This is a genomic window from Streptomyces sp. NPDC107521 (genome assembly GCF_055598485.1).
In genome coordinates, this window is the sequence record NZ_JBVKAT010000008.1 from 1 (window position 1) to 56,750 (window position 56,750).

Consider the following 56,750-nt stretch of genomic DNA (forward strand, 5'->3'; position numbering starts at 1 on the left):
CGCCCTCGTCGGCGCCCTCCGCTCCGAAGGCTTCCCCGCCACCGTCCGCGACGTCTTCCACCACCGCACCATCGCCGACCTCACCGCACACCTCATCGAAGGGCAGTCCACCGATACCGGCGAACCGGTGGGGGCGGTCCGCGCGGTGGAGCCGTTCGCCCTGGTCGCGGACGAGGACCGGGAGCGGCTGCCGGAGGGGCTGGTGGACGCCTACCCGGTCGCGCGGATGCAGCTCGGCATGCTCGTCGAGATGCTCGCGGGCGACGGGCTGAACAAGTACCACAACACCGCCACGTACCGGATCGAGGACGGCCGGCCGTTCGACGCCGACGCGCTGCGCCGAGCGGCGCGCACCGTGGTCGGGCGGCACGAGATGCTGCGGACCTCCTTCGACCTGGAGACCTACTCCGTACCGCTGCAACTGGTGCACCCGGCCGCAGTGCCGCGGGTCACCGTGAGCGATCTGCGGGCGGCGGACGGGGCAGGGTTCGACCGGGCGCGGCGGGAGCACATCGCCGCCGAGCGGGCCGCCCTCTTCGACCTGGACCGGCCGCCGCTGCTGCGGTTCGCGGCGCTGGTCGAGTCCGACGGGGCCTGGCACCTCGGCTTCACCCACTGCCACGCGATCACGGAGGGCTGGAGCCAGCACTCGCTGCTGCGGGAGGTCCTCGGTCTCTACGAGGCGTACGCGACCGGTGCGGAGGTGGTGGAGCCGGAGCCGGTGGCGGTGCGCTACGCCGACTTCGTCGCCGCCGAGCAGGAGTCGCTCGCCTCGGCCGAGGACAGCGCCTTCTGGCAGGGCGTCGTCGACCGGTACGCACCGTGCAGGCTGCCGGAGGAGTGGGGGGCCGGGAACGGCGCACCCCGCGAGGACTTCAAGCTGTCCGTGGACTTCCGGGACCTGGAACCGGCCCTGCGCGAGCTGGCCCGGACGACCGGGACCTCGTTCAAGGCGGTGCTGCTCGCCACCCATCTCCGGGTGCTGGCCGCGGTCACCCGCGAGGAGTCCTTCCACACCGGGGTGGTGTACAGCGCGCGGCCCGAAGCACCGGGCGCCGAGCGGGTGTTCGGCATGTACCTCAACACGCTGCCGTTCGGTCACGACCGCTCCGCGCGCACCTGGCGCGAACTGGTGCGCCAGGTCTTCGACCGGGAGGCCGGGGTGTATCCGCACCGCCGTCATCCGCTGCCGGCCGTGCAGCGACTCGCGGGCGGGGAGCGGCTGTTCGACGTGATGTACCGCTACCAGGACTTCCACGGGGCCGACGGCGGCCCGGTCGACGTGCGCGCGGGCGCGGGGGACAGCTCCAACGAGTTCACGCTGTCCGTGGCCAACGTCCCGGGGCGGCTCGTCCTGCGGGCGGTCAGCACGGGGCTGGACCGGCCCCACGCGGAGCGGATGGCGGGGATGTACCGGGCGGTGCTGGAGGCCATGGCCGCCGACCCGGACGGCGACGCGCACGCGCCCCTGCTGTCGGCGGCCGAGACGGCGCGGATCCTGGGCGACTTCAACGACACCGAGGTGGAGTGGGAATGACACGCTACGTCCACGAGGTGATCGAGGGGCAGGCGCTGGCCACCCCCGACGCCGTCGCCGTGCGGACCGGGGAGCGGTCGCTGACGTACCGGGGGCTCGACGAGGAGGCCAACCGCGTCGCCCACCGGCTGCGGGAGGCCGGGGTGGGGCCGGAGTCGGTGGTCGGCGTGCTGCTGCGGCGCGGTCCGGACACCCTGCCGGTGCTGCTGGGCGTATGGAAGGCGGGCGGCTCCCACCTGCCGCTGGACACCACACTGCCGCCCGCCCGGCTGCGGTACATGCTGGAGGCGGCCGGGGCGCTGCTGACGGTGACGGACGGCGCGGGCGCCGGGCTGCTGGGTACCGGGCACCCCGGTGGCGTCCTGGACCTGGACCGGGAGCGCGAGCGGATCGCCGCCGCTCCCGGCACGCCGCCGGACCGCCCGGCGGAGGACCGGCCGGACGATCCGGCGCGCGCCCACCGGCTGGCGTACACCCTGTTCACCTCGGGTTCCACGGGGCGTCCCAAGGGGGTGCAGATCGGTCACCACGCGCTGCTGAACACGCTGTTCTCCATGCGGCGCTGGCACCGGGCGGGGCCGGAGCACCGCTGGCTTGCGGCCACCTCGCTCGCCTTCGACGTCTCCACCGCCGAGCTGTACCTCCCGTTGATGACCGGTGGCCGGGTGGTGCTCGCGGACGACGGGGAGGCCCGTGATCCGGCGGCCCGGCTGCGGCTGGTGCGGAGCGCCGGGGTCACCCACGTACAGGCCACCCCGTCCGGCTGGAAGCTGCTGCTGGCCGCGGGGATGGACCGGCTGCCGGTCACCGCGGTCACCAGCGGCGAGGAGTGCCCGCCCGGTCTGGCGCGGGAACTCGCGGTCCGCGTGGACCGGTTGTGGAACCTGTACGGGCCGACGGAGACCACGGTCTGGTGCACGGGCGCCGAGCTGCCGCGGGAGGCGGTGACGGTCCCGATCGGCCGTCCGCTGCCCAACTGCCGCGCCTATGTGCTGGACACGGAGCACCGCCCGGTGCCGGTCGGCGTGGTCGGCGAGCTGTACGTGGCGGGCGCGGGTCTGGCGCGCGGCTACGCGGGGCGGCCGGGTCCCACCGCCGAGCGGTTCCTGCCGGAGCCGTACGGCGGGGCGCCCGGTTCCCGCATGTACCGTACCGGCGATCTGGCCCGGTTCCGGGCGGACGGGCAGCTCGAATGCCTGGGCCGGGCCGACGGCCAGGTCAAGATCCGGGGACACCGGGTCGAACTCGGGGAGATCGAGGAGGTGTTGCGGTCCGGGCCGGAGGTGCGCGACGCGGTGGTGGCGGCCCGGGACGACGGCCGGGGCGAGAAGTGGCTGGCGGCCTACGTCGTGGGCGCCGGCGGCGCGGAGCCCGATCCGGCGGCCCTGCGGGAGCGCCTGTCGGCCGTGCTGCCGGTCTACATGGTGCCCTCGGCGATCATGCCGCTCGCGGCGCTGCCGCTGAACCCGGCGGGCAAGGTCGACCGGGCCGCGCTGCCCGTGCCCGGCCGGGCCGCCCTCGCCTCCGACCGCCCCTACGTGGCCCCCCGTACGCCCGTCGAGCAGGTGCTCGTCGACGTCTGCGGGGACGTGCTGGGCGTGACCGGCGTCGGGGTGCGGGACCGGTTGCGGGACCTCGGCGCCGACTCGATGCGGATCGTGCACGTGCTGGCGGCGGCGCGGCGGGCCGGGCTGGACCTGACCCTGCGGACGCTGCTGGACGGCGACACCGTAGAGGACCTGGCCGCGGCCCTCGACGGGGCCCCGCCCCCCGGTCCACCGCCCAACGGCACTCCACCGGCCGGGGCCTCGCCCAACGACTGGTCGGCGCACGGGACTTCACCGCACGCCTCCCCGCACGGGGGCCCGCCGGAGCCCGGCGCGACCGGGTCCGGAGCGACGGGGCGCGGCACGGCACCGCACGCCCCGTCCACCCCCGGCGCCGCACCGGGCCGGGGTCCCGAGCGGCCCGGCGCGGGGGCGACGCACGGGCACGGCACGGAGGACGACACCACGGAAGCCGACACGGCGGCGGTCGGCACGGCGGGAGAGGGCGGGAACGCGGCGATGACGGCGGTGGCGCACACGGGCTCCTACGGGGACCTGACCCGGACCATGGCCGGGCACGGGGTGCCCGGCGCGGCGGTGGCCCTGCTCCGGGAGGGCCGGCTGGTGGGCGTCCAGGCGTACGGGAAGCGGTCCGCGGACAGCGGCCTCCCGGTCACCCTGCACACCCGCTTCCAGGCCGGGTCGGTCAGCAAGCAGGTGACGGCGTTCGCCGCGCTGCGCCTGGTCGGGCGCGGCGTCCTGGACCTGGACGCCGGGCTGGACCGGTACCCGGTGCGCGGAAGGGTGCCGCGGGCGCCGTCGGGAGCCCCGCTGACCCTGCGCCATCTGCTGTCGAACACCGCGGGGCTCTCCGCCTCGGCGGCCACGTGGTGGCGTCCCGGGGAGCCGATGCCGGAGCTCGGCGCGGTCCTGGACGACGTCACCGCCGAGCACGAGCCGGGCAGCCTGTTCCGCAAGGCGGGCAGCCAGTGGGCGCTGACCGAGCGGCTGCTGACGGACGTCACCGGGCAGGACTTCGCCGATCTGGCGGCCGAGTGGGTGTTCGCGCCGCTGGCCATGGCCGACAGTTCCTTCACCGCCCCGCCCGGCGGGCACGGTGGCCGGGACGACTGGGCCCTCGGCCACGACCTGCACGGGCGTCCGCTCCTCGACGGCTTCCGCACCCGGCCGGTACGGGCGGGCAGCGGGCTGTGGTCCACCGCCGCCGACCTCGCCCAGCTCGCCGGGGAGATCCGCCGCGCCCACCAGGGCTGCTCCGACCTGCTGTCCGCCGGGCTCGCCACGCAGATGCTCACCGAGGCGTTCCCCGGCAGCTTCTACGGACTGGGCACGGTCGTCGACGGGGACCTGGCGGAACCGGAGTTCGGCCACGGCGGGGAGACCCCCGGTTTCCGCGCGCTGGTCTCGGTCCGGCTGCGGTCCGGCACCGGCTGCGTGGTGCTGACCAACGGGGACGGCGGCAAGCACGTGCACCGGGCGGTGGCCGCGTCACTCGGCCGCGACCTGGCCGTCGTCGACGGCTGACGCGCGGCCGGGCGGCGAGGGCCAGGCGGCGGGCGACAGGCGGCAGGCGGCGGGCGGCGGGCGGCAGGCGGCAGGCGGCGGGCGGCGAACCGCCCGCAGGCCGGGCTCACGGCGACAGACCGGGCACGCGGTCGGTCGCGCGGTGACCGGCCGCCGGACGGCCGACAGCGCGGCGGTGGGGCGGCCGTACGGAGGCCGAACGGGCGACGACCGGCCGCACGGCCGATCGGCCCGGGACGACGACCGGCCGCACGTCGGTCGGTCGTCCGGCGGTCGGTCGTCCGGCGGTCGGTCGTCCGGCGGTCGGTCGTCCGGCGGTCGGTCGTCCGGCGGTCGCGGGCCGGTGGGGTGAACGCCGGGCCGGGCGGCGGCCGGTGGCCCCGGACGCCGGGCGGCGGCCGGTGGCCGCGTCCGACGGCCGGACCGCCGCCGGCCGCTGCCCCTGCCCCTGCCCCTGCCCCTGCCCCTGCCCGACGGTCTCCCCCGACGTCCTCCCCGGACGACACCCGGCCCCCTCCCGGCACCCGCTCCACCGCACTCCCGGCCGCCCCCTTCCGACGGCCCCTTCCAACAACCCCGGAAAGGCCGGAAATCGGCCGTGGGCCACGGGGGATACCGAACGGATAACGCGAGAATGGAAGCCCCGCATAGCTTCGGCGGAGCAGATGTTCATCCCATGCCAGACGGGGGGTGCCGCATGGACTTCCGAGTCCTCGGCCCGGTGGAAGCGCACAGGAACGGTTCACGGATCCCGCTCTCGGGCTCCAAGGTGCACACGGTGCTGGCGGCCCTGCTGCTCGCCCGGGGGCGCGTGGTGTCGGACGGGAGACTCTGCCTCCTGCTGTGGGGCACGAAGCCGCCCGCCTCGTCCGGGACCCAGATCTACACCTACATGTCGCGCCTGCGGAAGCTGCTCGGCGACGAGGTGCGCATCGAGCGGCGTCCGCCCGGCTATCTGCTCCGGGCCCCGCACAGCACGGTCGACATGCTGGAGTTCGAGCGGCTCGACCGGCTCGGCCGGGCCGCCCTGGCCCGCGAGCACCACGAGGAGGCGGGGCGGCTGCTCGCGGAGGCCCTCGGGCACTGGCGCGGCACCGCCCTCGCCAACGTCACCGAGCACCTCGCCGAGGCGGAGCTGCCGCAGTTGGAGGAGGCGCGGATGCACGCCCTGGAGAGCCGCATCGAGGCCGACCTCGCGCTGGGCCGGCACGAGCAGCTCACCGCCGAGCTGACCGGCCTGGTCGCGCGGCACCCGCTGCGGGAGAAGCTGCGCGCCCACCTGATGACCGCCCTCTACCGCAGCGGACGGCAGAGCGACGCCCTCCAGAGCTACTACGAGGGCCGCTCCCTGCTCGCCGAGCAGCTCGGCATCGATCCGGGCGAGGGCCTGGGCTCCGCCTACGCGGCCATCCTGGAGGGCACCCGGGGGCCCGGTCCCGGCGGCGCCACCCGCGGCGCCCGCGATCCGGTCGCCGGGCACCGCGCCCCCGACACCCTGCCGCCGGACGCCGAAGGCTTCGTCGGCCGCGACGACGAAGTGGCCCTGCTGCGCTCCCAGTTGGCGGAGTCCGCCGCAGGCAGGGCACCCCGTCGGCTGCTGGTCACGGGGATGGCCGGGATCGGCAAGACGGCCCTCGCCACGCGCGTCGCCCACCTGTCGGCCGGGGACTTCCCCGACGGACGGGTCTTCGCCGCGCTGTCCGAGCCCGACGGACGGCCCCGCCGCCCGCACGACGTCCTCACCGACCTCCTGCGGGACCTCGGCGAACAGCTCCGCGAGCCGGGCCCCGCGCGGCCCGCCGTCCGGACCGCCGACGACCGCGCCGACCACGAGCACCTGGTGCGGCTGTGCCGCGCCCGGACCGCGGGCCGACGGATGCTGGTGGTGCTGGACGGCGCGCCCCGGGGCCGGCTGCTCGACACGCTGCTGGCCGGGCTCCCGGACGCGGTGGTGCTGATCACCGGCCGTACCCGGCTCGTCCAGGTGACCGGGGCCCGCACCCTCGCGCTCGCGCCGCTCGGGGACGCCGCGGCGCTCGAACTGCTGGCGGCGGCGGCCGGACGGCCGCGCCTGCTCGCGGAACCGGACGCCACCGACGACCTGCTGGCCTACTGCGGCGGACTGCCGCTGGCACTGCGGATCACCGGGAGCCGCCTCACCGCCCGGCCGTTCTGGCCCGTGGCCCGGCTCGCGCAGCGGATGGCCGACCCGGGGACACGGCTGCGGGAGCTGTCCTTCGGCGGGCTGGACGTGGCCGCCGTCCTGCGGCCCTCCCTGTACGCCCTGCCCGCCCAGGCCCGCGCGGTGCTGGCCCGGCTCGCCGGGGCCGGTGACGGCCCCTTCCCCGCCCACCGGGCGGCGGGCCTCCTCGGCACCACCGAGGCGACGGCGGAGCGGTGGCTGGAGCAGCTCGTGGACGGGACACTGCTCGACCTGTGCGGGGTGGACCTGCGGGGCCGCCCCCTCTACCGCTTCCACGGGCTGGTGCTGCTGTTCGCCGCCGCCCAGCCCGCGCCGTCCCGGCTCCCCTCCCCCACCTCGGCGGCGGGCTGACCCGGCACGGCGGAAGGACCCTCGACGGGGACACGGTCCACCGGCGCCCGCCGACACACGGCGGGCGCCGTCCGCCGTCGATACGCCGACGGGGACACCGGGCCGTACGGAGGAGACGCGCCCTCGGCCCGGACGGCGGGCGCGGACCCCGCGAACGGCGTCCGGCGCCCGGCCCCGAAAGGCGGGCGGGCGGGCGACGGCATCCGGGACGGCCGGCGAAGTCCGGGGCGGCGGTCGGCGCCCCCGACGCCCCCGATACGCACGAGGCGGGCCGCGGAGCCCTTCACGGCCCCGCGGCCCGCCTCGTCATGGACCCGGCGCGCGGTCAGTGCCAGCTCTCGTCGTCGCCCCGGAACATCCGGGCGGCGTGCGGGGCGGTGGGCGGCTTCATGGCGTGCGGACGGACCACATGGTTGTTCGGCATTTCTTCTCCCCCTCGCGGAATGTTGGCACTTACGCTAGAGAAGAGGGATTTCCGCTCATTATCGTTCAGCCTTCCGGTAAAGAAAGACAATCCTCCCCAACCGGAATGCCACCGTTTTCCTTTCCGTCCACCGGTCGCCCGCGCCCGGCTTCCTTACCGGAAAGTTCCGCGAGGGCGGTGCGCGCCCGCGCCCTCCACTTCGGCACACCGATGCGGTCGAAATCCGCCAATGCCCCGAGGAGATACCGCCGGGCCTCGTCCGGGTCGCCGCATTTCCCGCCGAGGGTGCCCAGGGCGAGCTTGATGCGGCCCTCGACGAGCGGGCTGTCCAGCAGCGCGGCCACCTCCATGGCCTGGTGCAGCGTCGCCCGCGCCTCCCGCCACCGCCCGGCGCCCGTCCGCGCCTCGCCGAGGGCGAGCAGCCCGTGGGCCAGACCGAGGGTGTCCATCTGCCCCCGCACGATGTGGATGACCCGCAGCAGGGCCTCCTCGGCGAGCACGTACTCGCCGCGCGCCAGGTGCACCCGGGCCAGCCGGTGGGTGCCCAGGGCCAGGCTGCGCGCGCCGCCCTCCCCGATGGCGGCGGAGACCCGTACGGACTCCTCGCTGAGCCGCTGCGCCGCGTCGACGTCGTCCTGGTCGAGGCGGATCTGCGCCATGTTGTTCAGGACGTGGGCCTCCGAGGAGCGGTCGCCGACGGCCCGGAAGACGGTCAGCGCGGCGGTGCTGTGCCGCATGGCGGAGTCCAGTTCGCCGCGCATCTCGTCGATCATCGCCATGTTGCGCAGGACCAGGGCCCGGCCGTGCGCCTCCCCGGCCTGCTCGTGCAGGCGCAGGGCCCGGGTGAAGAGGTGGTAGGCGGTGGTGAAGTCCCGCAGCCGCATCTCCAGGGCGCCCAGGACGTGCAGCATGGCCGCCTCGCCGCGGGCGTTCCCGGCGGCGCGGACGGCGGCGAGCGAGCGCTCGGCGCACTCCCGCCAGTCGTCGAGGTAGTTGCGGGTCTCGAAGAGGACCAGGACACAGAGGGTGAGGTCCCAGGCGAACTCGTCCATGCCGGCGGAGGCGGTCCGGGCGACGACCGCGACCAGGGAGAGCCGTTCGGCCTCCAGCCAGTCCAGGGGGCGGGCCAGCAGCCGGCCGGTCGTCTCGGGGTCGAGCCGCCGCCGGGCGACGGTCCCGTGGATGATGCTGAAGTCCCCGCCGTAGGAACGCCGGTGGGCCTCGGCGGCGAGGAACAGATAGGTGCGGTGGACGCGGTCGAGGACGGCGTCGCGCTCCCGCTCGCTCTCCTCCTGGGCGCGCTCCCGGGCGAACAGCCGGAGCAGGCTGGGGAACCGGTAGCGGGTGTGACCGGCCGTGTCGGGCCCGACGACGTCGAGGAACCGGGCGTCGACCAGTTCCTCTATCAGGCGTTCACCGGTGTGCGGGTCGGTGTCGAGCAGGGCGGCGGCCACCCAGGGGGCGAAGTCCGGGACGTCCAGCAGGCCGAGTCCGCGGTAGAGCCGGGCGGTCTGCTCGGCGAGCCCCCGGTAGGTCAGCGCGAAGCTGGCCCGGACCTGCGACTCGCCCTGGCTCAGTTCGTCGAGGCGGCTGCGTTCGTCGCTGAGCCGGCGCACCAGATGGGCCACCGACCAGTGCGGCTTCGAGGCGAGACGGGCCCCGGCGATGCGCAGGGCCAGGGGCAGCAGGTCGCACAGTTCGGCGAGGGTGACGGTGGCGCCGGGCTCGTCGGCGACGCGGTCCTCGCCGACGATGCCTCCCAGCAGTTCGACCGCCTCGTGCGGGGAGAGCGGCCCGAGCCGCACCCAGGCCCTCGGCGGCCAGGCCACCAGCTCCGGTAACTGTTCGCGCCCCGTGACCAGGACGCAGCACCCGGCGCCGCTGGGCAGCAGCGGCCGGACCTGGGCGTGGCTGCGGACGTTGTCGAGGACGACGAGGACCCGCCGGTCGGCGAGGAGGCTGCGGTAGAGGGCCGCGCGCTCCTCCGGGGCGGCGGGGATCTGGGCGGCGGGCACGGCGAGGGAGCGCAGGAAGCGGCCCAGCACCTCACCGGCCAGGGTGGGTTCGAGGCGCTCGTCGTAGCCGTGCAGGTCGGCGAAGAGCTGGCCGTCGGGGAAGAGGCCCGCGACGCTGTGCCCCCAGTGCACGGCCAGGCTGGTCTTGCCGACGCCGCCGACGCCGGTGATCAGGCCGGTGGCCGGGCCGCCCGCGGTGCGGTCGGGATCCAGCAGGGCGCCCAGCCGGGCCAGTTCCTCCTTGCGCCCGGCCAACCGCGAGACGTCGGGCGGCAGTTCCAGCGGGGGGCAGGCCGGGGTGTGCGGGGTGACCGGCTCGGGCTCCGGTTCGGGCGCGGAGAGCGACGGCCGGTCCTGGAGGATGGCCTGGTGCAGTTCGGCCAGGGCGGGGCCCGGCTCGATGCCGAGTTCCTCCTTGAGCCGCCGGCGCCCCTCCTGGAACGTCTCCAGCGCCTCGGCCCGCCGCCCGGAGCGGTACTGGGCGGTGATGAGCTGGTGGCGGGCTCGTTCGCGCAGCGGGTGTCTGCGGACCATGGCCGCGAGGTCGGGCAGCGCCCGCTGGTGGTCGCCGAGTTGGAGCCGCACCTCGGTGGCGTTCTCGAAGGTGTTGAGCCGCAACTCCTCCAGCCGGTGGGCCTCGTCCTCGGCGCGGTGGGCGGTGACACCGGCGAACGGCCGTCCGCGCCAGAGCCGCAGCGCCTCCGTGTAGGCGCGGGCGGCCTCGGACAGCCGCTCCTCGCGCACCGCCGCCTCGGCCGCGGCGACGAGCCCGGCGAACTCGACGGTGTCGAGCGAGTGCCGGCCGAGCCGCAGCAGGTAGCCGGGGTGGGCGGTGACGATGATCTCGTCCGGACAGCCGACGCTCTTGAAGACCTTGCGCAGGGCCGCGATGCAGATGGAGACCTGGGTGCGCGCGGTGGCGGGCGGCCGCTCGTCCCACACGGCGTCGATCAGGGTGTCGACCGGGACGACATGGCCGGGCGCGAGCAGCAGGAGCGTGAGAATGGTGCGGTGCCGGTGGCCGCCGAGGGAAACCTGATCCTCTCCGGCGCGCACGTCGAGCGGTCCCAGGACGCGGAATTCCAGCCGCTTCTCCATGTACCCCTTGCCCCCCGTGCTTCCCGGACGGCGGAAGCAGTAGTCCGACCGCCCTGATTGCCACCCCGACCCAGGACGCCACCCCCCACGCGGCCAACGATACGACGACGAATGCGGCTACCGAGCGGTAACGCGGGGCGAACCGTCGGTAAGGGAGACGCATCCGGCCGGAATGGGGCTCGTGCGGGAAACTCTCCGCAGGCGTAAGTGAGCGGTGTTCAGTTTTCCACCGGCATTTTCCGGCCGAATTGCGCCACCCCGGAAGAAGAAACTCCACGCGCCACCCGCGCCCACGGTCCGACGCCCGTCGCACGACGCGGGCACGGCCGGGGGACGACCCGGGGGCGGGGCCGCGGGCGGGGCCCGGCCCGGGTGCGGCGAGGGGGGCCGGACGTCCGGAGGCGGTCGAGAGGGCCCGGCCCGGAGGCGGGCGGGCAGGGCGGGATCGGGCCGACGCACGGACGGCGCCCGGCGGCGGGACCGGAAGGCGTACGGACGGGCGCCGGACGGCAGGACCGCGCGACGTACGGGACGGGCCGGACGCCGGCGACGGGGCGGGACGCCGACGACGGCGGAGCGGGACGGGGCGGCGGCATACGGACGGAGGCCGGACCGGGCGGCACGGCCGGCGGCCGGACGGGGCCGCCGGGCGGCACTCGGTTCCGGACCGGACGACGGCACCGGACGGCGTACGGGCGGGGCCGGACGGCGCGACCGGACCGCGTACGGTCCCGGACCCGACGGCGCGAAGGGCGGCATCCGGTCCCGCACCGGACCGCCCATCGGCGGGCGTGTCCCGCGTACGCCGACGGGGCCCGCCTCCCCCTGGCGTCCCGGCCGGTCAGGGGCGCCGCGTAGGCTGACCGGGCAGCCGGTTCGCCCCGTCGGCCCGACGGGAGGCGTCGCAAGAGGGAACCCGGTGGGAATCCGGGACTGCCCCGCAGCGGTGAGCGGGAACGACCGCCGTCATACAGCACTGGCCCCGGACGGGGCCGGGAAGCGACGGCCAGTAGGAGCCCTCCGGGAGGAGTGGCGCGCCCGCGAGTCCGAAGACCTGCCCGCTGCCCGCGCCCGGGACGTCCGGCGCGCGGAAACGTTCCGCCGCGACTCGCGAAGGAGAGTTGACGTGGCCGATCCCACCGTCACCGTCCCCGCCCCCGTATCCACCACCCGTCGTACCAAGACCCCGGACGACTCACGGGTGGTCCTCGCCCACATCATGAGCGAGCACGACACCAATCTGTACGGCACCATCCACGGCGGTGTGATGATGCGGCTCATCGACGACGCGGCGGCCGCCGCCGCGGGGCGGCACGCGGGCGGCCCCGCCGTCACCGCCTCGGTCGACCGGATGACCTTCCTGGCCCCCGTGCGGGCCGGCGACCTGCTGAGCGTCGGGGCGGCCCTCCGGCGGGCCGGACGGACGTCGATGACGGTCGGGGTCCGGGTGACCGCCGAACGCTGGAACCACTCGGGTCCGACGACGGAGGTCGCCACGGCGACACTGACCTTCGTCGCCATCGACGCCGACGGCACCCCCCGCCCCGTCCCCGCGCTCGCCTCCCCGCCGCCGGCCGGGGACTGACCCCCGCCCGGTCGGGCCGGGGCCGCCCGGGGCCGTACCGACCGCCCGGGACGGAACCCCCCGGACGGCCCGCCCCGTCTCCGCGTCACTCCCGCCCTCCGCGTCACTCCGTCCGGGGCGGCGGGGTGACACGGACGGGAGGCGCCGCGCACCGCCGTCGGACCGGATCGGTACGCGGGTCGACGACCCAGTGGTTGCTCCTCAGGACCCGGTCGGCGAAGGGCACGTCCTCCTCCCCCAGGAAGCGGAACCCGAGACCGCGGCAGATGCCGTTCGACGGGGCGTTCGTCGTCGCGGGGAAGGCGTGGACGAGCCCCCACCGGCCGTCGTCGCGGGCCTGTTCGAGCAGCATGCGGACGCCCCGCCTGCCGAACCCCCGTCCCTGGAACTCGGGCAGCACCATCCACCCGATCTCGGAGATCAGCCCGGCCCCGGTGTGGTGGGGCCACAGGGTGACGGTGCCCGCGACCGTCCCCGGTCGGGCCGCGTCGGGCACGATCATCCTGGTCCAGTCGGTCCCGGCCCGCGCCCGCTCGACATCGCGCCGGACCTTCTCCTCCATGCCCTCCCGGGGCAACGGACCGCCCAGCTCGGCCATCATCACCGGATCGCACCGCATCCTGACGTAGGCGTCGACGTCCCCGTACTCGACATCACGCAACAGCATCCGTATCCCCTTCCCTCCACGGGCGGGCGCAGCGCCCCGCCTTCGCCCTCGTCGTCCTCATTCCCCCGGTCCGGCACGCGGACGGGCCTCCCCGCGCCCCGCCGTGGCCGTCGGTTCACCATCACGACCGAAGCCGCGACGCACCGCACTCACCATGTGACCCCGGAGTACCCCCGACCGACACCCCCGGCACACGGACGCCACCGAGTGAAGCCGTCCCACGCCGAACGGGCCAAGTGCCCACGGCTTCCCTTCCGCGCCGACCACGCCGAGGTCACATGCGAGGGAACCAGTCCGACAGACGCCCGGCGGCGTCGGATACGTCGACGCGGTCCTGGGCGACGTCCTCGACGAACGGCCCTGCGACGGAGACGGGCGGCGGGGCGGTAGCGGCGCTGACACCGTTGAAGCGCAGGAAGACGCGCATCGCGAGCCAGGCGGTGCGCTTGTTGCCGTCGACGAGCGCGTGGTTGCGGGCGACGGAGTGCAGCAGGGCCGCGGCCTTCTCGTGCGGCGTGGGATAGAGCTCGGCCCCGAACACATGGGTACGGGGCCGCTCGATCGCCGACACCAGAAGCCCCATGTCACGCACGCTGTGCTCGGTGCCGTTGACGGCGCGGGCGATGGCCAGGACCTCGTCGACCCGGATACGGCGCACCCCGTTCACCTCAGGTAGTCCAGAATCTCCGCGTCACTGTCCATCAGCTCGGCCAGAACGTCGTCGACCTTCAACTCCGCCCGCTCCAGGGCCTCACGGATGGCCTCGATGACGAGTTCCTCCTTGCCGCGTCCCTCACGACGAGCACACACGGTCAGCTTCGCGTCAAGATCCTCGGGAAGTCGGAGTGTCATCGTCATGTCGGGAGGGTACCGAGCCGGTACCTGAACGGCGAGGCGATATCTGCCGCCGGAATCCATGCGCCTGCCTGCTGGTTCGACCTCGACTTCAACCTCGACCGGAAGAACCCACCGACTGGGCGCGCTTCCGAAAGGAGCCGGAAGCCTCCTGCCGGCCAAGCCCTCTCCGCACACCCTGCCGGTCCCACAACCGCCGGGTCCGGGCGGTGGGATGAGGAACTCGCCTCCGAACAGAGAAGCCCCCGAGGCCCGGTGCTGTGCGTGACGCCGACGAGTTCGCGGCCCGTGCTTCCGCACTCGCAGAACCTTTGGACGCGTCGCCCTGCTCACCGTCGGGGCGTCGCGGTCACCACAGCCACCGGCGGCGGTGCGACCGTCGCTCCCGGGGTGGCGTACCGCAGTCCGGCGAGCAGCCGTCGCGGATTCTCCCGCGCGAGGGCGTGCGCCCCGGGGTGTCCTCGGCGAACCGCTCGCGCGGGGAGAACGCCTCTTCCTCGGCGGCGAGGGCCCTGTTCCTGCGGACGGTAGCGAGGTACACGCGGGCGGGCGCGTCGAGGCCGCGGGCCAGGTGGTGCGCCGACGATCGGGCGTCGGTGCCGGCAGGTCGACGCGCGGCGGCGACGTAGCGTTCCAACAAGCTCCAGGGCGCCTGCCGGACGACCGGTCGTCGTCCGGCAGGCCCGCCCCGCCGGGGCTGAAGGCGGCCCGGCTCAGCCGCCGTGGCGGCTCGCCGTCAGGCCGCTTGGCCGAGCGGGCCGAGCAGCCAGTTGCCCGGCGCGTTCTCGTCCGCGCTCAGGTAGAACTCACGGATCGCCAGCCGGAACTCGTCGCGACTGATCACACCGTTGCCGTCCCGGTCCAGCCTCCGGAACGCCTCGTTCGAGGCCGTGGGCGGAACGCCGACGATGTCGAACAGGCGGACGTACTCGTCGATGTCCAGCACCCCGTCACCGTTGGTGTCGAGCGCGTCCAGGAAGCCGTCCGCGATCTTCACCACCGTGGCGTCGAAGTTCCCGTCGGCCGTGATGTCGCTGAACATCAACTCCGCGAACTCCTGCGGGTCGATGCGCTCGTCGCCGTCCTTGTCCCCGTGGGCGAGCAGCAGCCGCCACCACTCGTCGAAGCCCTCCCGGATCGCCCCGGCGGCCGCCCCGCGGTCGGCCGGAGCGGCGCGCTCGAAGAGCGCCGCCAGGGCCTGGAAGTCGTCCTTCGTCAGGAAGCGGTCCCCGTCCTGGTCGAACCAGTCGAACACCGCACCGAACTTCCGGTCCCGCACGTCATCCGGCATCTGTGCCACCCTCCCTGATGAGCAAGTTCTCCATGGGCCGACGGCCCCGCGTCACGGTAGGACCGGCAACGGAGACCGGACTTGGGGAACGAACCCCGCGTCATCCGTACGGGTGACAGACGAGGTCGCACAAACTCGCTGGGGGTGTGACGCTCCGCACTCCCTCCCCGTCCGGCGAGCTGCGAGCTGCGAGCTGCGACACGAAGACCCCCCCGGTGGGACCACCCGGCATGCCCACCCGATGACGTCCGCCGTCGGATCATTCGGCCACGCAACCCCGATGGGGGGGCAGGGCACCCGGCTCCCTCAGTCACGCAGGGGCCGACCACACCCTGACAACGCTCCGCACCCCTGCGCGGACGAGCCGGACGGGCCCGCACACGTACGGGAGCGGCTACCGGTGACGGCACCGTGCGGGCCGGCGGTCAAACGGGGTGGCACGCCACCGCGGCGGCCCGAGGCCGGAGACGGCGCGGACGGCTCCAAAGGGGCTCTGCGGGGCTGCCGTTGTCGCGGTGTCGCGGTGTCGCGGTGTCGCGGTGTCGCGGTGTCGCCCAAGGTACGGCCGATGTGCCGGGGCCGAACTCCGTCATCCGTCCAGGTGCCGCCTCGGGATCCGGAGAACACCGAGGCCCATTTCCGACCAGCCGATGTGGTGGACGCGGTGTTGGCGGTCACCGCCCGGCCCGCGCCTCCGTTGCCGTCCAGGACGAAGCCCGTCGCCGGTTTGGTCAGGGCGTAGGTCCCGACGGCGTTCCGAGCCATCTGCCAACGCTGGTTGACCGCACCCAGGTAAAGGGCCGAGAGACCTGTCCCCGGCAGTGGTCGGCACGGTCAGGCGGCGCGGGATCATACAGCTGTCGAGATCCGCACGGCGTCCGGAGTGCGCGCAGAACATGATCCGGGCGCCGGGACACCACTCGCAACGCCCACGGCATGCACCCCAAGTTCCTTACCTGCGCCCCTACTTCACCGGCTCCAGAATCGCCACGCACTCCACATGATGCGTCATAGGAAACAGATCGAACGCCCGCAGCGTCCGCACCCGGTAGCCGCCCTCGCGGAAGTACGCCAGGTCGCGGGCGAGGGCGGCCGGGTCGCAGGCGACGTAGGCGATGCGGCGGGCCGCGAGGGTGGTCAGGTGGGCGACGGTGGCGCGGCCGGCGCCGGCGCGGGGCGGGTCCAGGGCGATGAGGTCGACCTCGGTGATGCCCGTGCGCGGCAGGACGGACTCGACCTTGCCCTGCTCGACGCGGACGCGGTCGAAGGAGGCCAGGTTGTGCCGGGCGTCCTCCACCGCGCGCTTGCCGGACTCGATGCCCAGCACCGCGCCCTCCTCGCCGACCCGGTCGGCCAGCGCGCCCGCGAAGAGGCCCGCGCCGCAGTAGAGGTCGAGGGCCATGTCGCCCTTGCGCGGCAGCAGTCCCTGCATCACCGCCGTCACCAGGGTGTCGGCGGCCCTGGGGTGGACCTGCCAGAAGCCGCCGGAGCCGACCCGGTAGGTGCGGCCGTCGGCGCGCTCGCGGACGAAGGGGCGGCCGTGGACGCGGTGGACGCCGCCGTCCTTCTCGCCGACCCGCATCACGGAGACCGGCCGGTCCAGCTCCACGAGGGGCAGCCGGGCGCCCGGCCTCGGCGTCAGGATGACCTGGCGGTCCTGGGAGCCGGTGGCCGCGATGGCCTCGACGGAGGCCATGCCCGTCCAGTCGCGCCGCTCCACGCCCAGCTCGCTCACGCCCTCCGCGGCGATCATGCAGTGGTCGATCCGCTCCACCTCGTGCGAGCGGTGCCTCCGCAGTCCCGCGTGGCCCTCCGCGTCCACCGCGTACTGCACACGGGTGCGCCAGGCCGGCACCTCCCCGGCGGGCAGCTTGTCGCCCTCGGCCGGCATCACCGTGCCGTCCCAGCCGGCCTCCTCCGGGGTGAGGCCCGCGAGCCGCTGGAGCTGCTCGGCGACGACCTCGCCCTTCAGCCGCCGCTGGGCGCCCGGCTTGGCGTGCTGCCAGTCACAGCCGCCGCAGCGGCCCGGACCGGCGTACGGGCAGGGCGCCGCCACCCGGTCCTTGGACGCCTCCAGCACCTCGACGGCGTCCGCCCGCAGGAAGCGCGCGCCCTCCTCGCCCTCCGTCACCCGGGCCACCACCCGCTCGCCGGGCAGCGTGTGCCGGACGAACAGGACCTGGCCCTCGGCGGTGCGGGCGATGCAGTGGCCGCCGTGGGCGACCGGGCCGACCTCGACCTCGTACTCCTCGCCGACCAGCGATCCCGCCTGCGACTTCTTCGGTTCTGCCTGCATGGCGGGGTGACTCCAGTACGGGGTACGAGGGGTGGGGACGGCGGTGTGGGAACACCAGCCTGCCAGTCTACGTGGACGGCGTGGTGTCCTTCGACCGGTCGGGCTGGGCCGGGCCCCGGCGGACGGCGCCCGGCGCGTTCCAGTTCTGCCGGCGGCGGGCCCGCTGCCGGGCGGCCTCGGAGGACTGGAGCTGGTAGGGCACCGAGGTGACCATGACGCCCGGGGTGAACAGCAGCCGCCCCTTCAGACGCAGGGCGCTCTGGTTGTGCAGCAGGTGCTCGTACCAGTGGCCGACCACGTACTCGGGGATGATCACGGAGACCGCGTCGCGCGGCGACTCCTTGCGCAGGCTCTTGACGTACTCGATGACCGGGCGGGTGACCTCGCGGTAGGGCGAGTCCAGGATCTTCAGCGGCACGTCGATGCCGCGCCGCTCCCACTCCTCGCGCAGCGCCTTGGTCTCGGCGGGGTCGACGTTGACGCTGACCGCCTCCAGCGAGTCGGAGCGCAGCAGCTTGGCGTAGGCGAGGGCGCGCAGCGTGGGCCGGTGGATCTTGGAGATGAGGACGACGGAGTGGACGCGGGACGGGCGCACGATGTCCGCGGGCACCTCCTCCGGGTCCTCGGGGGCGGCGATCTCCTCCGCGACGCGGTCGTAGTGCCTGCGGATGGCGGTCATGGTGGCGAAGAAAATGCACATGCCGAGCAGGGCGATCCAGGCGCCGTGGGTGAACTTCGTGGCCAGGACGACCACCAGCACCAGACCGGTGAAGAAGGCGCCGAAGGTGTTGATGGCCCGCGAGCGGATCATGTGGCGGCGGGCGGCCGGGTCCCGTTCCTTGGCCAGGTGCCGGTTCCAGTGGCGCACCATGCCGGTCTGGCTGAGCGTGAACGAGACGAACACGCCGACGATGTAGAGCTGGATCAGGCGGGTGGAGTCGGCGCCGTAGACGACGACCAGCAGGGCGGCGGCCCCGGCCAGCAGCAGGATGCCGTTGGAGAAGGCCAGCCGGTCGCCCCGGGTGTGCAACTGGCGCGGCAGGTAGCGGTCCTGGGCGAGGATCGAGCCGAGCAGCGGGAAGCCGTTGTACGCGGTGTTGGCGGCGAGGAAGAGGACCAGCGCGGTCGCCGCGGCCAGCACCACGAACAGGAAGCTGCCCTTGCCGAAGACGGCCTCGGCGACCTGGGAGATCACCGGGTGCTGGATGTAGTCCTCGCCGACGGGGGTGCCGTCGCGGAGCAGTTCGGTGGCCGGGTTCTCCGACATGCGCACGCCGGTCGCGGAGGCCAGCGCGATGATGCCGCAGAACATGGTGACGGCGAGCAGGCCCATCATCGCGAGGGTGTTGCCCGCGTTCCTCGACTTGGGCTTGCGGAAGGCCGGGACGCCGTTGGAGATCGCCTCGACGCCGGTGAGGGCGGCGCAGCCGGAGGAGAAGGCGCGCAGCAGCAGGAAGATCAGGGCGAATCCGGCCAGCCCCTGGTGCTCGGGCTTGATCTCGTAGCCGGCGGTCGGCGCGCGCATGGTGTCGTCGAGGACCAGCCCGCGGAAGGCGCCCCAGGCGATCATGAGGAAGACGCCGGTGACGAAGACGTACGTCGGGATGGCGAAGAGGGTGCCCGACTCCCGGACGCCGCGCAGGTTCATCAGGGTCAGCAGCACGATGACGCCGACCGCGCAGGCCACCTTGTGCTCGACGACGAACGGGACGGCGGAGCCCAGGTTCTCGATGCCCGAGGAGATGGAGACCGCGACGGTCAGCACGTAGTCGACGAGCAGGGCGCTGGCGACGGTGAGCCCGGCCCTGGGCCCGAGGTTGGTGTTGGCGACCTCGTAGTCGCCGCCGCCGCTCGGGTAGGCGTGCACGTTCTGCCGGTAGGAGGCGACCACGGTGAACATCAGCACGACGACCGCGACCGCGATCCAGGGGCTGTACTGGTACGCCGACACGCCCGCGATGGAGAGGACCAGCAGGACCTCGCCGGGGGCGTAGGCCACGGAGGAGAGCGGGTCGGAGGCGAAGACGGGGAGGGCGATGCGTTTCGGCAGGAGCGTTTCGCCCAGCCGGTCACTGCGCAGTGCGCGCCCGATCAGAATCCTCTTGGGCACGTCGGTCAGTTTGGACACAACAGGGGATCGTAGGCCCATGGGCGGGGGGCCGACCAGCCGCCACCCCCGATGAGTCGGACGTCTGCCCTCCGGGTGAATTCCGGGGACGGCGCGGCCGTGGATTCCGCAGGTCGCGGGGGTGCCGTGGCTATATGGCCAGCCATCGGCCCGATACCACCGGGCACCGCTCCGCCCCGGCCGGGCGGCGCACCCGTCACCGCCCCGGCACGCCCGGTCACCCTTCCCGCACAACCGGTCACCGGCGGGCACGGTCGGCCGCGGTTCCGGCACGGACGGTCACCGGGCGGGCCGGGCGCGGAGGCGCCGCGCTTCCACGGGCCGGTCCGGGCCCGGACGCGGACCGGGGCCGGGAGCCCCGAGACCCAGGAGGTCCCATGCGTCTGTCCGCGGAACTGATCGGCGGTGCCGCCGCCCTCGTCGGACTCGGCGTTCTGACCGCCGCGAGCATCCGCAGCATCGGCCGACGGCGGTCGTCCACCGGGCGGTGACCCGGAGCCGCCACGGCGCGCGCCACCGCCCGGCGCCTCCCGCACCCGCACCCCACGCCCGGCGCACCCGACGCCCGCCGCCCGCCGCCACGACCGCCCGCCGCTCCCCCGAAGGACCCCGGGCCCCTCGCCCGCCCCTCGTCGGGTCCACCCGGACGGGGCCCTGGGGCGCCGGACGGGCATGATGGACTCGGGCGGCCCCGCGCGGGACCGCCGCACGTGTGGCCCGTCGATCCGAAAGAGGAAAATGAGCGGGACGTTCGCCCAGGTCAGAGGGCTCACAAGAGGGGCGGTGTAAGGCCGTGCACATTGTCATCATGGGTTGCGGACGCGTGGGCTCCGCTCTGGCCCAGACGTTGGAGCAGCAGGGGCACACGGTCGCCGTGATCGACCGGGACCCCACCGCCTTCCGCCGCCTCGGCTCGTCGTTCGGCGGCCGCCGGGTGACCGGCATCGGCTTCGACCAGGACACCCTGCGCGAGGCGGGCATCGAGGACGCCGGGGCCTTCGCCGCCGTCTCCAGCGGTGACAACTCGAACATCATCGCCGCCCGGGTGGCCCGCGAGATGTTCGGCGTGGAGAACGTCGCGGCCCGGATCTACGACCCCCGCCGCGCCGAGGTCTACCAGCGGCTGGGCATCCCCACGGTCGCCACCGTGCGCTGGACGTCCGACCAGATGCTGCGCCGCCTGCTGCCCTCGGGCGCCGAGCCGCTCTGGCGCGACCCGACCGGCGGCGTCCAGCTCGCCGAGGTGCACACCTCGGAGTCCTGGGTCGGGCACCGGATCAGCCGGCTCCAGGAGGAGACCGGCGTGCGGGTCGCGTTCCTCACGCGGCTCGGGGAGGCGATCCTGCCCTCCTCGCAGACGGTGCTCCAGGAGGGCGATCTGGTGCACGTGATGATGCGCACCGACGAGGTCGACAAGGTCGAGGCGGCGTTCGCCACGGGTCCCGAAGAGGAGGGCGGTCACTGATGAGGGTCGCCATTGCCGGAGCCGGCGCGGTCGGCCGTTCGATCGCGGGCGAGCTGCTGGAGAACGGCCACGAGATCCTGCTCATCGACAAGGCGCCGACCGCGATCTCGGTCGAGCGCGTTCCGATGGCGGAGTGGCTGCTGGCCGACGCCTGCGAGATCACGTCCCTGGACGAGGCCGCGCTCCAGCGCTGCAACGTCGTGATCGCCGCGACGGGCGACGACAAGGTCAACCTGGTCGTCTCCCTGCTGGCCAAGACGGAGTACGGGGTGCCGCGCGTCGTCGCCCGGGTGAACAACCCGAAGAACGAGTGGCTGTTCAACGAGTCCTGGGGGGTGGACGTCGCCGTCTCCACCCCGCGGCTGATGTCGGCCCTGGTCGAGGAGGCGGTGAGCGTCGGCGATCTGGTGCGGCTGCTGCGCTTCAGCCACGGTGACGCCAACCTCGTCGAGCTGACGCTGCCGGAGGAGTCGGCCCTGGCGGGCACGCAGGTCGGTGACGTCCAGTGGCCGGAGGACACCTCGCTGGTCACCATCATCCGGGGCAACCGGGTGCTGACGCCCTCGCGGGAGGACTCCCTGGAGGCCGGTGACGAGCTGCTGTTCGTGGCGGCCCAGGCGCGGGAGGAGCAGCTGGAGGACCTGCTGTCCGCCCGCCGCCGGGACCCGCTGAGCTGAGCCGTACGACGACGGCGGGGTGTGCGTGGGACGCCCTCCCCGCACACCCCGCCGTCATGTCACGCGAGGCTGCCCCGTCCCGCGGGACCGTCCGTCACGAGGGGCCGTCCGTCGCCGCGCGCCGTCGGTCCGGGGTCCCGCCCGGGGCCGCCCGGGGTCCCGGGGCGCGCCGGGCGGACCCGGGCACGTACGAGGAGCGGCCGGGCCGCCGTGGAGGACGGCCGGGCCGGTCAGCCCTCCCGGTGCGCGCCGCCGCGGGACTCCCCCGCACCGGACGGCGTACCGGAGCTGCCGGAGGCGCCGGACGTACCGGAGGTGCCGGACGTACCCGGGGTGGCGGACGCGCCGGAGTCGCCGGACGGACCGGCCCCGGCCCGCGCCCGCTCCTCCTCGGCCTTCTCCGCCGCCTCCATCTCCGCGAACACGTCGATCGGCGCCGGCGCCTTGGCCAGGAAGACCCAGGTCAGCCAGACGGCGAGCAGGAACGGCGGGATCTTGAGGAGGACCATCACCCAGCCGAGCTGCTCGGTGTCGGCCCACCAGTACAGCGGGAACAGGACGGCGCACTTGGCGAGCAGGATCAGGCCCCAGGCGTAGCTGGCCTTGGTGTACGCCTTCTTGCGGCCCGGGTTGCGGCTGCGCCAGGAGAGGTTCTCCTTGAAGACCGGGCCGAGGATCAGGCCGATCAGCGGCACCCCGGCCACCGCGGTGATCAGGTACGCCAGCGCCAGGCCCAGGGTGTAGAGCATGCCGGGCAGGTAGAAGTTCTTGGCGTTGCCGGTCATCATCGCGAAGACCACGCCGAAGGCGACGCCGAAGACGCCGCTGAAGGCGTGCTTGACGGTGTCCCGGCGCACCAGGCGGACCACGACCAGCGCCAGCGCCACGCCCAGCGCGGCGATGGCGGACATGTGCAGGTTGCCGTTGATCGTGAAGATGGTGACGAAGAGCAGGCCCGGGAGCACGGTCTCGACCATGCCCCGCACCCCGCCGAACGCCTCGAACAGCGCGGCCTCCGTCACCGCCCGGGCGTCGTTCGCTTCCGTTTCCGTGTCTTCGGTCGGCTTGTCGAGCGACGTCACCGGCTACTCCCGTCCGAGGGGTCTCAGTTCGTATTTCGGGTTGAAGAGCACCCGGCGGCCCCGGCTCATCGAGACCCGCCCCGATGCGATGAGCTTGCGTCCCGGTTCTATGCCCACGATGGAACGCCTGCCCAGCCACACCACGTCCAGGGCGGCGGAGCCGTCGAACAACTCGGCCTCCAGGGCCGGAACACCCGCGCGTGGACGCAGGGTGACCGTGCGCAAGGTACCAGTAACCGTGACGACCTGCCGGTCCTGGCAGTCGCCGATGCGGGTGCAGCCGGTGGTCTCCGCGTCCTCCCGCAGCTCCTCCGACTCCAGGTCCTCCTGGGAGGAGGAGAGCCGGTCGAACATGCGCCGGAATCGGCCCACCGGCTTGCCGGAACGAGGAACAGCACTCATATCTGAAGCGTACCGGGGCGCGCCGGCGGTCACGCACCGGCCGGACCCCGGTATCGGAAGACTCACGTTCCGCCCCCCTCGCGCCCCCGGGAACCGCACACCCGGGCGCCCGCGCGCACGCCCTCCCACGCGCCCGCGCCCGGTTCAGCGCGCCCGGCCCGCCACCCGTGGCGCGGGCCGCTCACGGCGCGGGACCCGCCGCTCACCGCTCGAAGCGGTACCCCATCCCCGGCTCGGTGATGAAGTGCCGGGGGTGCGCCGGATCGGCCTCCAGCTTGCGGCGCAGCTGCGCCATGTACACCCGCAGGTAGTTCGTCTCCGTGCCGTACGACGGCCCCCAGACCTCCTGGAGGAGCTGCTTCTGGCCGACCAGCCGCCCGGTGTTGCGGACCAGCACCTCCAGCAGGTGCCACTCGGTGGGCGTCAGCCGGACGTCCCTGCCGTCCCGGTGGACCTTCTTCGCCGCCAGGTCGACCGTGAACCCGGCGGTCTCCACGACCACGCCGTCCTCGCCCCCGGGGACCGGCTCCGCGCGGCGGACGGCGGCGCGCAGCCGGGCCAGCAGCTCGTCCATGCCGAACGGCTTGGTGACGTAGTCGTCGGCCCCGGCGTCCAGCGCCTCGACCTTCTCGTCGGAGGAGTGGCGGGCGGAGAGCACCAGGATCGGCACCCGGGACCAGCCGCGCAGCCCCTTGATCACGTCGACGCCGTCCATGTCGGGCAGGCCCAGGTCGAGCACGACCACGTCGGGGTGGCGGGCGGCGGCCAGCTCCAGCGCGGTGGCGCCGTCGTGCGCGGCGTCGACCTCGTACTGGCGCGCCTTGAGGTTGATCACGAGGGCACGCACGATCTGCGGCTCGTCGTCGACCACGAGCACCCTGGTCATGGGGCGGCCTGCCTTTCCGGGGTCGCGGGATCGCGGGGCGGGTGGGACCGGTGGGGTTCCCGTGACGACGATACGGCCGACGGCGCGGCCGGTGCCGCCGGTGCCGCCGCACGGAGGGTCAGCACCATGGTGAGCCCTCCGCCCGGGGTGTCCTCGGCGTTCAGGGTGCCGCCCATGGCCTCGGCGAAGCCCCGCGCCACCGCCAGGCCGAGGCCGACGCCCGCCCCGCGCGGGGCGTCCCCGTAGCGCTGGAAGGGCTCGAAGATGCGGTCCTTGGCCTCGTCCGGCACCCCGGGTCCCCGGTCGACGACCCGCACCTCGACCCGGTCGGCCAGGGCGCTCCCGGCCACCAGGACGGTGCGCCCGCCGGGGCTGTACTTGACGGCGTTCTCGACCAGGTTGGCCATCGCGCGCTCCAGGAGCCCGGCGTCCACCGCGACCATGGGGAGCGTCTCCGGGATGTCCAGGTCGACGCTGCCCTCGGGCACCCCGCCCAGCGCCATCGGCACCACCTCGTCGACGTCGATCTCGCGGATGAGCGGGGTGACGGTGCCGGTCTGGAGACGGGACATGTCGAGGAGGTTGCCCACCAGGTGGTGCAGCCGGTCGGCGCCCTCCTCGATGCCCTCCAGCAGCTCCGCCCGGTCCTCCTCGGTCCACGCCACGTCGTCCGAGCGCAGTCCGGTGACCGCCGCCTTGATCCCGGCCAGCGGGGTGCGCAGGTCGTGGCTGACGGCGGCGAGCAGGGCCGTGCGGATGCGGTTGCCCTCGGCCAGGGCGCGGGACCGGTCGGCCTCCTCGCGCAGCCGCCGCCGGTCCAGGACGACGGCGGCCTGGGCGGCGAAGGCGGCCAGCACCCGGCGGTCCTCGGCGGGCAGGACGCGACCGGTCAGCGCGAGCGCCATGTGGTCCCCGACGGGCATGTCGACGTCGGCGTCGTCGGGCCGCTGCACCGGCGGGCCCTGCCCGGCGCGGCCCGCGCAGGTCCAGGGGGCCACGTCGTCCTCCCGCTCCAGCAGGGCGGCGGACTCCATGCCGAAGGTCTCCCGGACGCGTTCGAGCAGCGTCTCCAGGCTGGTCTCGCCGCGCAGCACGTCCCCGGCCAGGAAGGAGAGGATCTCGGCCTCGGCGCGCAGCCGGGCCGCCTGGTGGGTGCGGCGGGCGGCCACGTCGACGACGGAGGCCACGGAGAGCGCGACGCCCACGAATATGGCGAGGGCGAGCATGTTCCGCGGGTCCGCGATGGTGATGCGGTCGACCGGCGGGGTGAAGAACCAGTTGAGCAGCAGCGACCCGACGGCGGCCGAGGCGAGCGCCGGGTAGAGGCCGCCCAGCAGGGCGGCGGCGACGGTGAGCGCCAGGTAGAGCAGGACGTCGTTGGCGAGTCCGAGGTGGACGGTGTTCAGCAGCAGGGTGAGCAGCAGTGGGCCGCCGATCCCGGCGATCCAGCCGCAGACGCGGCGGGAGCGGCCGAGCCGGGCGCCCCGGGCCACGGGGAGTCCGCGGCCCTTGGCGACCTCCTCGTGGGTGACGATGTGGACGTCCAGATCGGGGCCGGACTCGCGGGCGACGGTGGCGCCGACGCCGGGGCCGAGGACGTACTGCCAGGCCTTGCGGCGGGAGGAGCCGAGGACGATCTGGGTGGCGTTGACGCCGCGCGCGAAGTCCAGCAGGGCGGCGGGGACGTCCTCGCCGAGCACGTGGTGGTAGGTGCCGCCGAGGTCCTCCACCAGGGTCCGCTGGACGGTGAGTTCCTTCGGGGAGGCGGCGGTGAGTCCGCCGCTGCGGGCGACGTACACGGCGAGCACCTCGCCGCCGGCGCCCTTCTCGGCGAGGCGGGCGGCGCGCCGGATCAGGGTCCGTCCCTCGGGGCCGCCGGTGAGCCCGACCACGATGCGCTCGCGGGAGCCCCAGATCCGGGAGACCCGGTGCTCGCTGCGGTAGCGCTGGAGGTACTCGTCGGCGTGGTCGGCGACCCAGAGCAGGGCGAGTTCGCGCAGGGCGGTGAGGTTGCCGGGGCGGAAGTAGTTGGAGAGCGCGGCGTCGACCCGGTCCGGCTGGTAGATGTTGCCGTGGGCCATGCGGCGGCGCAGCGCCTGGGGCGACATGTCGACCAGTTCGATCTGGTCGGCGCGGCGGACCACCTCGTCGGGCACGGTCTCGCGCTGGCGGACCCCGGTGATGGACTCGACGACGTCGCCGAGGGACTCCAGGTGCTGGATGTTGACGGTGGAGACCACGTCGATGCCCGCGGCGAGCAGTTCCTCCACGTCCTGCCAGCGCTTGGCGTTGCGCGAGCCGGGGACGTTGGTGTGGGCGAGGTCGTCGACCAGGGCGACCCGGGGGGCGCGCTCCAGGACGGCGTCCAGGTCCAGTTCCGTCCTCGCGGCGCCGGCCCGTCCGGACGTCCGGGGCGCCTGCTCCAGGCCGTGCAGCAGGGTCTCGGTGCGGGCCCTGCCGTGGTGCTCGACGGCGGCCACGACGCAGTCGGTGCCGCGCTGGACCCGCCGGTGCGCCTCGGAGAGCATGGCGTAGGTCTTGCCGACGCCGGGTGCCGCGCCGAGGTAGATCCGTAGCTTGCCGCGTCCCATGCCCTCGTCGTCCTCCGGTCGGTCCTCTGGGGCTCCCGGGGGTCCGGGTGGCGGTGAGGACGGGGGTGCCCGCGGGGCCGGGGTCGCCGGGCACCGGGCCGGTCGGCGTGGGTGCGCCGCGCGCGTTCCGGGGCGGTGGACCCCTGGTGCCGTCGGGACGGCACCAGGTGCCGCTCCGGTGGCGTTCCGGGCCGTTCTCCGGCGGTGCTCCGCCGCGCTGTCCCGCCTCGCGCCGGCCGTCCTTCGGCCCCAGTATCCGGAGCCGGGGGTCCTCCGCGCGAGCGGCCCCCGCGGGCGGTCCGGCCGCCCGCGCGAGCGGGACGTGACGGGCGGGGCCGTGCCACGCGGGCCGCGGCGGCGCCGGGTGCCTTCCGGGGCGCCGGGCACGGACCGGAGCACGGGGCACGGACCGGGGCACGGACCGGGGCGCGGGGCGCCGGAGCGGCCCGGACGGGCCCCGGACACGGCTGAGGGCCGCGCCGGCGGACGCGGCCCTCGGTGTGGCCGGGGAACCGGGCTCAGCGCACCTCGGTGATCTCCGGTCCGCGCTGGAGCTGGCCCATGCCTCCCGAGAACCGGGAGGTCTCCTCCTGCTGCACGCCCTCGGGCACCATCTGCGCGTCGTTCGGCAGCTTGAGCACGATCGGGTCCCTGGGGGCCATCGGGCCCTCGCCGCGCACCACCACGGTGTCGCGGAAGATCTGCTCCAGGAGCCCGGCGGCCTGCGGCTGCACCGCGCCCTGTCCCGAGATCACCCCGCGCAGGAACCAGCGGGGTCCGTCGACGCCGACGAACCGCACGACCTGGAAGCCGCCGGTGCCGTCGGGCAGTTGCACCGGCACCTGGGCGCGCAGCTCCCAGCCGAGCGGGCCCTCGACCTCGTCGACGATGCCGCCCTGCTGGGTGATCCCGGAGCCGATCTCCTCGCGGACCTCGCCCCAGATGCCCTCGCGTTTGGGGGCGGCGAAGCCCTGGAGCTGGATGGCGCTGTCGCGCAGCACGACCGTCGCGGCGACGATCGCGTCACCGGCGACCTCCACGCGCAGTTCCATGCCGTCCACGCCGGGGACGAAGAGTCCGCCGAGGTCCACGCGGCCCTCGCCGGGCTCGCCCACCTCACTGCTGTCCCAGGGGCCGTCGGGGCGCGGTTCGGGTTCGAGGCGCACGCGCTCGCGCTGCCCCTCCGCGCCGGGCTCGGCGTCGTCGACGACCTGCTCGGCCTCGCCGGCCGCGTCATCGGCGGCATCCATCTTCTTGCGACGTCCGAACACGTCACTGTCCTTCCCGGTCGGATACGACCGAAGCGTATCGATTCCCACCCGCCGGGCCGCCCTCGGCGACCCGGCCGCTTGTGCCGCTTGCACGGTCCGTGCCGGCGTGGCCGCCGGTGGACCCGAAGCCCCCCTCGGCCCGCGCCGATCCGGGAAGTTCCGCGACCTGATGGAAGCGGACCCTCTCGACCTGCTGGACGACCAGTTGGGCAATCCGGTCGAAGCGCTCGAACCGCACGGTCTCGTACGGGTCGAGGTTCACCACGATCACCTTGATCTCCCCACGGTACCCGGCATCAATCGTTCCCGGGGCATTCACCAGGGCGACGCCGCAGCGGGCGGCCAGTCCGGAACGCGGGTGCACGAAGGCCGCGTACCCCTCGGGGAGGGCCAGCGACACCCCGGTGGGCAGGACGGCGCGTTCGCCGGGTGCGAGGACGTGGGCGACGGTGGTGCGCAGGTCGGCCCCGGCGTCGCCGGGCATCGCGTACTCCGGCAGCGGGACGTCGGGGTCGACGCGGCGGAGCGGCACCTCCAGGGGCTCCCGGCTCACGGGTTGACCTCGAAGGCGCGGGCCCGGCGGACCTGGTCGGGGTCGTCGAGGACGGCGCGGATCTCCTCCTCGCGGCCGTGCTCGACGAAGTGGTCCACCTTGACCTCGACGAACAGGGCGTCGGCGCGGACCGCGACGGGCCCGTCGGGGCCGCCGATCCGGCCGGTGGCGGTGGAGTAGATCTTCCGTCCGGCCACGGCGGTCGCCTCGGCCGTCAGGTGCAGGGTGGTGCCGACGGGGACGGGCAGCAGGAAGTCGGTCTCCAGGCGGCCGGTGACGGCGATGGTGCGCAGCATCCAGTTCAGCGAGCCGAGGGTCTCGTCGAGGGCGGTGGTCAGCACGCCGCCGTGGGCCAGGCCGGGGGCGCCCTGGTGGGCGGGGCGCACGGTGAACTCGGCGGTGACCCGGACGCCCTCGGCGGCCCGCGCCCGCAGGCGCAGTCCGTGGGGCTGCTCGTCGCCGCAGCCGAAGCACTGGCCGTAGTGCGCGCCGAGCGGCTCGCCGGGAGCGGGGGCGTCGGGGTGCCGTACGGGCCGTACGGCGTCGGCGGGGGGCCGGAGAACCGGGGAAGTACCACTCACAGGCGCAGACCTTACCCGCGCGTCGGCCGATCACCGATACCTGCCAAGCTTGCTCCATGCAGCTCTCCGCCACCCCGTACGAAGAACGTCTCACCGCGCCCCGCTCGTGGTGGCTGATCTCCTTCCTGGTCGGGCTCTCGATGGCCCTGGTCCTGCTGCCCCTGGGCACGCTGCCGATGCTCGGCGGCCTCGCCGGGGGGACGGCGGTGGCCGCGGTGGCGGCCAGTTCGTACGGCTCGGTCCGGATCCGGGTGGTGGGCGGCTCGCTGGTGGCGGGCGAGGCGACGGTCCCGGTGGGCGCGCTGGGCGGGGCGGAGATCCTCGACCCGGAGGAGGCCCGCGCCTGGCGCACGCACAAGGCCGACGCCCGCGCCTTCATGCTGCTGCGGGCGTACGTCCCGCGGGCGGTGCGGATCGAGGTGACGGACCCGGCGGACCCGACGCCGTACCTGTACCTGTCGACCCGGGAGCCGGAGCGTCTGGTGGAGGCCCTGAAGGCGGCCCAGGCGGCCGCGTGACGGGGCCGCGGCGGTCCCGGGCGGTTTTCCCTAGCCCTTGTCCCGGCCGGGGCGCAGACGGCGCGTGAGGCCGCCGGTGAGGCGGCGCGCGTCCATGTCCAGGGCGTCGCGGGGCTCCTCCAGGGCGGGCAGCTCCCCGAGGGCCTCCCAGGGCACCTGGCGGCGGCGCAGGTCGGTGCGGACGCGGGCGGCGAGCCTGCGGGTGTCGCGGCGGTTCATCACGGCGCCGACGGCCGCGCCGACCATGAACGGCATCAGGTTGGGCAGGTCCCGCACCGTGCGCTTCATGACCTGCTGGCGCAGGTGGCGCTTGGCGTGGCTGTTCATGGCGGAGCCGAAGGTGGCGGGGTTGACCACCTCGACGCCGCGCTCGTCGGACCAGGAGCCGAGGTAGGCGGAGCTGCGCTGGACGAGGGTGCCCGGCGGACGGAGCCCGTAGACCTCGTGGAGTTCGGCGATGAGCTTGAGCTCGATCGCGGCGACGCCGGTGATCTCGGCGGCCAGTTCGGTGGGCATCGCGGGCGGTACGGGCATCATCGCGGCGGCGCCCACACCGGCGCCGACGGTCGCGGTGGCCCGGGCGGCGGCGGCGATCAGCCGGTCCGCGATCTCCTCGGGGCCGAGGCCGGGGAACTGGCGGCGCAGGGTCGCCAGGTCGCGCACGGGGACGCGGGGGGCCAGGTCGATGATCCGGTCCGCGAGGTGGGCCAGGGCTGCCCTGGCGCGGTCGCCGCCCTTGCGGACGCCCTGTTCCGCCCGGTCCCGGAAGGCCGCCGCACGGCGCCGGGCGGCGGGCGCCCGCACGGGGGCGGGGCGCTCGCCCCGGTCGTCCGATACGCCGAGCGGGGCCTTTCCCTCGACGGTGGGGCCCCGCTCGTCGTCACGCGCGCTGTCCGGGCCGTGGGACGGCCCTTGGTCCGCTCCCCGCGAGGAGGGGCGGCGCTTCCAGGGAGGGGTCGAGCCGGTCACGGCCGACCCCTCCTCAGTCGCAGTCGCGGCAGATGGGCTGGCCGTTCTTCTCGCGGGCCAGCTGGCTGCGGTGGTGCACCAGGAAGCAGCTCATGCAGGTGAACTCGTCCTGCTGCTTGGGCAGCACACGAACGGCCAGTTCCTCGTTGGACAGGTCGGCGCCGGGCAGTTCCAGGCCCTCTGCGGCCTCGAACTCGTCGACGTCGACGGCCGAGGCGGACTTGTCGTTCCGCCGGGCCTTCAGTTCTTCGAGGCTGTCCGAGTCGACGTCGTCGTCGGTCTTGCGTGGAGTGTCGTAATCGGTTGCCATGGTCGCTCTCCCCCTCTGGGTGTCTGCGGTGTCTCCAGCGCACGTAACGCGTGAGAGGCCGGACTTGTGCCCGACCCGAGGCGGAGATTTTGCCTCACATCAAGGTCTGTTACTCAATCGACACCCAACCGGACCCCCCGAAGGCGATCGGCTTGGATGGCGACGGTGACCGTACACGGTCCGATCGCCGCACTTCAAAGGGCGTCTCACCGTGTACTTCCCGTGATCCCGGCCCCCGAAAACCAGGATTTTCCCGGCTTTTCACAGGGGTCATGATCACGGAGAGTAGATGACCGGAAAGTCGCCACTGTGATCGATCACACAGGGAGGAGCCGGGCCGGCGACCCGGAAATTCCGCCCAAAGCGAACATCACCGGGTCCCCGGCCGAATGTCGGGGCCATGGTCTCAGATCGGCAGCGTGACGCGCATCACGAGCCCTCCGCCCTCCCGGGGGCGCGCGGAGATGTGCCCGCCGTGCGCCCGCGCGACCGAGCGGGCGATGGACAGGCCGAGGCCCACGCCCTTGTCGCTGCCCGTCCGCTCCGTCCGCAGCCGCCGGAACGGCTCGAAGAGGTTGTCGATCTCGTACGCCGGGACCACCGGGCCGGTGTTGGTGACCACCAGGACCGCCTGGTGGTTCTCCACGGCGGTGGTGACCTCGACCCAGCCGTCCTCCGGCACGTTGTAGCGCACGGCGTTCTGGACGAGGTTCAGCGCGATCCGCTCCAGCAGGACCCCGTTGCCCTGGACCACCGCCGGGGCGCGCTCGCCGCCCAGCCGCACGCCCTTGGCCTCGGCCTCGGCGTGCACCTGGTCGACGGCCTGGCCGGCCACCTCGGCGAGGTCCACCGGTTTGCGCTCGACGATCTGGTTGTCGCTGCGGGCGAGCAGGAGCAGGCCCTCCACGAGCTGCTCGCTGCGCTCGTTGGTGGCGAGCAGGGTCTTGCCGAGCTGCTGGAGCTCCACCGGGGCGTTCGGGTCCGACAGGTGCACCTCCAGGAGGGTGCGGTTGATCGCCAGCGGGGTGCGCAGCTCGTGCGAGGCGTTGCCGACGAACCGCTGCTGGGCGGTGAAGGCCCGCTGGAGCCGCTCCAGCATGTCGTCGAAGGTGTCCGCCAGCTCCTTCAGCTCGTCGTCCGGGCCGTCCAGCTCGATCCGCCGGGAGAGGTCGGAACCGGCCACCGCGCGCGCGGTGCGGGTGATCCGGCCCAGCGGTGACAGGACGCGGCCGGCCATGGCGTACCCGAACGCGAAGGCGATGACGGCGAGGCCGAGCAGGGCCAGCAGGGAACGGCTGAGCAGCCGGTCCAGGGCGACCTGGCGCTGGTGGTCGATGCACTCGCTGATCGCCGCGTTGAACTGGGTGAGCGAGAGGTTGCCGTGGGTGACGCCCGGGCAGTCGGTGCTGGAGACCTGGAGGCCGTCGAAGTCGACGATCTTGTACAGGGGCTGGTTGCCGGTGCGAACCGCCTGGGCGGCCAGCAGGTAGATGATCGACAGCAGCAGTATCCCGGCGATCAGGAACATGCCGCCGTACAGCAGGGTGAGCCGTATCCGGATGGTGGGCCGCAGCCAGGGCAGCGGGCTCACCGACCGGGGGTCCCAGGTGGGCTTGGGGGGCACCCCGGGGGGTGCGGGAGAGGACGCCACGGTCGATCAGATCCGGTACCCGGAGCCGGGGACGGTGACGATGACGGGTGGCTCGCCCAGCTTGCGGCGCAGGGTCATCACGGTGACCCGCACGACGTTGGTGAACGGGTCGGTGTTCTCGTCCCAGGCCTTCTCCAGGAGCTGCTCGGCGGAGACGACCGCGCCCTCGCTGCGCATCAGCACCTCCAGCACCGCGAACTCCTTGGGCGCGAGCTGCACCTCCCGGCCGTCCCGGAAGACCTCCCGGCGGTTGGGGTCCAGCCTGATCCCGGCCCGCTCCAGGACGGGGGGCAGCGCGACGCTGGTGCGCCGGCCCAGGGCGCGGACGCGGGCGATCAGCTCGCTGAAGGCGAAGGGCTTGGGCAGGTAGTCGTCGGCGCCGATCTCCAGGCCCTCGACCCGGTCGCTGACGTCGCCGGAGGCCGTGAGCATCAGCACCCGGGTCGGCATGCCCAGCTCGACGATCCGGCGGCAGACGTCGTCGCCGTGGACCAGGGGGAGGTCGCGGTCGAGGACGACCACGTCGTAGTCGTTGACGCCGATGCGCTCCAGGGCCGCCGCACCGTCGTACACGACGTCGACGGCCATGGCCTCCCGGCGCAGTCCGGTGGCCACCGCATCGGCGAGCAGTTGCTCGTCCTCGACGACGAGTACGCGCACGTGGCTGGTCCTTCCTGTGTCCGCCCCGGGCGGCCTCGCGCGGGCGCGCGGGAGCGGGGGGCTCGTGGGGGTGTCGGCACCATCCTGCCCTTTTCGGCCATAAGTCGGCGGTAAGGCGGGAGGTGGGAGGGGCCGCCGGGTCCCTCCCGGGCCCCCGGGGGCCGTGCGGTGGTGGCCGGGCGGCGGGCGGGGAATCCGGTGAGGACGAAAATTTCTCGTGCGGGAGAGGTTTCCGCGAAAGAGAGTGCGGGGAGGACCGGTTTACACCCCACGATCGCGCTCTGCCCGTACCGCATGCCACGCGGTGCGCCGCGGTCCGCTCCCGCGGAGCGGGCGTGGGTGTCCGGCACCGTCGCCGCCCAGTGGGGGGCGCTGGGCACTCCACCGGAGAGGTGATCGTCCCTTTCGATCGGCACACCCCCGTGCCACCGACCCACGACCCAGGACGAGGGGGCGCAGCATGGACGCTTTCACCGCAGGACTTCTGCAGCGCATAAAGACGACCGAGTCCGACCTCTCCCGGGCCCGCGACGAGGGTGACGACTTCCTCGTCGAGGTGGAGCTGGGCGAACTCGACGACCTGCGCCGGCTCGCCGCCGAGCACGGCGTGGAGGTCGGCGCGTCCGCCAACGGCAACTGAGAGGCCCGTGAACACCAGGCCCCGGCGAGACCCAGCGCCGGGGCCCTTTCGCGCGCGGCGCGGCGGACGCGGGCGGCGGGGCGGACGCGGGCGGTACGGCGCCCGTCCCGGGGACCACCACGCCGGCCCGGGGCCCGCACGGGCCCCGGCGGCTCACAACACGGATCCCGGGTGTCACGACGCCCGGCCCGGACCCCGCACGGCGCCGGGAGCACGGCACGGGACACTCGGGCGCGGCACAGCCCGGGTGTCACGGCGCCGGTCCCGGGACCCCGCACGGGCCCCGGCGGCTCACGGCACGAGTCCCCGGTGCCACCACGACGCCCGCCCCGGCGCCCGCACGGATTCCTGGGGCACGGTACGGGTCCCGCGGCACGGTGCGGGACAGGTTCCGGGTGTCACGGCGCCGGGCCGGGAGCAGCGCCACCGCGCCCGGCCGGTGCGCGCCACGGCGACGGTCCCGGCCCAGGCCAAGGCCCAGGCTCCGGCCCCGACGGACGACCGGCGGGTCCCCGGCCGCGAGGGGGCCGGGGACCCGCCGGTGGTGTCACGCGCCGAAGTCGACCAGCAGGCTCCGCAGCGGGGCGAAGACCGCGGGCGTGGCGGCGACGGTCAGGGCGCCGGACGGCGGCTCCCCGGGGTGTCCGCCGGTGACCGCGCCCGCCTCCCGGGCGATCAGGTCGCCGGCCGCCAGGTCCCAGGGGTGCAGCCCGCGCTCGTAGTAGCCGTCCAGGCGCCCCGCCGCCACGTCGCACAGGTCGATCGCGGCCGAGCCGCCCCGCCGGATGTCGCGGACCAGCGGGATCAGCCGCCGGGCGACCTCCGCCTGCTCGGCGCGGACCTCGGCCACGTAGTTGAAGCCGGTCGACACCAGCGCCCGGTCCAGCGGCGCGGCGGCCCGGCAGGAGAGCCTGCGGGCGCCCTCCCAGGCCCCCGTCGCCCAGGCGCCGCCGCCCCGCACCGCGTAGTAGGTCTCGCCCCGCATGGGCGCGGTGACCACCCCGGCGACCCGCTCGCCGTCCTGCTCGGCGGCGATGGAGACGGCCCAGGCGGGCTGCCCGTAGAGGTAGTTGACGGTGCCGTCGAGCGGGTCGACGACCCAGCGGACACCGCTGGTGCCCTCCCGGGCGGAGCCCTCCTCGCCGAGCAGGCCGTCGTCCGGGCGGCGGTCGGTGATCAGCCCGGTGATCAGTTTCTCCGCCGCGATGTCCATCTCGGTCACCACGTCGATCGGGCTGGACTTGGTGGCGGCGACGGCGAGGTCGGCCGGGCGGCCGTCCCGCAGCAGTTCGCCCGCGCGCCGGGCGGCGTCCCGGGCGATCTCCAGCAGTTCGGCGTGGAGCGGGTCGGTGGCGGTCACGTCGGTCACGGGACTCCTCACGCGTAGGGGCTGTCGGCGCCCGCGGCGGCGGGGCGCGGGGCGCGGGCGGGGCAGCAGCCGACCGGGCACAGGTCGTGGCTCGGGCCGAGGGCGCCCAGGGCGCACGGCGTCACCGGGGTCCCGCGCTCGGCGGCGGCGCGCTCCAGGACGAGGTCGCGCACGGCGGCGGCGAACCGGGGGTCGGCGCCCACGGTGGCCGAGCGGCGCACCGGCAGGCCCAGTTCCGCGGCCTTGGCGGTGGCCTCGGTGTCGAGGTCGTACAGGACCTCCATGTGGTCGGAGACGAACCCGATGGGGGCCATGACGACGGCGGGCACCCCGGCCTCCCGCCGCTCCGCCAGGTGGTCGCAGATGTCGGGCTCCAGCCACGGGATGTGCGGCGCCCCGGACCGGGACTGGTACACCAGCCGCCAGGGGTGGTCGGTGCCGGTGCGCTCGCGGACGGCGTCGGCGATGGTCCGGGCCACGTCGAGGTGCTGGCGCACGTACGCCCCGCCGTCGCCGTGGTCCCCGGGCGGGCCGGAGGTGTCGGCGGCCGAGACGGGGATCGAGTGGGTGCAGAAGGCGATGTGCGCCCCGTCCCGGACCTCCTCGGGCAGCTCGGCCAGGGCCCGGACGACCCCGTCGGCCATGGGCTCGACGAAGCCCGGGTGGTTGAAGTAGTGCCGGAGCCTGTCGACGGCGGGCGGCTCCAGGCCCTCGGCCGCCAGCGCGGCCAGCGCGTCGGCCAGGTTCTCGCGGTACTGGCGGCAGCCGGAGTAGGAGGCGTAGGCGCTGGTGGTGACGACGAGGACGCGGCGGCGGCCGTCGCGGACCATCTCGCGCAGGGTGTCGGTGAGGTACGGCGCCCAGTTGCGGTTGCCCCAGTAGACCGGGAGGTCGAGGCCGTGCCCGGCGAAGTCGGCGCGCAGCGCCTCCAGCAGGGCGCGGTTCTGCCCGTTGATGGGGCTGACCCCGCCGAAGAGGAAGTAGTGCTGTCCGACCTCCTTCAGGCGTTCCTCGGGGATGTCTCTGCCTCGGGTCACGTTCCGGAGGAACGGGACCACGTCGTCCGGGCCCTCGGGGCCGCCGAACGAGAGCAGGAGGAGGGCGTCGTAGGGGGTGGCGTCGAGCACGTCTGGCATGCCCCGATCCTCCCATCCGGCGCGCTCGCCGGACGCCGCCGGGTGGGGCCGCCGGGGTGTGTCCCGGGGCGGCGGGACGACCCGGGGAAGCGGGGGACGCCGGGGCCGCGGCGTGCCGGGCGGGGGCTCCCCCGGGCGGGGGCTCCCCCGGGCGGGGCCGGTGTTCCGGGGCGGGGCTCCCCCGGGGCGTGACGAGGCGGGCGTCCCGGGGCGGGGAATCCATCGGCTCAGAGGCCCCGCCGGAGCGAGGGCCCCGCCGGAGCAAGGTGCCCCGGCGCGAGGGGTCCCGCCGGGGCGGCCCGCGCGGTGCGCGGGGGACTCCCCGGAGCGCACCGTCCGGAACGCCGCGGACCGGCCGGGGGCAAAGGGGCCGGGGCGGGGCCGGAGTGGGGCCGGGCTACGGGATGGGCGGCCCGGGGAGCGGCGGCCCGGACGTGGGCGAAGTGTCCGAAGCGGGGGGTGTTGTCGGGGCTCATCGGCACGTAACCTGTATGCGCCGCGTTCGCACCTTACGAGACGTGCCGCGGACCCCGTGTCCCGGTGCCGCGGGCACCGCGCCACCCCTCGTCCCGCCCCTCCCCCCGCGCCCTTCCGGAGCCCGTGTTGCCCAGCCCCTACCGCGCCCTGTTCGCAGCCCCCGGCACCAGGGGCTTCGCCACCGCGGGGTTCATCGGCCGGATGCCGCTGTCGATGATGGGCATCGGCGTGGTGACGATGATCTCGCAGCTCACCGGGCGGTACGGGCTGGCCGGAGCCCTGTCGGCGACGATCGCGCTGGCGGCCGCCGTGGCCGGGCCGCAGGTCTCCCGGCTGGTGGACCGGTACGGGCAGCGGCGGGTGCTGCGCCCGGCGACCCTGGTCTCGCTCACCGCGGCGGCCGTGCTGCTGCCGGCGGCGCACTACGGCTGGCCGGACTGGGTGCTGTTCGTGTCCTGCGTGGGCATCGGCTGCGTGCCGAGCGTGGGCGCGATGGTCCGGGCCCGCTGGGCGGCGATCTACCGGGGCACCCCGCGGCTGCACACCGCGTACTCCTTCGAGTCGGTGCTCGACGAGGCCTGCTTCGTCTTCGGGCCGATCATCTCCATCGGCCTGTCCACGGCCTGGTTCCCGGAGGCCGGTCCGCTGCTGGCCGCCTGCTGCCTGGCGGTGGGCGTCTTCTGGCTGACCTCGCAGCGGGCCACCGAGCCCGTGCCGCACCCCCGGGAGCAGCACGGCGGGGGCAGCGCGCTGCGCGCCCCGGGCCTCCAGGTGCTGGTGGCGACCTTCGTGGCCACGGGCGCGATCTTCGGCGCGGTCGACGTGGTCACCGTGGCCTTCGCCGAGGAGCGGGGGCACAAGGCCGCCGCCAGCCTGGTGCTGGCCGCGTACGCGGTCGGCTCCTGCGTGGCGGGCCTGGTCTTCGGGCTGATCCGCTTCGCCGGGCGCCCGGAGCCCCGCTGGCTGCTGGGCATCTGTGCGAACGCCGTGAGTATGATCCCCCTCCTACTGGTCGGAAACCTGCCGTTCCTGGCCGTGGCGCTCCTCGTCGCGGGTCTCTCCGTCGCTCCGACGATGATCACGACGATGTCCCTCGTCGAGGAGCACGTATCTCGCGCGCAGCTCACCGAGGGCATGACCTGGGTGAGCACCGGCCTCGCGGTCGGGGTCGCGCTCGGCTCCTCCGCGGGCGGCGTGGTGATCGACGCCGCCGGGGCGCGCGCCGGGTACGGGGTTCCGGTGGTGGCCGGGGCCGTCGCGGTGGCGGTCGGTTTCCTCGGGTACCGCCGGCTCACTCGGCCGGCGCCGCGGCGGGGAGGCACCGTTGGACAGCACACGCACGGCAGGCGGGACGGCACGCGCCGGGAACGGGACATGGCGTAACTGGGGCGGCAACGTCACCGCGCGCCCCGCCCGGCAGACCGCTCCCGCGTCGGTCGGGGAACTGGCCGCGGTCCTGCGCCGGGCCGCCGAGGAGGGGCTGCCGGTCAAGGCCGTCGGCACCGGGCACTCGTTCACGTCCATAGCCGCGACGGACGGCGTGCTGATCCGTCCCGGTCTGCTGACCGGCATCCGCGGCATCGACCGCGAGGCGATGACGGTGACCGTCGCGGCGGGCACCCCCCTCAGGCGGCTGAACGTGGCCCTGGCCCGCGAGGGCCTGTCGCTCACGAACATGGGCGACATCATGGAGCAGACGGTCTCCGGTGCCGTCAGCACCGGCACCCACGGCACGGGCCGCGCCTCGGCCTCGCTCGCCGCCCAGATCAGGGGCCTGGAGCTGGTCACGGCCGACGGCACGGTGCTCACCTGCTCCGCGACGGAGAACGCCGACGTGTTCGCCGCCGCCCGGATCGGGCTCGGCGCCCTGGGCGTCGTCACGGCGATCACCTTCGCGGTGGAGCCGCTCTTCCTGCTCACGGCGCGCGAGGAGCCGATGCCGTGGGAGCGGGTGCTGTCGGACTTCGACGAACTCTGGACGGAGAACGAGCACTTCGAGTTCTACTGGTTCCCGCACACGGACGGCACCAACACCAAGCGCAACAACCGCAGCACGGGCCCGGAGCGGCCGGTGGGCCCGGTCCGGGCCTGGCTGGAGGACGAGTTCCTGTCCAACGGCGTCTTCCAGGCGGCGAACTGGGTCGGCCGCGCGGCGCCCGGCACCGTCCCCGCCCTCGCGCGGCTCTCCAGCAGGGCGCTGTCCGCGCGGACGTACACCGACATCCCGTACAAGGTGTTCACCTCGCCGCGCCGGGTGCGGTTCGTGGAGATGGAGTACGCGGTGCCGCGCGAGGCCGTCGTGGCGACGCTGCGCGAACTGCGGGCGGTGATCGAGCGGTCCCGGCTGCGGATCAGCTTCCCGGTCGAGGTGCGCACCGCCCCCGCCGACGACATCACGCTGTCCACCGCCTCGGGCCGGGACAGCGCGTACATCGCCGTCCACATGTTCCGGGGCACGCCCTACCAGGCGTACTTCACCGCCGCCGAGCGGGTGTTCGCCGCGCACGAGGGGCGCCCGCACTGGGGGAAGGTGCACACCCGGGACGCGGAGTACCTCGCCGGGGTGTATCCGCGGTTCGGCGAGTTCACGGCGCTGCGGGACCGGCTGGACCCGGACCGGCGGTTCCGGAACGACCATCTGCGCCGGATCCTGGGGTCGTAGCGGGGCCCTCCGGCGCCGTGCCCTCCTGGGCCGGGTCCTCCGGGACGGTGCCGGTGGGCCCGGTGCCGGTGGCGCCGCCGGTGACGTCCGGGGCGGGGTCCCCGGTGCCGGTGGCGGAATCGGGGCCGGTGCCGTCGGCCGGGGCGGTGGGGGCGGGCGTCGCGGACGGGGCGGACGGGGCGGTGGCGCCGCCGTCGCCGGGGCCTCCCGGAGTGGCGGAGCCGGCCGGGTCCGGTGCCGGGGAGCCGCCGTCCGGTGCCGGGGAGCCGGAGCCGTCCGGCCCGCCGGGGCGCGGCGCGGGGCGGTCGTGGCCGGTCAGGACGCCGCCGATGGTGGTGCTGCGGTCGCCGCTCAGATCGTGCCCGGCGGCGGCCTCGTAGACGGTGATCCCGGTCATGGCGACGCCGAAGACGAGTGCCGCCCCGACCAGTTGCCGCCGGCGGCTCCTGCCCCGGGTCCGGTGGACGGTGCCCTCGGTGTACCCGCCCGGCGCGGGGGCTCCGGCGGCCTCCCGGCGGCCCGGGCCCCGGCGGCCGCCGCGGGCGCGGCCGGTGACGGTGCGTGCGGTGGCGGTGCGCGGGACGGCGCTGCGCGCGGGGGCCGTGCGGTCGCGCATCCGCTCCCCCGTCCGCCGGAAGACGTGCTGGAGGACCGAGCCTCCGCAGGTGGCGACGACGCTGATCAGACCGGCGCCGAGGATCGTGCCGTAGACGCCGAAGGAGGAGGCGAGCTTGGCGGCGACCACTGCCGCGAGGGCGCTGCCCGCGACCTGGGGCACGCTGAGGTCGATCCGCCTCCGCTCCGCCCGTCCCCCCGCTTCCCCCTCCGTACGCATGTCCGCATCACCCACGGCATCGGGCCTTCCACGCATCACCGGACCTTCCCTGACGTTCCCCCAGGCAGGGGATCAACCGCATGAGAAGGGGACGCATGGCCGGAATCATTAGTTCCGGTTACGGCGATGACGTGAAGTACGCCACCCGCGGGATCCCGGAGGCCCCGCCGGGACCACCGGGGACCGGGCGGGACACGGGGCGGGAGCGGCCGGGGGCGGCCGCTCCGCGGAAATCCGGCGGCGCGCCACCCCACGCGCATGGTCCCAATGGAGTAGTGTGGCGAGCCCTGGGTCCGGGCTCCCATCAGGGTGTCCAGGATCCCGAAGGACCGCCGGGAGGGGGCTACTTGCGCAGGGTGACGCCGTTGGCCACTGAGCGTTGCGAACAGGTAACCGTGCCATAACGGCGATCCAGGCCCCGCGTCCGACACGCCGGGCAACTCGGCAAGGTTGTGGCAGGCTGCACCCGGGCAGGCCACACTCGACAGAGCGGAAGCAGCGACGCACGTGACGTCGGCAGGCACCACCCGGGAGGTCCCCATGCCCGAACTGCGTGTCGTGGCCGTCTCGAATGACGGCACACGGCTGGTGCTGAAGGCTGCGGACTCGACGGAGTACACCCTTCCGATCGACGAGCGGCTGAGGGCAGCCGTGCGCGGTGACCGCCCCCGCCTCGGCCAGATCGAGATCGAGGTGGAGAGCCATCTCCGCCCCCGCGACATCCAGGCACGTATACGAGCCGGCGCGACGGCGGAGGAAGTGGCCCAGATGGCCGGCATCCCCGTTGACCGCGTGCGCCGTTTCGAGGGTCCCGTGCTGGCCGAGCGCGCCTTCATGGCCGAGCGTGCCCGCAAGACCCCCGTCCGCCGCCCCGGCGAGAACTCCGGCCCGCCCCTCGGCGAGGCCGTGCAGGAGCGGCTGACGCTGCGCGGCGCCGAGAAGGACACCGCGCAGTGGGACTCCTGGCGCCGCGACGACGGCACCTGGGAGGTCCTGCTCGTCTACCGGGTCGCGGGCGAACCGCACTCGGCGAGCTGGACGTACGACCCGCCCCGGCGGCTCGTCCAGGCCGTCGACGACGAGGCGCGCGCGCTGATCGGGGAGTCCGACGACCTCGGCTCGCCCGAGCCCAGCTTCCCCTTCGTCCCGCGCATCGCCCGGCTGCCGCGCGACCGCCCGCTGGACCGCAGCCTCGACCGCGAGCTGCGGGAGCGGCCGGTCCTGCCCGCGCCACCGTCCGACCCGCCGGAGGACCTCGCGGTCACCGCGTCCGGGGAGCGGGACTCGCTCACCAGCCTGCTGGAGGCGGTGCCGAGCTTCCGGGGCGACCTCGTCGTCCCCGAGCGGGCGCCGGAGCCGCCGGAGGAGCCCGCGGCCGAGGAGCCCGAGCTGGAGGAGCCCCCGGCGCCCGCGGCCTCGGCCGGTTCCGCCTACGCCGACGTGCTGATGCCGCGTTCGGTGGGCAGCCACCGCGACCGGCTGATCGGCTCCACCGACCGCCAGGCCGAGGCGGACGGCGTCCGCCCGGGGCGGCGGGCGGCGGTGCCGAGCTGGGACGAGATCGTGTTCGGCACCCGCCGGAAGAAGCAGGACTAGGGCCTCTCGTTTGGATCATGCCGGGCTCGCGGGCCCTGGCACCGCACCTCGCCGCGCTGTCGTCGGTCGCCAGGGCGCTCCGCCCTGACTCCCTCTGCCTCGCGACGCACGGCGCCGGACCCCGCCTCCTGATCCGGCCCGATCCAAACGCAAGACCCCAGCGCCCGGCCGCGCCGGGCCGCGGCACCGTCCGCCGGGCCGGGCCCATGGCGGACCGGGACGTGCGCACCTCCCGCCCCGCCGTGTGCGGCGCCGCCCGTACGGCGGTCGCGGCGGCGTCGGGCCGGGCCCGCTTCGGGCCCCCTCGCCCGCAGCCGTGCGGCACGGTCCGCCCGTGCGGGGTCCGGCGTTGTTCCGGCGGGTTCCTGGGCGTCACGACGCGCCCCGACGGCTCCGGCGCACGCCGGGTCGGCCCCGGCGCACGCGGGCGGGGCGCAGGACCGTGACGGCCCGTCGGCGGCCGGTGCGCACCAGGGCCGCGCCGCGGGCCGGTGCATGACCCGCCGGTGGTTCAGCCGTTGACGGCGTGTTCGGTGAACCGGCCGCAGGAGCGGAACCCCAGGCGGCGGTAGACGGGCTCGCCCTCGGCCGACGCCTGCAGGACCGCGACGCGGTACCCCTCGTCGCGCGCCGTGCGCAGCGCCGCGAGCGTGACGGCCCCGCCGTGGCCGCGTCGGCGGTGGGCGGCCAGGGTCGAGATGTTGTAGACACCGGCGACCCCCGCGTGGAGGAACACCTCCGCCGAGCAGACCGGGCGGCCTTCCACGTATCCGACCAGGTAACGGGCCGGACTGTCCGCGGCCAGCGCCCGGGGCGCGGCCAGGGCGAAGAAGCGGCGGACGGTGTCGGCGGGCGGGTCCCAGTTCGCGGCGAGGACGGTGGCGTAGTCGGCGAGCTGTCCGGGCGTGGTCACCCGCCGGATGTCGGGCTCCGGGGCGGGGGACGGGGTCGGGACGCCGTCGTCCAGCGCGGCCCACATGGCCGTCTCGTGTTCGGACGCGGGCAGACCGGCCGCCGTCAGACGGGCGGAGAGGTCGGGGGGCGTCGAGGCGGGCCCCACCCACCAGGAGAAGGGGCGGCCGGTGCGGGCCAGCGCCCCGGCGGTGCCGGCGATCCGGGCCGGGGCGGTGTCGGCGGTGAAGCGGGCCGCGGCGACGATGTTGAACGTGTCGTCGTCCAGGCCGCTGTCCGCGACCAGGAGGTCCCCGGTCTCGGTCACGGTGGCACCGGGCAGGCACCGGTGCAGGTGGCAGGCGTGCTCCGCCAGGTTCCGCTCCATCCGGTCCGTCAGATCCGTCAGATCCGTCAGATCCGTCAGGTCGGCGGTGTCCGGGGCGTCGTGGTCCATGGCGTCGTCTTTCGGGGCGGTGTCGTTCGGGATGTCGTTGTTCATGGCGATCGATCCCAGCATGACGGAGCGCGGACCGCACGCGCATTCGGGGGTCCGGCCCACGGTGCCACGGCACCCGGAACCCGGCGGACACGGACCCCGGCCCACCGCCCGCACCGGCCGCACCGGAAGGCCCTCGCGGAGCGCCGTGGTTCGACCAGCGCGACACGGACGGCGCGACGCGGACAGCGGCAGGGGCGGGGGGTGCCGGGCCGCGTCCGAGGCGTCCATGCGTAGGCCCCGATCCGGGGGCAGGGCCGCAGGACGGGACCGGGGCAGGGGGCGGAGTCCGGGGCAGGGCCATCAGGACGGGGGGCTTGCGGGAGGGCCGGGGGCGGTAGGCCGTCGAGGGACGGGCTCGCGCCCAGTGAGTTACGCGACCGGCGGGCACGCGACCGGCGGACGGCCTAGTGGCGCGGATCCCCCGTGGACGGACCCGCCCGTGGCCGCCCGGTGGGCACACCCCCCGCGGGGACGCGGCCGTGGCCGAAGGACGCGGACGGACCGCCCCTGGGCGGCCGGTGGGCACGCGGCCGTGGGCGGGTGGCCCCGGAGGCGCCCCCTCGTGCGGAAGGGCTCCGGGACCGCCCGCGTCCGTCACTGCGGGTCGGGGCCCACCGCCACCGGGCGGGCCGGGTCCGCCGACCACTCCGACCACGATCCCACGTACAGCGCCGCCGGGATGCCCGCCACCGCCAGCGCCAGGACCTCGTGGGCGCCCGAGACGCCCGAGCCGCAGTAGACGCCGACCGGGGTGTCACCGGCGGCGCCCAGGGCGGCGAACCGGGCGCGGAGTTCCCCGGCGGGCCGGAACCTGCCGTCCGCGCCGACGTTCTCCGTGGTCGGTGCCGAGACCGCGCCGGGGATGTGGCCGCCGACCCGGTCGATGGGCTCGACCTCGCCCCGGTACCGCTCCCCCGCGCGGGCGTCGAGCAGTACCCCGGAGCGGGCCAGCGCCGCGGCCCCGTCCGCGTCGAGCACCTCCTCCGCGCGCGGCCGGGGCACGAAGTCGCCCCCGGCGGGGGCGGGCGCCCCGGTCGACAGCGGGCCCTCCCAGGCCGGCAACCCGCCGTCGAGGACCCGCACGTCCGGGTGACCCGCCCAGCGCAGCAGCCACCAGGCGCGCGCCGCCGCCCAGCCCTGTCCGCCGTCGTAGACGACGACCGGGCGTCCGGACGACACGCCCGCCCGGCGCATGGCGGCGCCGAACGCGTCGGCCCCGGGCATCGGGTGGCGGCCGCCCGCTCCGGGCGCGGCGGCCAACTCCCGGTCCAGGTCGACGAAGACGGCGCCGGGGAGGTGCCCCTCCGCGTAGGCGGCGCGGCCGTCGAAGGACGGCGTGCCGTCGGCCGCGGGGGCGCTCAACTGCCAGCGGACGTCCAGCAGCACCGGTGGCTGCGGGCCCGCCAGGGCCCCGGCGAGTTCGGATGCGGAAACGATGGCGTTCATGTCCCCATCCTGGCGCACGGAGTGGCCGCCCGGTCGTTGTCGGGCTACTCTGCCCGCCGGACAGTATCGATCACGCGGCGTACGCGATTCGACACAAGCCGTACTGTCCTGGCCGCCGCGGCGACAGCGGACGCACGGCCCGCGACGGGCCGAGAAGAGGGTGACGGATGACGGACGCACGGGAGCCGGACGGCCGGGACGACGGGGCCGGCGCCCGGCGGGTGCCCGGCACGCCCTGCTGGGTGAGCCTGATGGTGCACGCGCCCGGCGCGGCCCGGGAGTTCTACGGGGAGCTGTTCGGCTGGGAGTTCCGGCCCGGCCCCCAGCAACTCGGGCCCTACGAGCGGGCGCTGCTCGGCGGGCGGGAGGTGGCGGGCATCGGGCGGCTGCCGCTGGACCGGGACCTGCCGGTCGCCTGGACCCCGTACCTCGCCGCCGAGGACGTGGACCGGACGGCCGAGGCGGTGCGGCTGTGCGGCGGCACCGTGGGCGTGGGCCCGCTGGACGCGGGCGAGGCGGGGCGGCTGGCCGTCTGCTGCGACCCGGCGGGCGCCGTCTTCGGGGTGTGGCAGGCCGGGGAGCACTTCGGCACGGCGGCCACCGGGGTCCCGGGCACGCCCGTGTGGAACGAACTGGTGACCTTCGAGGCGGCGCCCGTCGCCAAGTTCTACGAGACGGTCTTCGGCTTCGCCCGCGATCCGGCCGGTTCCCCGGACGCGGAGCGGGTGACCCTGCGCCTGGGCGGCCGTGCCGTCGCGGACGTCCGGGGCGCGGGCGAGGCGCTGCCCCGTGACCGGGGGCCGCACTGGGTGACGTCCTTCGAGGTGGACTCCCTCGACACGGCGATGGAGCGCGTCCTGCGGCTGGGCGGGCGGCTCCTGGCCCCGGCCCGCGACGGCGGACGCGGCCCGACGGTCCCGGTGGCGGACCCGGAGGGGGCGCGGTTCGCGCTGCTGGAGGACCCGCGCTGAGCGGGCCCTCCAGGTCGCGGCACCCGGGGCGCCGAACGCCCCGGCCCCGTACGCGTGCCCGTACGCGTGCCCGTGCCCGTGCCCGGCAGCAGGCGTCCCCTGTGCGCCTGCTGCCGGGCGGCCGGGCGGGGTGCGCCGGGCCGGGGTGGCTACTTGACGACGTACATCGTGGTGGGCCAGCCGTAGCGCTTGGCCTTGGCGAAGAGGTCCTTGATGTCGCCGGGCGTCAGCTTGACGCAGCCGTTGGAGTAGTAGTCGTTCGGGCCGTCCCAGCGCTCGGACTCGATGGTGCCCTGCTTGCCGTTGGGCTTCATCTCGCTGTGCACGAACAGCTCCGTGCGCCTGGTGCCGTTGCCGCACCGCTTGTCGGAGAGCTTGATGACGTAGCCGTTGATGACGCCGTCGTAGTCGGTGCGGTGGAACTCGATGGCGTACTTGCCGTTCTTCGTGGTGGTGCCGGGGAGCCAGCCCTTGTTGCGGGCGCACTCGTTCGTGCTGCCGTTGCCCGACCCGGCGCGGTACTTGGCGATGATCCTGTCCTTGGCCTTCGGGACGCTCTTCATCAGGTAGAGCCTGGAGTTGGTCGGGTTGGCGGAGTTCTTCTTGAAGTACAGGTAGTAACCGCCGCCCGCCGCCTGCGCCTCGGGGGCGGTGGCGGTGGTGGTGACGGCCAGTCCGCCGACCAGGGCGGCGGTGAGCGCGAGCGGTGCGAGACGGGTGCGCACGGCGTGCGGAACCATGGAACGTCCTTCTTTCCGTGAGGGTTGGGCCGGGCCGCGTCGTCCGGGGCTTCGTGCCGATGACGGGGCGCGGCGGCTGGTTCAGAGTCTTGGGCGGGCGGTCCTGTCCGGCAAGGGCTGGGCTGTCCGGGACAAGGAGAAGCCTGTCCGGCCTGGTCAGCGCCTTGTCCGGAGGTGGAATCCGGCCCGTCCGGGCCCCCTCCGCAAGCGAGTTGCCGCCCGGGCCGCGCATGATGAGAATGACGGGATGACGGTCTCTGAGGGCATGGATCCCACGGAGGCGCGCACGGCCTCCGCATACGTCGCCCTGTTACGGGAGTTGAAGAGCCGCAGCGGACTGACCTTCCGTCAGCTCGAAGAGCGCGCCGCCGCACACGGGGAGGTACTGGCCCGCAGCACGCTCGCGGACACCCTGCGCCGGGACGCGGTGCCGCGCCCGGAGGTGGTGGCGGCGCTGGTGCGGGCCTGCGGCGCGTCGGAGGACCTGCCGGTGTGGCTGGCGGCGGCCGAACGGATCGCGGCGGCCCCGGAGGACCCGGCCGGGGGAACGGGCGACGGGGAGCGGCACCGGGACGGCGAACGGGCGTCCGGCACGGGCCCGTCGGCCGGAGGGAAGGGCGAAGCTCCCCGGGAGGGCGGCAGCGCACGGCGCCCTTGGTTCACGCGCCGACCCGGCGGGCCCCGGCCCCCGTTGACCGGGCCCCGCGTCCTGGCCGCGCTCGGCGCGGCCGTCCTGCTCGGCGCCGGCGCGCTGCTGTCGGCGGCGCTCCCGGCGGACGACGACGGGCGGCCGTCAGCCGGGACCCCCGGCCCCGACACCGGGTACTCCCGGGTGCGTCCGGCCCGGGCCCCCGGGCTGTGCCTGAGCGACGGGACCGTCCGGACGCCCGGCCGCGGGGAGAGCAAACTCCTCGCCGTGCAGCGGCCGTGCGCGGGGGCGGTCCCGCCGCGCGTGTACCTGCGGCGGGCGGACAGCGGCCTCTACCAGATCGGTTTCCACCACCCCCAGCAGGGCAACGGCTGCCTCACCGTGGTGGACGGCGGCGCCTTCGAGGACACCCTCGAACCGTGGAACGACTGCGGGGCCGGTGGCGCCTCCCAGTGGTTCCGCGCCGAGCGGGCCACCGGCACGGACGGCTGGCGCCTGCGCTCGGCCGCGGACGACGGCGACTGCCTGGGCGTCCGGGGCGGCACGGACGAGGAGGGCGCGGCGGTCGCCATGGAGCCGTGCGCCGGGCGGCCCGGCGGGGACCAGGTGTTCCTGATCGGGCGCGAGTAGGGGATCTCACCAGGGGGACGGGAGCGCGTACTCCGCCCGGACGGTCTTGCCCGGGCCCTCCGGGCGGGGATGCCAGCCCCAGCGCGCCGCCAGCCGGGAGACCAGCAGCAGCCCCCGGCCCCCCTCCTCCACCTCGTCCGGGTCCCCGCCCCCGGTGCCCTCCCGGTCCTCCGGGTGCCTGGGCAGGCGTTCGGTGCGGGTGTCGGTGACCTCCACGCGGACGGTGCGGCCGTCGGCGGGCGCGTGCAGCCCGAGGTGGAAGCCCCGGCCCGGGACCCGGCCGTGGCGCACGGCGTTCGCCGCGAGTTCGGCCACGATCAGCACGACGGTGTCATGGGGTCCGGTCCCGTACGGGACGCCCCACTCGTCCAGCCGTACGGCGGCGAGGCGGCGGGCGAGCCGGGCGCCTCGGGGCGTGGCGGTGAAGCGCATCCCGAAGGCGCGGTCCGGCACGGGGTGGGAGTCGGCGGCGGTCGGCGCGGGTGCCGGGGCGGGAACGGGGGCGGTGGGTTTCCTCGTCATGCCCCTCACGGTGACGCCGGTCGCGTAGCGTGACAAGCGGTGACGCTGCGACAGGCCCGCTTGTACGCGCGCCGTGCGCACGCGTAGGCGCGGTGCGCCGTGACGGCGTCCCGTGCGCGGGAGTTGGGTTCAGGAGGCGGTGATGCACATGGCGGAGCGCGAGGGTGCGGAGACGGGGTCGGTCGTGAGCCTGGGGGACGAGTGGGAGAACGACGCCGGGCCCGGAGCGGGACGGCGCCCGGAGGACGATGCGGGGCGGAGGCTCATCGTCGCTTTCGGCCAGACCATGAAGGCGCTACGTGTGCGGGAGGGGCTGGAGCGGGAGGAGTTCGGCCAACGGCTCGGATACTCGGCGTCCACGATCGCGTCGTTCGAGCAGGGGCGGCGGATTCCGTCACCGAGGACGATCGAGCGCGCGGACGAGGTGCTGCAAGCGAACGGGTTGCTGTGCCTGTGGAAGGAGCAGGTGGAGCGGGCGCAGTATCCGGTGTTCTTCCAGGGGATGGCAGCGCTGGAGAAGGAGTCTCTTGAACTGCTCATGTATGACACTCATGTGGTCAACGGGCTACTGCAGACCAAGCAGTACATGGGCGCCCTGCTCGGGATGCGACGTCCGCCCCTGGACCCCGAAACCATCGAGCAGCGCATGTCGGCCCGGTTGACTCGACAGGGCATCATCGACGAACAGCCTGCGCCACTGCTGAGCTTCGTGGTCAACGAGGCGGTGCTACGGCACCGATACGGCGGGGCTGAGGTGCTGCGTGAGCAACTGGAGGCCATCCTCCACTGCGGCCGGAAACCGAACGTAGAGATCCAGGTCATGCCGACCGAGTGCGAGGAGAACGCTGGTGTGAATGGACCGTTCACGGTTGTCACCCGCAAGGACGGCAAGAAGTTCGTCTATACCGAGACCCATGCCGCAAGCACCCTTGAGACCGACCCGGAGCAGGCGGCTCTCGCCTCTGCACGCTATGGGATTATCCGGTCACAGGCTCTCAGTCCACGAGAGTCAACACTGTTTGTCGAAGGGTTGTTGGGAGAGCTATGAACAACACTGGGCCCTCACGCTCCGCATCCGACCTCGCCTGGTTCAAGAGCAGCTACAGCGGAACCGAAGGCGGTCAGTGCGTGGAGGTCGCCTCCAGTTCCGCCGTGCACATCCGGGACTCCAAGGCCCCCGCCGGGCCCGTGGTCACGGTCTCGCGCGATGCCTGGGCGGGCTTCGTCGGGCTCGCCTCGTCGGCGGCACACGTCTGATCCCCGGACGACCACGAGCCCTGCCGGCCCCCGGACCGGCAGGGCTTCGGCCTTTCCGCCGCAACGACGACCGGAAGCACACGCCCCCTGGGGCCCGTCCCGTGGGAACATCCCGGCACAGGCCCGTCCACGAGCCGCCGGGAGAGCCATGAGCGACACCGATTCCCCAGCCACCATTTGGTTCCGCAGCAGCTACAGCGACACCGAAGGCGGTCAGTGCGTGGAGGTCGCCTCCAGTTCCGCCGTGCACATCCGTGACTCCAAGGCCCCCGCCGGACCCGTCCTCACGGTCTCGCGCGATGCCTGGGCGGGCTTCGTCGGGCTCGCCTCGTCGGCGGCACACGTCTGATCCCCGGACGACCACGAGCCCTGCCGGTCCCCAGACCGGCGGGGCTTCGACGTTCCGCCGGAACGATGACCGGAAGCGCACGCCCTCTGGGGCCCGTCCCGTGGGAACATCCCGGCACAGGCCCGTCCACGAACCGCCGGGAGAGCCATGAGCGACACCGATTCCCCAGCCACCGTCTGGTTCCGGAGCAGCTACAGCGGCACCGAGGGCGGTGAGTGCCTGGAGGCCGCGTCTACTCCCCCACACATGCGCGTCCGTGACTCCAAAGCCCCCACCGGACCCGTCCTCACCGTCTCGCGGTCGGCGTGGGCGGAGTTCCTCGGCGGCGTCGTCCCGGGGTCGAGCACCTGATCCCACGCTCCCGGAGGCAACCGCCGGGGCCGCCCCGAGACGCCGTCACGGCGGACCCAGTCCCGTCGGCCCCGGTCAGGCCGAGGTGACCGGCAGGACGTCCGGGGACAGCGCGGCGGCCCGTGCCGACGCGCTGGTCATCCGCTTGCGGTGGTGCCTTCGGCACAGCACCTCGTAGCCGACGACCTCCGCCGCGCCCACGTCGCCCACGTCGCCCACGACGACCTGCTCGCCCTCGACCACCATCACCCCGCCCACGGTACGGGCGTTGTGCGTGGCCCGGGCGCCGCACCAGCACATCGCCTCGACCTGGAGCGTCTCCACCCGGTCGGCCAGTTCGATCAGCCGCCGCGAGCCGGGGAAGAGCCTGGTGCGGAAGTCGGTGGTGATGCCGAAGGCGAAGACATCCAGGTTGAGATCGTCGACGATCCGGGCCAACTGGTCGATCTGCTCGGGAAGCAGGAACTGGGCCTCGTCCACGATGACGTGGTCGACCCGGCCGCCGCGTGACATCAGCTCCACCACGAAGGCGTAGAGGTCCAGCCCGGGCGTCGCCTCCACCGCGGGCGTCACCAGGCCCAGTCGCGAGGACAGCTTGCCCTCCCCGGCCCGGTCGTCCCGGGTGAAGATCACGCTCTGAAGGCCGCGCGCCGAGCGGTTGTGCGCGATCTGGAGCGCCAGGGTCGACTTCCCGCAGTCCATGGTCCCGGAGAAGAACACCAGCTCGGGCATGAGGGAGGGGCACCTTTCGGCATCGGCGGCGGGAACCGGGCGGGGTGAGCGGGGGCGGCGGGCCGGTGGGCGTCAGGTGCGCACTTCGAGGAGCGGGACGAGCTGCTCGGCCGGGGTCATCGAGCCGTGGTTGCCGACCATCGCGGACTCCTTCGGCTCGCGTTCGGAGGCGATCAGCAGGACGTCGTCCCGGGCGGCGGCGATCACGTCGCCGAGGCGGCCGTACACCCGGTCGTCGATGCGGGGGCCGAACCAGCCCGCCGCGATCGCCTCGTCCCGCGAGGCCACCCAGAACCGCTCGCCGAGCACCTCGCGCCAGCAGGTCAGGACGTCGTTGGCCGCGCCGGGGACCGCGTACACGTGGCGGGCGCGGCCCTCGCCGCCGAGGAGGGCGACGCCGGCCTTCAGCTCCCAGTCCTCGTCGAAGTCGATCCGGTGGTCCTCGTCGAAGGGCACGTCGATCATGCCGTGGTCGGCGGTGACGTAGAGGGCGCTGCGCGGGGGCAGTTGCTCGGCGAGGCGCTGGACGAGCCGGTCGACGTGGGCGAGCTGGCCGCGCCAGGTGTCGGAGTCGACGCCGAAGCGGTGACCGGCGCCGTCGACCTCGGCGTAGTACGTGTAGACCAGGGCCCGGTCGGCGGCGGCCAGTTGCCCGGCGGCCGTGTCCACGCGGTCCTCGCCGGAGAGCCGCCCGTGGAAGGTGCCGCCGCTGAGCGCGACCTTGGTCAGCGGGGTGCTGGCGAAGGCCGGGGAGGAGACCTGCGCGGCGTGCACCCCCGCCTCCTGGGCGAGCCGGAAGACCGTGGGGTACGGCTGCCAGACGGCGGGCGGGGTCCACGGCTGCCAGCGGAGCTGGTTCATCAGCGCGCCGGTGTCCGGATCGCGCACCGTGTACCCGGGCAGGCCGTGGGCGCCCGGCGGGAGGCCGGTGCCGACGGAGGCGAGGGAGGTGGCGGTGGTCGCCGGGTACCCGGCGGTGATCGGGCGGCCGGTGCCGCCACGGGAGCTGCCCAGCAGGGAGGTCAGGAACGGCGCGTCCCCGGGGTGGGCCCGCAACTGCTCCCAGCCGAGGCCGTCGATGAGGAAGACGCAGTTGCGGTCGGCGGGGGTCAGCTCCGCGATGCCCGCGGTCATGTCCGGGACGCCGAGCCCTGCGGCGAGCGTCGGCAGCAGATCCGCCAGCGAACCGGTGCCGTACTCGGGCACGGGCGCGGAGTCGACGGGGAGCGGTTCCGGGTCGGTGTCCCAGGCGGTGTACGGCGCCATCAGCGGGCGGAGTCCGCGGTGGCCTCGGACAGGGCCTGGGCGAAGACGAGCGCCTGGCGCACCGTCTCCGGACCGTCCCCCGCCTCGCTGACGCGCAGGCTGAGGTCGTCGGCCGTGGAGCTGCCCGTGTAGCCGTGGTCGGCCTCGCAGTTGGGGTCGCCGCAGGCGGCGGGCTCCAGGTCGAGCCGGGCGACGGCGCCCCAGCCGATGGTGAGCACGATCTCGCGGGGCAGGGTGCCCGGCTTGTACTGCTCCGGGTTGGCGACCACGCGGCTGACCACGATGGAGGAGATCCGGCCGAGCTTGACCGACTCCGTGGACGTCGTGGCGTACGGCGTCGGGGAGGTGTCGTCGGCGGCCTGCTCGTCGGTGTGGCTGACGATGAAGCGGTTGCCGGTGAGCACCAGCACCGTCACGTGCCGGCGCACCTCGTTCTGGTCGAACGTCGTCTCCTGGTGGACCAGGTACGACCGGACGGGCTCGCCGCCCACGGCGGCCTCCACCGCCTCGGCAACGAGGGCCGGGTAGTAGCCGCTGCGCTCGATCGCCGCTCGCAGCCCCTGGGTCGTCGTACTGGTCTTGGCCATGCCGTCCATCCTACGGGGACCCGCCGACTGCGCGGCACGCTCGTGCGGACACCGCGATCGGCGGTGCCCGCTCAGTACAGCGGGAGCGTGCGCGGGCCGAGATCGTCCCTGGCCGGCGGGGGCGCGAGGCGGACGGAGGCGCCGAGGACGCTCAGCCCGCGCGGGGCGACGACCACGGGTTCCAGGGTGACGGCGACGACCTCGGGATGATCGTGGACCAGCCGGGAGACCCTCAGCAGCAGCTCCTCCAGGGCGGCGGTGTCGACGGGGGCCGAGCCGCGCCAGCCGAAGAGGAGGGGCGCGGTGCGGATCGAGCGGACCAGCGAGGTGGCCTCCCGGTCGGTGACCGGGATCAGGCGGTGCGCCATGTCGTCCAGCAACTGGGTGGCGGCTCCGGCCAGCCCGAAGGAGAGCACCGCTCCGGCCGCCGGGTCGATGACCGCCCGGACGACGGTGTCCACCCCGCGCGGCGCCATCCCCTGCACCATCGGGCGCAGCACCGCTGGCTCCCCGAACAGCTCGGTCAGCTCGGCGTAGGCCCGGCGCAGTTGCTCCTCGTCGGTCAGGTCGAGGCGGACGCCGCCCAGGTCCGCGCGGTGGCGCAGATGGGGGGCAGTGGCCTTGAGGGCGACGGGGTAGCCGATCGCGCGGGCGGCGGCGACGGCGCCGTCGGGGCTGGGGGCGGGCAGCACGCGGCGGACGTCGATGCCGTACCGGGCGAGCAGCTCGCAGGTGTCGTCCTGGCCGAGCGCCGGCCCGTCGCCGCGCGCGAGGTGCCCGGAGATCAGCCGGGCGGCGCCCTTCTCGTCGATGCCGTCGTACTCCGGGACCTTGCCGGGGTCGGCGGCCTCGCGGCGCCACTGGGCGTAGGCGACGGCCTGGGCGAGCGCGCGGACGCCCCGCTCGGCGGCGGGGTAGGCGGGGATGGGGTGCGGGGCGTCGGGGGCGGCGGTGCCGCTGCCGGGTGCCGTGCCCGGGCCGGCGCCGGAGGGTGTGTCCGTGCCGGGGGCGGCGGTCCCGGGGGCCGGGGTGCTCCGGGGCGGTGTTCCGGCGGGCGGGGTCCCCGGGGAGGCGGGCGCCGAAGTGCCCGGGGCCTGCGGGGAGGCCGGTGCCGACACGTCCGGGGCGCCGGGCACCGCCCGGTCCGGCGCGTCCGATCCGGGGCGCGCGGCGGCGGGGCCGCTCGTCGCCGATCCGCCCGCTTCGGGTACGCCCGCGTTCGACCTGCCCGCGTCCGACCTGCCCGCTTCCGGTCCGGCGGCTCCGGCTCCGGCGGCTCCGGGAGCGCCCGGCTCCGCTGCCGCGCTCCCGGGCGCTCCCGCTTCCCGCCGGGCGCCCCCGGCCGTGCCGCCGTCCGCTCCCGCGGCCCGCGGCTCCGCGCCCCGCGGCGCCGTGCTCGTCGCCGCCGACAGGGCCTCCGCGAGACCGCCCAGCTCCACGTGGACCACGAGGACCGGCTTGTCCGGCACCCCGGCCGCCGCCGAGCGCAGCGCCTCCGCCAGGGCGCCGTCCGCGAGGGAGCCCTCCCCCACGGTCGGGATGGCGGTCACCACCACCGCGTCGTTGGTGTCGTCGGCCAGCGCGCGGGACAGCGCCCCGTGGAACTCCGCGGAGGTCGCGGCCGTCGTCAGGTCCAGCGGGGGGTGCGGGCGCAGCCCTTCGGACAGGCAGGCGTCGTAGGTGAGCAGCCCCAGGGACTCGGAGTTGCCGAGGATCGCCACGCGCGGCCCGGCGGGCAGCGGCTGACGGGCGAGCAGCAGTCCCGCGTCGACGAGTTCGGTGACGGTGTCGACGCGCAGCACCCCGGCCTGGCGCAGGAGTTCGGAGACCGTGGCGTGCGGCAGCCGGGTCGCGCGCACCGCGTGCCCCTGGGGGGCGGCGCCGCCGTGCCGGGCGCCCTGCACCACCACCAGCGGCTTGGCGGCGGCGGTGCGGCGGGCGAGGCGGGTGAACTTGCGCGGGTTGCCGATGGACTCCAGGTACATCAGGGCGACATCGGTGCCGGGGTCGTCGTACCAGTACTGGAGCACGTCGTTGCCGGAGACGTCGGCCCGGTTGCCGGAGGAGACGAAGGTCGACACCCCCGTGACGCCGGTCACGCCGCCGCCGCGCCGGTGCAGCCGGGAGAGCAGGGCGATCCCGATGGCGCCGGACTGGGCGAACAGGCCGATGCGGCCGGGGCGCGGCATGTCGGGCGCCAGGGAGGCGTTGAGGCGGAACTCCGGGTCGGTGTTGATGATGCCGAAGGCGTTGGGGCCGATGAGCCGCATCCCGTGGCTGCGGGCGAGCCGCACCAGGGCCCGCTGCCGCTCCCGCCCCTCGGGGCCGCTCTCGGCGTACCCGGCGGAGATCACGACGAGCCCCTGCACCCCGTGCTCGCCGCACTCGGTGACGACGGCGGGCACCTGCTCGGCGGGCACGGTGACGACGGCCAGGTCGACCGGCCCGTCGATCCCGCGCACGGAGCGGTGCGCGGGCACCCCGTCCAGGTCCCGCAGCTCCTCGGGGAAGGCCCGGTTGACGGCGTGGAGGGGACCGGTGAAGCCCGCGTCGCGGATGTTGTCCAGGACACTGCGGCCCACGCCGCCGGGGGCGCGGCCGACGCCGATGACGGCGACCGAGCCGGGCCGCAGGAGCCGCCGCACCGAGCGGCCCTCGGCGCGCTGCTCGCGCGCGTACTGCACGGCCAGGGAGCGGTCGGTGGGTTCGAGGTCGAACTCCAGCCGGACGACTCCGTCCTCGAAGCTGCGCTTCTGGGTGTACCCGGCGTCGGTGAACACCTTGATCATCTTGGTGTTGGCGGGCAGGACCTCGGCGGCGAAGCGGCGGATGCCGCGCTCGCGGGCGACGGCGGCGATGTGTTCGAGCAGCGCGGAGGCCACGCCCCGGCCCTGGTGGGCGTCCTGGACGAGGAAGGCGACCTCGGCCTCGTCGGCCGGGGCGGAGGCGGGCGCCCCGGCGGCGTCGATCCGGTCGTAGCGCACGGTGGCGATGAACTCGCCGCCGACGGTCGCCGCGAGCCCCACCCGGTCCACGAAGTCGTGGTGCGTGAAGCGGTGCACGTCCTTGGCGGACAGCCTCGGGTAGGGCGCGAAGAAGCGGTAGTACTTCGACTCGTCGGAGACCTGCTCGTAGAAGCTGACCAGGCGCTCGGCGTCATCGACGGTGATCGGGCGCACACGCGCGGTGCCACCGTCGCGCAGCACCACGTCGGCCTCCCAGTGGGCGGGGTACTCAGGCCGGTCGGACGAGGTCTGCATGGGCCCCAGAGTACGGCTCGCGCCCGGCGGCGGCGCGGGGCAGTCTGTCCGGAAGCGGTTCCGTCCGGGCACCCTCGACCGTATGTGAGACTGGTCTAGACAACCCTGCACACCTGAAGGGCAGCAACATGGCTGAGCGCCGCGTCAACGTCGGCTGGGCCGAGGGTCTCCACGCCCGCCCCGCCTCCATCTTCGTCCGGGCCACCACGGCCACCGGCGTCCCGGTCACGATCGCCAAGGCCGACGGCTCGCCCGTCAACGCGGCCTCCATGCTGGCGGTGCTGGGTCTGGGCGCCCAGGGCGGCGAGGAGGTCGTCCTGGCCTCCGACGCCGAGGGCGCGGACGCCGCGCTGGACCGCCTGGCGAAGCTGGTCGCCGAAGGTCTTGAGGAGCTTCCCGAGACGGTCTGAGACCGCCCCGTTCCGGTCCGCCGCGGCCGGAACGGAGGGCCCGCCCGGGTGTCCGGGCGGGCCCTTCGTCCGTCCCGGACCGGTCCGGGCCCGGTGTCCCGGCGTCCGGACCGGTGTCCGGACCGATGTCCGGAGGTGCCCGGCGGCCGGGCGGTGCGGGGCCCGGAGCCGGAGCGGGGCTCGGGACAGGCGCGGGACACGGCCGGTACGGGACGCGGCGGGCGGCGGGCTTCCGCCGGGTACCGCGCGGCGCCGGATGTCCGGGAACGCCGGAACCCCGGCCGCTCGGGCCGGGGTTCCGCGCGGCGTTCCTC

At 74.8% G+C, this 56,750-nt stretch carries 48 protein-coding genes and 1 riboswitch; of the genes, 18 read left to right on the top strand and 30 right to left on the bottom strand.

Annotated elements, in window-relative coordinates; all coding sequences use genetic code 11:
* From ACZ7LB_RS14130 to ACZ7LB_RS14140, 3 genes are all read left to right on the top strand, one after another.
* Window positions 1–1,537, top strand: a 1,537-nt coding sequence (locus ACZ7LB_RS14130) for a condensation domain-containing protein (protein WP_471468035.1), incomplete at its 5' end; no start/stop codon positions are given.
* Window positions 1,534–4,629 (top strand): non-ribosomal peptide synthetase, encoded by a 3,096-nt coding sequence (locus ACZ7LB_RS14135; RefSeq protein WP_471468036.1) that lies wholly within the window; start codon window positions 1,534–1,536, stop codon window positions 4,627–4,629. The genes ACZ7LB_RS14130 and ACZ7LB_RS14135, both read left to right, overlap by 4 nt.
* 697 nt (window positions 4,630–5,326) lie before the next feature.
* The gene (locus ACZ7LB_RS14140) at window positions 5,327–7,183 is read left to right on the top strand and encodes an AfsR/SARP family transcriptional regulator (RefSeq protein ID WP_471468038.1); all 1,857 of its coding nucleotides are present in this window, start codon (window positions 5,327–5,329) and stop codon (window positions 7,181–7,183) included.
* Window positions 7,184–7,672: 489 nt separating this feature from the next.
* Here the strand turns inward: ACZ7LB_RS14140 and ACZ7LB_RS14145 are convergent, their stop codons facing one another.
* Entirely contained in the window at window positions 7,673–10,720 is a 3,048-nt protein-coding gene (locus ACZ7LB_RS14145; protein WP_471468040.1) for an AfsR/SARP family transcriptional regulator, read from the bottom strand.
* Between the two features lie 855 nt (window positions 10,721–11,575).
* Window positions 11,576–11,796: riboswitch (cobalamin riboswitch) on the top strand.
* Between the two features lie 50 nt (window positions 11,797–11,846).
* On the opposite strand from ACZ7LB_RS14145, the gene ACZ7LB_RS14150 reads away from it, so the two are divergent.
* Window positions 11,847–12,305 (top strand): acyl-CoA thioesterase, encoded by a 459-nt coding sequence (locus ACZ7LB_RS14150; RefSeq protein WP_471468042.1) that lies wholly within the window; start codon window positions 11,847–11,849, stop codon window positions 12,303–12,305.
* Window positions 12,306–12,408: 103 nt separating this feature from the next.
* Here ACZ7LB_RS14150 and ACZ7LB_RS14155 read toward each other — a convergent pair whose 3' ends face one another.
* The 7 genes from ACZ7LB_RS14155 to ACZ7LB_RS14185 all read right to left on the bottom strand — a co-directional run bounded on the left by ACZ7LB_RS14155 (window position 12,409) and on the right by ACZ7LB_RS14185 (window position 19,542).
* Window positions 12,409–12,972: a GNAT family N-acetyltransferase gene (locus tag ACZ7LB_RS14155; protein WP_471468044.1), complete on the bottom strand. Its 564-nt coding sequence runs from the start codon at window positions 12,970–12,972 to the stop codon at window positions 12,409–12,411.
* A gap of 274 nt (window positions 12,973–13,246) precedes the next feature.
* On the bottom strand, window positions 13,247–13,639 hold the full coding sequence (locus ACZ7LB_RS14160; protein WP_471468045.1) for a type II toxin-antitoxin system death-on-curing family toxin: 393 nt from the start codon (window positions 13,637–13,639) through the stop codon (window positions 13,247–13,249).
* Entirely contained in the window at window positions 13,636–13,830 is a 195-nt protein-coding gene (locus tag ACZ7LB_RS14165; protein ID WP_471468047.1) for a ribbon-helix-helix protein, CopG family, read from the bottom strand. The genes ACZ7LB_RS14160 and ACZ7LB_RS14165 overlap by 4 nt, the downstream gene beginning before the upstream one ends.
* A 346-nt stretch (window positions 13,831–14,176) precedes the next feature.
* Window positions 14,177–14,464, bottom strand: coding sequence for a hypothetical protein (locus tag ACZ7LB_RS14170; protein WP_471468048.1), 288 nt, complete (start codon window positions 14,462–14,464; stop codon window positions 14,177–14,179).
* Between the two features lie 99 nt (window positions 14,465–14,563).
* Window positions 14,564–15,118, bottom strand: a complete 555-nt coding sequence (locus tag ACZ7LB_RS14175) for an EF-hand domain-containing protein (protein WP_471468050.1) — start codon at window positions 15,116–15,118, stop codon at window positions 14,564–14,566.
* Between the two features lie 964 nt (window positions 15,119–16,082).
* Entirely contained in the window at window positions 16,083–17,414 is a 1,332-nt protein-coding gene (locus ACZ7LB_RS14180) for a class I SAM-dependent RNA methyltransferase (RefSeq protein WP_471468052.1), read from the bottom strand.
* 67 nt (window positions 17,415–17,481) lie between these two features.
* Window positions 17,482–19,542 (bottom strand): APC family permease, encoded by a 2,061-nt coding sequence (locus ACZ7LB_RS14185; RefSeq protein WP_471468054.1) that lies wholly within the window; start codon window positions 19,540–19,542, stop codon window positions 17,482–17,484.
* 793 nt (window positions 19,543–20,335) lie between these two features.
* Between ACZ7LB_RS14185 and ACZ7LB_RS14190 the strand changes: the two genes are divergently transcribed.
* Together ACZ7LB_RS14190 and ACZ7LB_RS14195 are read left to right on the top strand one after the other, a co-directional pair.
* On the top strand, window positions 20,336–21,007 hold the full coding sequence (locus ACZ7LB_RS14190; RefSeq protein WP_265295418.1) for a potassium channel family protein: 672 nt from the start codon (window positions 20,336–20,338) through the stop codon (window positions 21,005–21,007).
* Window positions 21,007–21,684, top strand: a complete 678-nt coding sequence (locus tag ACZ7LB_RS14195) for a potassium channel family protein (RefSeq protein ID WP_161225582.1) — start codon at window positions 21,007–21,009, stop codon at window positions 21,682–21,684. Before ACZ7LB_RS14190 ends, ACZ7LB_RS14195 begins: the two co-directional genes overlap by 1 nt.
* Window positions 21,685–21,914: 230 nt before the next feature.
* Here ACZ7LB_RS14195 and ACZ7LB_RS14200 read toward each other — a convergent pair whose 3' ends face one another.
* From ACZ7LB_RS14200 to ACZ7LB_RS14230, 7 genes are all read right to left on the bottom strand, one after another.
* Window positions 21,915–22,766: a DUF3159 domain-containing protein gene (locus ACZ7LB_RS14200; protein ID WP_471468057.1), complete on the bottom strand. Its 852-nt coding sequence runs from the start codon at window positions 22,764–22,766 to the stop codon at window positions 21,915–21,917.
* Window positions 22,767–22,769: 3 nt separating this feature from the next.
* A complete protein-coding gene (locus tag ACZ7LB_RS14205; protein WP_265295416.1) occupies window positions 22,770–23,168 on the bottom strand; it encodes an OB-fold nucleic acid binding domain-containing protein in 399 nt (132 codons plus the stop codon).
* 202 nt (window positions 23,169–23,370) lie between these two features.
* The gene (locus ACZ7LB_RS14210; protein ID WP_161225579.1) at window positions 23,371–24,054 is read right to left on the bottom strand and encodes a response regulator; all 684 of its coding nucleotides are present in this window, start codon (window positions 24,052–24,054) and stop codon (window positions 23,371–23,373) included.
* On the bottom strand, window positions 24,051–26,645 hold the full coding sequence (locus ACZ7LB_RS14215) for an ATP-binding protein (protein ID WP_471468060.1): 2,595 nt from the start codon (window positions 26,643–26,645) through the stop codon (window positions 24,051–24,053). Before ACZ7LB_RS14215 ends, ACZ7LB_RS14210 begins: the two co-directional genes overlap by 4 nt.
* A 518-nt stretch (window positions 26,646–27,163) precedes the next feature.
* Window positions 27,164–27,916: a DUF3710 domain-containing protein gene (locus ACZ7LB_RS14220; protein ID WP_161228685.1), complete on the bottom strand. Its 753-nt coding sequence runs from the start codon at window positions 27,914–27,916 to the stop codon at window positions 27,164–27,166.
* Between the two features lies 1 nt (window position 27,917).
* Window positions 27,918–28,469, bottom strand: a complete 552-nt coding sequence (dut, locus tag ACZ7LB_RS14225) for a dUTP diphosphatase (protein WP_471468062.1) — start codon at window positions 28,467–28,469, stop codon at window positions 27,918–27,920.
* Window positions 28,466–29,050 (bottom strand): PaaI family thioesterase, encoded by a 585-nt coding sequence (locus tag ACZ7LB_RS14230; RefSeq protein ID WP_471468064.1) that lies wholly within the window; start codon window positions 29,048–29,050, stop codon window positions 28,466–28,468. Before ACZ7LB_RS14230 ends, dut begins: the two co-directional genes overlap by 4 nt.
* A gap of 56 nt (window positions 29,051–29,106) precedes the next feature.
* Between ACZ7LB_RS14230 and ACZ7LB_RS14235 the strand changes: the two genes are divergently transcribed.
* Window positions 29,107–29,568 (top strand): DUF3093 domain-containing protein, encoded by a 462-nt coding sequence (locus ACZ7LB_RS14235; protein ID WP_471468066.1) that lies wholly within the window; start codon window positions 29,107–29,109, stop codon window positions 29,566–29,568.
* Window positions 29,569–29,598: 30 nt separating this feature from the next.
* Here the strand turns inward: ACZ7LB_RS14235 and ACZ7LB_RS14240 are convergent, their stop codons facing one another.
* The 4 genes from ACZ7LB_RS14240 to ACZ7LB_RS14255 form a co-directional block, all read right to left on the bottom strand.
* Window positions 29,599–30,537: a hypothetical protein gene (locus ACZ7LB_RS14240; RefSeq protein ID WP_471468068.1), complete on the bottom strand. Its 939-nt coding sequence runs from the start codon at window positions 30,535–30,537 to the stop codon at window positions 29,599–29,601.
* Between the two features lie 13 nt (window positions 30,538–30,550).
* Entirely contained in the window at window positions 30,551–30,847 is a 297-nt protein-coding gene (locus ACZ7LB_RS14245) for a DUF4193 domain-containing protein (protein WP_003993510.1), read from the bottom strand.
* 406 nt (window positions 30,848–31,253) lie between these two features.
* A complete protein-coding gene (locus tag ACZ7LB_RS14250; RefSeq protein ID WP_471468070.1) occupies window positions 31,254–32,498 on the bottom strand; it encodes a sensor histidine kinase in 1,245 nt (414 codons plus the stop codon).
* 6 nt (window positions 32,499–32,504) lie between these two features.
* On the bottom strand, window positions 32,505–33,158 hold the full coding sequence (locus ACZ7LB_RS14255; protein ID WP_161228679.1) for a response regulator transcription factor: 654 nt from the start codon (window positions 33,156–33,158) through the stop codon (window positions 32,505–32,507).
* Window positions 33,159–33,618: 460 nt separating this feature from the next.
* Here ACZ7LB_RS14255 and ACZ7LB_RS14260 point away from each other — a divergent pair, with 460 nt between their 5' ends.
* On the top strand, window positions 33,619–33,798 hold the full coding sequence (locus ACZ7LB_RS14260; RefSeq protein ID WP_161228678.1) for a hypothetical protein: 180 nt from the start codon (window positions 33,619–33,621) through the stop codon (window positions 33,796–33,798).
* Between the two features lie 547 nt (window positions 33,799–34,345).
* Here the strand turns inward: ACZ7LB_RS14260 and ACZ7LB_RS14265 are convergent.
* Entirely contained in the window at window positions 34,346–35,167 is an 822-nt protein-coding gene (locus ACZ7LB_RS14265; RefSeq protein WP_471468072.1) for an inositol monophosphatase family protein, read from the bottom strand.
* Between the two features lie 8 nt (window positions 35,168–35,175).
* A complete protein-coding gene (locus ACZ7LB_RS14270; protein ID WP_471468074.1) occupies window positions 35,176–36,303 on the bottom strand; it encodes a ferrochelatase in 1,128 nt (375 codons plus the stop codon).
* 603 nt (window positions 36,304–36,906) lie between these two features.
* On the opposite strand from ACZ7LB_RS14270, the gene ACZ7LB_RS14275 reads away from it, so the two are divergent.
* Complete coding sequence (locus ACZ7LB_RS14275) at window positions 36,907–38,163, top strand: MFS transporter (RefSeq protein WP_471468076.1); 1,257 nt, start codon at window positions 36,907–36,909, stop codon at window positions 38,161–38,163.
* The gene (locus ACZ7LB_RS14280; RefSeq protein WP_471468078.1) at window positions 38,105–39,442 is read left to right on the top strand and encodes a D-arabinono-1,4-lactone oxidase; all 1,338 of its coding nucleotides are present in this window, start codon (window positions 38,105–38,107) and stop codon (window positions 39,440–39,442) included. Before ACZ7LB_RS14275 ends, ACZ7LB_RS14280 begins: the two co-directional genes overlap by 59 nt.
* Here ACZ7LB_RS14280 and ACZ7LB_RS14285 read toward each other — a convergent pair.
* A complete protein-coding gene (locus tag ACZ7LB_RS14285) occupies window positions 39,366–40,220 on the bottom strand; it encodes a hypothetical protein (RefSeq protein WP_471468080.1) in 855 nt (284 codons plus the stop codon). The genes ACZ7LB_RS14280 and ACZ7LB_RS14285 overlap by 77 nt on opposite strands.
* A gap of 597 nt (window positions 40,221–40,817) precedes the next feature.
* Here ACZ7LB_RS14285 and sepH point away from each other — a divergent pair.
* Window positions 40,818–41,873 carry a septation protein SepH gene (sepH, locus tag ACZ7LB_RS14290; protein ID WP_471468082.1) on the top strand — a complete coding sequence of 352 codons (1,056 nt, stop codon included), beginning with the start codon at window positions 40,818–40,820 and terminating at the stop codon, window positions 41,871–41,873.
* A gap of 511 nt (window positions 41,874–42,384) precedes the next feature.
* On the opposite strand, the gene ACZ7LB_RS14295 is transcribed toward sepH, so the two are convergent.
* A complete protein-coding gene (locus ACZ7LB_RS14295; RefSeq protein WP_471468477.1) occupies window positions 42,385–43,152 on the bottom strand; it encodes a GNAT family N-acetyltransferase in 768 nt (255 codons plus the stop codon).
* 708 nt (window positions 43,153–43,860) lie between these two features.
* A complete protein-coding gene (locus ACZ7LB_RS14300) occupies window positions 43,861–44,712 on the bottom strand; it encodes a sulfurtransferase (protein ID WP_471468084.1) in 852 nt (283 codons plus the stop codon).
* A 167-nt stretch (window positions 44,713–44,879) separates the two neighbouring features.
* On the opposite strand from ACZ7LB_RS14300, the gene ACZ7LB_RS14305 reads away from it, so the two are divergent.
* Window positions 44,880–45,683: a VOC family protein gene (locus ACZ7LB_RS14305; protein ID WP_471468086.1), complete on the top strand. Its 804-nt coding sequence runs from the start codon at window positions 44,880–44,882 to the stop codon at window positions 45,681–45,683.
* A gap of 149 nt (window positions 45,684–45,832) precedes the next feature.
* Here ACZ7LB_RS14305 and ACZ7LB_RS14310 read toward each other — a convergent pair whose 3' ends face one another.
* Window positions 45,833–46,423 (bottom strand): L,D-transpeptidase family protein, encoded by a 591-nt coding sequence (locus ACZ7LB_RS14310; protein ID WP_471468087.1) that lies wholly within the window; start codon window positions 46,421–46,423, stop codon window positions 45,833–45,835.
* A gap of 247 nt (window positions 46,424–46,670) precedes the next feature.
* On the opposite strand from ACZ7LB_RS14310, the gene ACZ7LB_RS14315 reads away from it, so the two are divergent.
* On the top strand, window positions 46,671–47,702 hold the full coding sequence (locus ACZ7LB_RS14315; RefSeq protein WP_471468089.1) for a helix-turn-helix domain-containing protein: 1,032 nt from the start codon (window positions 46,671–46,673) through the stop codon (window positions 47,700–47,702).
* Between the two features lie 6 nt (window positions 47,703–47,708).
* Here the strand turns inward: ACZ7LB_RS14315 and ACZ7LB_RS14320 are convergent, their stop codons facing one another.
* Window positions 47,709–48,224: an ATP-binding protein gene (locus ACZ7LB_RS14320; RefSeq protein ID WP_471468091.1), complete on the bottom strand. Its 516-nt coding sequence runs from the start codon at window positions 48,222–48,224 to the stop codon at window positions 47,709–47,711.
* A 148-nt stretch (window positions 48,225–48,372) separates the two neighbouring features.
* Here ACZ7LB_RS14320 and ACZ7LB_RS14325 point away from each other — a divergent pair, with 148 nt between their 5' ends.
* The 4 genes from ACZ7LB_RS14325 (at window position 48,373) to ACZ7LB_RS14340 (ending at window position 50,181) form a co-directional block, all read left to right on the top strand.
* Window positions 48,373–49,272 (top strand): helix-turn-helix domain-containing protein, encoded by a 900-nt coding sequence (locus ACZ7LB_RS14325; RefSeq protein WP_471468479.1) that lies wholly within the window; start codon window positions 48,373–48,375, stop codon window positions 49,270–49,272.
* Window positions 49,269–49,481 carry a DUF397 domain-containing protein gene (locus ACZ7LB_RS14330; protein WP_471468093.1) on the top strand — a complete coding sequence of 71 codons (213 nt, stop codon included), beginning with the start codon at window positions 49,269–49,271 and terminating at the stop codon, window positions 49,479–49,481. The genes ACZ7LB_RS14325 and ACZ7LB_RS14330 overlap by 4 nt, the downstream gene beginning before the upstream one ends.
* Window positions 49,482–49,629: 148 nt before the next feature.
* A complete protein-coding gene (locus ACZ7LB_RS14335) occupies window positions 49,630–49,830 on the top strand; it encodes a DUF397 domain-containing protein (protein ID WP_471468095.1) in 201 nt (66 codons plus the stop codon).
* Between the two features lie 147 nt (window positions 49,831–49,977).
* The gene (locus ACZ7LB_RS14340; protein ID WP_471468097.1) at window positions 49,978–50,181 is read left to right on the top strand and encodes a DUF397 domain-containing protein; all 204 of its coding nucleotides are present in this window, start codon (window positions 49,978–49,980) and stop codon (window positions 50,179–50,181) included.
* Between the two features lie 75 nt (window positions 50,182–50,256).
* Here the strand turns inward: ACZ7LB_RS14340 and ACZ7LB_RS14345 are convergent, their stop codons facing one another.
* The 4 genes from ACZ7LB_RS14345 to ACZ7LB_RS14360 all read right to left on the bottom strand — a co-directional run bounded on the left by ACZ7LB_RS14345 (window position 50,257) and on the right by ACZ7LB_RS14360 (window position 56,026).
* Window positions 50,257–50,913 carry a thymidine kinase gene (locus tag ACZ7LB_RS14345; RefSeq protein WP_471468098.1) on the bottom strand — a complete coding sequence of 219 codons (657 nt, stop codon included), beginning with the start codon at window positions 50,911–50,913 and terminating at the stop codon, window positions 50,257–50,259.
* A gap of 72 nt (window positions 50,914–50,985) precedes the next feature.
* Entirely contained in the window at window positions 50,986–52,179 is a 1,194-nt protein-coding gene (locus ACZ7LB_RS14350; protein WP_471468100.1) for an alkaline phosphatase family protein, read from the bottom strand.
* Window positions 52,179–52,775, bottom strand: a complete 597-nt coding sequence (locus ACZ7LB_RS14355; RefSeq protein ID WP_161228661.1) for a DUF5998 family protein — start codon at window positions 52,773–52,775, stop codon at window positions 52,179–52,181. Before ACZ7LB_RS14355 ends, ACZ7LB_RS14350 begins: the two co-directional genes overlap by 1 nt.
* Before the next feature lie 62 nt (window positions 52,776–52,837).
* Window positions 52,838–56,026 carry a bifunctional acetate--CoA ligase family protein/GNAT family N-acetyltransferase gene (locus tag ACZ7LB_RS14360; protein WP_471468102.1) on the bottom strand — a complete coding sequence of 1,063 codons (3,189 nt, stop codon included), beginning with the start codon at window positions 56,024–56,026 and terminating at the stop codon, window positions 52,838–52,840.
* Window positions 56,027–56,154: 128 nt separating this feature from the next.
* On the opposite strand from ACZ7LB_RS14360, the gene ACZ7LB_RS14365 reads away from it, so the two are divergent.
* Window positions 56,155–56,436: an HPr family phosphocarrier protein gene (locus ACZ7LB_RS14365; RefSeq protein WP_471468104.1), complete on the top strand. Its 282-nt coding sequence runs from the start codon at window positions 56,155–56,157 to the stop codon at window positions 56,434–56,436.
* Window positions 56,437–56,750: the final 314 nt, after the last annotated feature.

Coding starts and splice junctions, on each gene's coding strand:
- ACZ7LB_RS14135 (WP_471468036.1), top strand. CDS start 1,534: ATGACACGCTACGTCCACGAGGTGATCGAGGGGCAGGCGCTGGCCACC.
- ACZ7LB_RS14140 (WP_471468038.1), top strand. CDS start 5,327: ATGGACTTCCGAGTCCTCGGCCCGGTGGAAGCGCACAGGAACGGTTCA.
- ACZ7LB_RS14145 (WP_471468040.1), bottom strand. CDS start 10,720: ATGGAGAAGCGGCTGGAATTCCGCGTCCTGGGACCGCTCGACGTGCGC.
- ACZ7LB_RS14155 (WP_471468044.1), bottom strand. CDS start 12,972: ATGCTGTTGCGTGATGTCGAGTACGGGGACGTCGACGCCTACGTCAGG.
- ACZ7LB_RS14165 (WP_471468047.1), bottom strand. CDS start 13,830: ATGACGATGACACTCCGACTTCCCGAGGATCTTGACGCGAAGCTGACC.
- ACZ7LB_RS14175 (WP_471468050.1), bottom strand. CDS start 15,118: ATGCCGGATGACGTGCGGGACCGGAAGTTCGGTGCGGTGTTCGACTGG.
- ACZ7LB_RS14180 (WP_471468052.1), bottom strand. CDS start 17,414: ATGCAGGCAGAACCGAAGAAGTCGCAGGCGGGATCGCTGGTCGGCGAG.
- ACZ7LB_RS14195 (WP_161225582.1), top strand. CDS start 21,007: ATGAGGGTCGCCATTGCCGGAGCCGGCGCGGTCGGCCGTTCGATCGCG.
- ACZ7LB_RS14205 (WP_265295416.1), bottom strand. CDS start 23,168: ATGAGTGCTGTTCCTCGTTCCGGCAAGCCGGTGGGCCGATTCCGGCGC.
- ACZ7LB_RS14210 (WP_161225579.1), bottom strand. CDS start 24,054: ATGACCAGGGTGCTCGTGGTCGACGACGAGCCGCAGATCGTGCGTGCC.
- ACZ7LB_RS14215 (WP_471468060.1), bottom strand. CDS start 26,645: ATGGGACGCGGCAAGCTACGGATCTACCTCGGCGCGGCACCCGGCGTC.
- ACZ7LB_RS14235 (WP_471468066.1), top strand. CDS start 29,107: ATGCAGCTCTCCGCCACCCCGTACGAAGAACGTCTCACCGCGCCCCGC.
- ACZ7LB_RS14245 (WP_003993510.1), bottom strand. CDS start 30,847: ATGGCAACCGATTACGACACTCCACGCAAGACCGACGACGACGTCGAC.
- ACZ7LB_RS14260 (WP_161228678.1), top strand. CDS start 33,619: ATGGACGCTTTCACCGCAGGACTTCTGCAGCGCATAAAGACGACCGAG.
- ACZ7LB_RS14270 (WP_471468074.1), bottom strand. CDS start 36,303: ATGCCAGACGTGCTCGACGCCACCCCCTACGACGCCCTCCTCCTGCTC.
- sepH (WP_471468082.1), top strand. CDS start 40,818: ATGCCCGAACTGCGTGTCGTGGCCGTCTCGAATGACGGCACACGGCTG.
- ACZ7LB_RS14295 (WP_471468477.1), bottom strand. CDS start 43,152: ATGGAGCGGAACCTGGCGGAGCACGCCTGCCACCTGCACCGGTGCCTG.
- ACZ7LB_RS14300 (WP_471468084.1), bottom strand. CDS start 44,712: ATGAACGCCATCGTTTCCGCATCCGAACTCGCCGGGGCCCTGGCGGGC.
- ACZ7LB_RS14305 (WP_471468086.1), top strand. CDS start 44,880: ATGACGGACGCACGGGAGCCGGACGGCCGGGACGACGGGGCCGGCGCC.
- ACZ7LB_RS14310 (WP_471468087.1), bottom strand. CDS start 46,423: ATGGTTCCGCACGCCGTGCGCACCCGTCTCGCACCGCTCGCGCTCACC.
- ACZ7LB_RS14315 (WP_471468089.1), top strand. CDS start 46,671: ATGACGGTCTCTGAGGGCATGGATCCCACGGAGGCGCGCACGGCCTCC.
- ACZ7LB_RS14320 (WP_471468091.1), bottom strand. CDS start 48,224: ATGACGAGGAAACCCACCGCCCCCGTTCCCGCCCCGGCACCCGCGCCG.
- ACZ7LB_RS14325 (WP_471468479.1), top strand. CDS start 48,373: ATGGCGGAGCGCGAGGGTGCGGAGACGGGGTCGGTCGTGAGCCTGGGG.
- ACZ7LB_RS14330 (WP_471468093.1), top strand. CDS start 49,269: ATGAACAACACTGGGCCCTCACGCTCCGCATCCGACCTCGCCTGGTTC.
- ACZ7LB_RS14335 (WP_471468095.1), top strand. CDS start 49,630: ATGAGCGACACCGATTCCCCAGCCACCATTTGGTTCCGCAGCAGCTAC.
- ACZ7LB_RS14340 (WP_471468097.1), top strand. CDS start 49,978: ATGAGCGACACCGATTCCCCAGCCACCGTCTGGTTCCGGAGCAGCTAC.
- ACZ7LB_RS14345 (WP_471468098.1), bottom strand. CDS start 50,913: ATGCCCGAGCTGGTGTTCTTCTCCGGGACCATGGACTGCGGGAAGTCG.
- ACZ7LB_RS14350 (WP_471468100.1), bottom strand. CDS start 52,179: ATGGCGCCGTACACCGCCTGGGACACCGACCCGGAACCGCTCCCCGTC.
- ACZ7LB_RS14355 (WP_161228661.1), bottom strand. CDS start 52,775: ATGGACGGCATGGCCAAGACCAGTACGACGACCCAGGGGCTGCGAGCG.
- ACZ7LB_RS14360 (WP_471468102.1), bottom strand. CDS start 56,026: ATGCAGACCTCGTCCGACCGGCCTGAGTACCCCGCCCACTGGGAGGCC.
- ACZ7LB_RS14365 (WP_471468104.1), top strand. CDS start 56,155: ATGGCTGAGCGCCGCGTCAACGTCGGCTGGGCCGAGGGTCTCCACGCC.